This is a genomic window from Leptospira ainazelensis (genome assembly GCF_016918785.1).
In the GTDB taxonomy this organism is placed as follows: domain Bacteria; phylum Spirochaetota; class Leptospiria; order Leptospirales; family Leptospiraceae; genus Leptospira; species Leptospira ainazelensis.
The window spans coordinates 1-57487 of the sequence record NZ_JAFFPT010000065.1 but is presented as its reverse complement, the minus strand read 5'-3'; the positions used below and the strand labels follow the sequence as shown (position 1 = coordinate 57487).

The 57487-nt window shown below is 43.6% G+C and carries 57 protein-coding genes (1 of these 57 cut by a window edge); 32 read left to right on the top strand and 25 right to left on the bottom strand.

Annotated features, from left to right (window positions below):
* The 5 genes from JWG44_RS15325 to greA form a co-directional block, all read left to right on the top strand.
* Window positions 1–21: the end of an LIC10775 family protein gene (locus JWG44_RS15325; RefSeq protein ID WP_205275940.1), read on the top strand. Its footprint begins 1005 nt before the window's first position; only the last 21 of its 1026 coding nucleotides appear in the window; the start codon falls outside the window, past its left edge; its stop codon occupies window positions 19–21.
* Window positions 22–25: 4 nt separating this feature from the next.
* The gene (locus JWG44_RS15320) at window positions 26–856 is read left to right on the top strand and encodes a hypothetical protein (RefSeq protein WP_205275883.1); all 831 of its coding nucleotides are present in this window, start codon (window positions 26–28) and stop codon (window positions 854–856) included.
* A 284-nt stretch (window positions 857–1140) separates the two neighbouring features.
* Window positions 1141–1860: a flagellar filament outer layer protein FlaA2 gene (gene flaA2, locus JWG44_RS15315; protein WP_118981654.1), complete on the top strand. Its 720-nt coding sequence runs from the start codon at window positions 1141–1143 to the stop codon at window positions 1858–1860.
* Window positions 1861–1882: 22 nt separating this feature from the next.
* Complete coding sequence (gene flaA1 / locus JWG44_RS15310) at window positions 1883–2827, top strand: flagellar filament outer layer protein FlaA1 (protein WP_205275882.1); 945 nt, start codon at window positions 1883–1885, stop codon at window positions 2825–2827.
* Between the two features lie 211 nt (window positions 2828–3038).
* Complete coding sequence (gene greA, locus JWG44_RS15305; protein WP_205275881.1) at window positions 3039–5816, top strand: transcription elongation factor GreA; 2778 nt, start codon at window positions 3039–3041, stop codon at window positions 5814–5816.
* 93 nt (window positions 5817–5909) lie between these two features.
* Here greA and JWG44_RS15300 read toward each other — a convergent pair whose 3' ends face one another.
* Window positions 5910–6161, bottom strand: a complete 252-nt coding sequence (locus JWG44_RS15300) for a hypothetical protein (protein WP_205275880.1) — start codon at window positions 6159–6161, stop codon at window positions 5910–5912.
* Window positions 6162–6354: 193 nt separating this feature from the next.
* Between JWG44_RS15300 and JWG44_RS15295 the strand changes: the two genes are divergently transcribed.
* From JWG44_RS15295 to JWG44_RS15210, 18 genes are all read left to right on the top strand, one after another.
* Window positions 6355–6711, top strand: coding sequence for a helix-turn-helix domain-containing protein (locus JWG44_RS15295; protein ID WP_205275879.1), 357 nt, complete (start codon window positions 6355–6357; stop codon window positions 6709–6711).
* 437 nt (window positions 6712–7148) lie between these two features.
* Complete coding sequence (locus tag JWG44_RS15290) at window positions 7149–7673, top strand: phage neck terminator protein (RefSeq protein WP_205275878.1); 525 nt, start codon at window positions 7149–7151, stop codon at window positions 7671–7673.
* Window positions 7670–9049, top strand: a complete 1380-nt coding sequence (locus JWG44_RS15285; protein WP_205275877.1) for a DUF3383 family protein — start codon at window positions 7670–7672, stop codon at window positions 9047–9049. Before JWG44_RS15290 ends, JWG44_RS15285 begins: the two co-directional genes overlap by 4 nt.
* An 11-nt stretch (window positions 9050–9060) precedes the next feature.
* Window positions 9061–9471: a phage structural protein gene (locus JWG44_RS15280; protein WP_205275876.1), complete on the top strand. Its 411-nt coding sequence runs from the start codon at window positions 9061–9063 to the stop codon at window positions 9469–9471.
* Window positions 9468–9857, top strand: a complete 390-nt coding sequence (locus JWG44_RS15275) for an LIC_12613 family protein (RefSeq protein WP_205275875.1) — start codon at window positions 9468–9470, stop codon at window positions 9855–9857. Before JWG44_RS15280 ends, JWG44_RS15275 begins: the two co-directional genes overlap by 4 nt.
* Before the next feature lie 43 nt (window positions 9858–9900).
* Window positions 9901–10119 (top strand): hypothetical protein, encoded by a 219-nt coding sequence (locus JWG44_RS15270; RefSeq protein WP_205275874.1) that lies wholly within the window; start codon window positions 9901–9903, stop codon window positions 10117–10119.
* 42 nt (window positions 10120–10161) lie between these two features.
* Window positions 10162–11919 carry an LIC12611 family phage tail protein gene (locus tag JWG44_RS15265; protein ID WP_205275873.1) on the top strand — a complete coding sequence of 586 codons (1758 nt, stop codon included), beginning with the start codon at window positions 10162–10164 and terminating at the stop codon, window positions 11917–11919.
* Window positions 11919–12557 (top strand): phage baseplate protein, encoded by a 639-nt coding sequence (locus JWG44_RS15260; protein ID WP_205275872.1) that lies wholly within the window; start codon window positions 11919–11921, stop codon window positions 12555–12557. Before JWG44_RS15265 ends, JWG44_RS15260 begins: the two co-directional genes overlap by 1 nt.
* Window positions 12554–12892, top strand: a complete 339-nt coding sequence (locus JWG44_RS15255; RefSeq protein ID WP_205275871.1) for a phage baseplate plug family protein — start codon at window positions 12554–12556, stop codon at window positions 12890–12892. The genes JWG44_RS15260 and JWG44_RS15255 overlap by 4 nt, the downstream gene beginning before the upstream one ends.
* Complete coding sequence (locus tag JWG44_RS15250; protein WP_205275870.1) at window positions 12889–13707, top strand: phage protein; 819 nt, start codon at window positions 12889–12891, stop codon at window positions 13705–13707. Before JWG44_RS15255 ends, JWG44_RS15250 begins: the two co-directional genes overlap by 4 nt.
* Window positions 13704–14387, top strand: a complete 684-nt coding sequence (locus JWG44_RS15245; protein ID WP_205275869.1) for a Gp138 family membrane-puncturing spike protein — start codon at window positions 13704–13706, stop codon at window positions 14385–14387. The genes JWG44_RS15250 and JWG44_RS15245 overlap by 4 nt, the downstream gene beginning before the upstream one ends.
* Window positions 14384–14728: a GPW/gp25 family protein gene (locus JWG44_RS15240; RefSeq protein WP_205275868.1), complete on the top strand. Its 345-nt coding sequence runs from the start codon at window positions 14384–14386 to the stop codon at window positions 14726–14728. Before JWG44_RS15245 ends, JWG44_RS15240 begins: the two co-directional genes overlap by 4 nt.
* Complete coding sequence (locus tag JWG44_RS15235; RefSeq protein WP_205275867.1) at window positions 14728–15942, top strand: baseplate J/gp47 family protein; 1215 nt, start codon at window positions 14728–14730, stop codon at window positions 15940–15942. Before JWG44_RS15240 ends, JWG44_RS15235 begins: the two co-directional genes overlap by 1 nt.
* The gene (locus JWG44_RS15230; protein WP_205275866.1) at window positions 15939–16907 is read left to right on the top strand and encodes a phage tail protein; all 969 of its coding nucleotides are present in this window, start codon (window positions 15939–15941) and stop codon (window positions 16905–16907) included. The genes JWG44_RS15235 and JWG44_RS15230 overlap by 4 nt, the downstream gene beginning before the upstream one ends.
* A complete protein-coding gene (locus JWG44_RS15225; RefSeq protein WP_205275865.1) occupies window positions 16904–17185 on the top strand; it encodes an LA_1064 family peroxide-responsive upregulated protein in 282 nt (93 codons plus the stop codon). The genes JWG44_RS15230 and JWG44_RS15225 overlap by 4 nt, the downstream gene beginning before the upstream one ends.
* 2 nt (window positions 17186–17187) lie before the next feature.
* Complete coding sequence (locus tag JWG44_RS15220; RefSeq protein ID WP_205275864.1) at window positions 17188–18072, top strand: hypothetical protein; 885 nt, start codon at window positions 17188–17190, stop codon at window positions 18070–18072.
* A 134-nt stretch (window positions 18073–18206) separates the two neighbouring features.
* A complete protein-coding gene (locus JWG44_RS15215) occupies window positions 18207–19061 on the top strand; it encodes a hypothetical protein (RefSeq protein ID WP_205275863.1) in 855 nt (284 codons plus the stop codon).
* Window positions 19058–19777: a hypothetical protein gene (locus JWG44_RS15210; protein ID WP_205275862.1), complete on the top strand. Its 720-nt coding sequence runs from the start codon at window positions 19058–19060 to the stop codon at window positions 19775–19777. Before JWG44_RS15215 ends, JWG44_RS15210 begins: the two co-directional genes overlap by 4 nt.
* A 306-nt stretch (window positions 19778–20083) precedes the next feature.
* Here the strand turns inward: JWG44_RS15210 and JWG44_RS15205 are convergent, their stop codons facing one another.
* The 12 genes from JWG44_RS15205 to JWG44_RS15150 all read right to left on the bottom strand — a co-directional run bounded on the left by JWG44_RS15205 (window position 20084) and on the right by JWG44_RS15150 (window position 32169).
* A complete protein-coding gene (locus tag JWG44_RS15205; protein WP_205275861.1) occupies window positions 20084–20962 on the bottom strand; it encodes an alpha/beta fold hydrolase in 879 nt (292 codons plus the stop codon).
* A 23-nt stretch (window positions 20963–20985) separates the two neighbouring features.
* The gene (locus JWG44_RS15200; protein ID WP_205275860.1) at window positions 20986–22287 is read right to left on the bottom strand and encodes an adenylate/guanylate cyclase domain-containing protein; all 1302 of its coding nucleotides are present in this window, start codon (window positions 22285–22287) and stop codon (window positions 20986–20988) included.
* Window positions 22288–22361: 74 nt separating this feature from the next.
* Entirely contained in the window at window positions 22362–23390 is a 1029-nt protein-coding gene (locus JWG44_RS15195) for a carboxylate--amine ligase (protein WP_232371672.1), read from the bottom strand.
* A gap of 52 nt (window positions 23391–23442) precedes the next feature.
* Window positions 23443–23967 (bottom strand): hypothetical protein, encoded by a 525-nt coding sequence (locus JWG44_RS15190; protein ID WP_205275859.1) that lies wholly within the window; start codon window positions 23965–23967, stop codon window positions 23443–23445.
* A gap of 123 nt (window positions 23968–24090) precedes the next feature.
* Window positions 24091–24681, bottom strand: a complete 591-nt coding sequence (locus JWG44_RS15185) for an energy transducer TonB (protein WP_205275858.1) — start codon at window positions 24679–24681, stop codon at window positions 24091–24093.
* Window positions 24682–24684: 3 nt separating this feature from the next.
* Window positions 24685–25101 (bottom strand): ExbD/TolR family protein, encoded by a 417-nt coding sequence (locus tag JWG44_RS15180; protein ID WP_205275857.1) that lies wholly within the window; start codon window positions 25099–25101, stop codon window positions 24685–24687.
* A 1-nt stretch (window position 25102) separates the two neighbouring features.
* Window positions 25103–25522, bottom strand: coding sequence for an ExbD/TolR family protein (locus JWG44_RS15175; RefSeq protein ID WP_205275856.1), 420 nt, complete (start codon window positions 25520–25522; stop codon window positions 25103–25105).
* A 26-nt stretch (window positions 25523–25548) separates the two neighbouring features.
* Complete coding sequence (locus JWG44_RS15170) at window positions 25549–26370, bottom strand: MotA/TolQ/ExbB proton channel family protein (RefSeq protein ID WP_205275855.1); 822 nt, start codon at window positions 26368–26370, stop codon at window positions 25549–25551.
* 310 nt (window positions 26371–26680) lie between these two features.
* On the bottom strand, window positions 26681–29641 hold the full coding sequence (locus JWG44_RS15165) for a TonB-dependent receptor (RefSeq protein ID WP_205275854.1): 2961 nt from the start codon (window positions 29639–29641) through the stop codon (window positions 26681–26683).
* Window positions 29638–30258 carry an LA3241 family PerA/PerB upregulated protein gene (locus JWG44_RS15160; protein WP_205275853.1) on the bottom strand — a complete coding sequence of 207 codons (621 nt, stop codon included), beginning with the start codon at window positions 30256–30258 and terminating at the stop codon, window positions 29638–29640. The genes JWG44_RS15165 and JWG44_RS15160 overlap by 4 nt, the downstream gene beginning before the upstream one ends.
* A 49-nt stretch (window positions 30259–30307) precedes the next feature.
* Window positions 30308–31696, bottom strand: coding sequence for an oxidative stress response protein LipL48 (gene lipL48, locus JWG44_RS15155; RefSeq protein WP_205275852.1), 1389 nt, complete (start codon window positions 31694–31696; stop codon window positions 30308–30310).
* A gap of 158 nt (window positions 31697–31854) precedes the next feature.
* Window positions 31855–32169 (bottom strand): LIMLP_04285 family protein, encoded by a 315-nt coding sequence (locus tag JWG44_RS15150; RefSeq protein ID WP_205275851.1) that lies wholly within the window; start codon window positions 32167–32169, stop codon window positions 31855–31857.
* 875 nt (window positions 32170–33044) lie between these two features.
* Between JWG44_RS15150 and JWG44_RS15145 the strand changes: the two genes are divergently transcribed.
* The 3 genes from JWG44_RS15145 to JWG44_RS15135 all read left to right on the top strand — a co-directional run bounded on the left by JWG44_RS15145 (window position 33045) and on the right by JWG44_RS15135 (window position 35055).
* Entirely contained in the window at window positions 33045–33650 is a 606-nt protein-coding gene (locus JWG44_RS15145) for a TetR family transcriptional regulator (protein ID WP_205275850.1), read from the top strand.
* A gap of 35 nt (window positions 33651–33685) precedes the next feature.
* Window positions 33686–34798 (top strand): alkane 1-monooxygenase, encoded by a 1113-nt coding sequence (locus JWG44_RS15140; RefSeq protein ID WP_205275849.1) that lies wholly within the window; start codon window positions 33686–33688, stop codon window positions 34796–34798.
* Window positions 34799–34866: 68 nt separating this feature from the next.
* A complete protein-coding gene (locus tag JWG44_RS15135; protein ID WP_205275848.1) occupies window positions 34867–35055 on the top strand; it encodes a hypothetical protein in 189 nt (62 codons plus the stop codon).
* 617 nt (window positions 35056–35672) lie between these two features.
* On the opposite strand, the gene pepN is transcribed toward JWG44_RS15135, so the two are convergent.
* From pepN to JWG44_RS15120, 3 genes are read right to left on the bottom strand one after another with little or no spacing between them, the layout of a single operon-like run.
* Entirely contained in the window at window positions 35673–38198 is a 2526-nt protein-coding gene (pepN, locus tag JWG44_RS15130) for an aminopeptidase N (RefSeq protein WP_205275847.1), read from the bottom strand.
* 15 nt (window positions 38199–38213) lie between these two features.
* Window positions 38214–39470 (bottom strand): MFS transporter, encoded by a 1257-nt coding sequence (locus JWG44_RS15125; protein WP_205275846.1) that lies wholly within the window; start codon window positions 39468–39470, stop codon window positions 38214–38216.
* A 3-nt stretch (window positions 39471–39473) separates the two neighbouring features.
* On the bottom strand, window positions 39474–40052 hold the full coding sequence (locus JWG44_RS15120) for an NUDIX hydrolase (protein ID WP_205275845.1): 579 nt from the start codon (window positions 40050–40052) through the stop codon (window positions 39474–39476).
* Between the two features lie 754 nt (window positions 40053–40806).
* On the opposite strand from JWG44_RS15120, the gene JWG44_RS15115 reads away from it, so the two are divergent.
* From JWG44_RS15115 to JWG44_RS15100, 4 genes are read left to right on the top strand one after another with little or no spacing between them, the layout of a single operon-like run.
* Complete coding sequence (locus tag JWG44_RS15115; RefSeq protein ID WP_205275844.1) at window positions 40807–42831, top strand: ATP-dependent helicase; 2025 nt, start codon at window positions 40807–40809, stop codon at window positions 42829–42831.
* 1 nt (window position 42832) lies between these two features.
* Entirely contained in the window at window positions 42833–43477 is a 645-nt protein-coding gene (locus JWG44_RS15110) for a tetratricopeptide repeat protein (protein ID WP_232371671.1), read from the top strand.
* A complete protein-coding gene (locus JWG44_RS15105) occupies window positions 43381–45705 on the top strand; it encodes an LIC_12586 family protein (protein WP_232371670.1) in 2325 nt (774 codons plus the stop codon). The genes JWG44_RS15110 and JWG44_RS15105 overlap by 97 nt, the downstream gene beginning before the upstream one ends.
* Window positions 45675–46088, top strand: a complete 414-nt coding sequence (locus JWG44_RS15100; RefSeq protein ID WP_205275843.1) for a hypothetical protein — start codon at window positions 45675–45677, stop codon at window positions 46086–46088. The genes JWG44_RS15105 and JWG44_RS15100 overlap by 31 nt, the downstream gene beginning before the upstream one ends.
* A 156-nt stretch (window positions 46089–46244) precedes the next feature.
* On the opposite strand, the gene lpxB is transcribed toward JWG44_RS15100, so the two are convergent.
* The 8 genes from lpxB to ruvA all read right to left on the bottom strand — a co-directional run bounded on the left by lpxB (window position 46245) and on the right by ruvA (window position 54982).
* On the bottom strand, window positions 46245–47510 hold the full coding sequence (gene lpxB, locus JWG44_RS15095) for a lipid-A-disaccharide synthase (RefSeq protein WP_205275842.1): 1266 nt from the start codon (window positions 47508–47510) through the stop codon (window positions 46245–46247).
* Window positions 47464–48312: an LpxI family protein gene (locus JWG44_RS15090; protein ID WP_205275841.1), complete on the bottom strand. Its 849-nt coding sequence runs from the start codon at window positions 48310–48312 to the stop codon at window positions 47464–47466. The genes lpxB and JWG44_RS15090 overlap by 47 nt, the downstream gene beginning before the upstream one ends.
* Before the next feature lie 6 nt (window positions 48313–48318).
* Window positions 48319–48555: an FmdB family zinc ribbon protein gene (locus tag JWG44_RS15085; RefSeq protein WP_205275840.1), complete on the bottom strand. Its 237-nt coding sequence runs from the start codon at window positions 48553–48555 to the stop codon at window positions 48319–48321.
* 42 nt (window positions 48556–48597) lie between these two features.
* A complete protein-coding gene (locus JWG44_RS15080) occupies window positions 48598–50031 on the bottom strand; it encodes an SH3 domain-containing protein (RefSeq protein ID WP_205275839.1) in 1434 nt (477 codons plus the stop codon).
* 19 nt (window positions 50032–50050) lie between these two features.
* A complete protein-coding gene (locus JWG44_RS15075) occupies window positions 50051–51628 on the bottom strand; it encodes a TolC family protein (RefSeq protein ID WP_205275838.1) in 1578 nt (525 codons plus the stop codon).
* Window positions 51629–51674: 46 nt separating this feature from the next.
* On the bottom strand, window positions 51675–52550 hold the full coding sequence (sucD, locus tag JWG44_RS15070; RefSeq protein WP_069606686.1) for a succinate--CoA ligase subunit alpha: 876 nt from the start codon (window positions 52548–52550) through the stop codon (window positions 51675–51677).
* A gap of 12 nt (window positions 52551–52562) precedes the next feature.
* Window positions 52563–53735: an ADP-forming succinate--CoA ligase subunit beta gene (gene sucC / locus JWG44_RS15065; RefSeq protein ID WP_205275837.1), complete on the bottom strand. Its 1173-nt coding sequence runs from the start codon at window positions 53733–53735 to the stop codon at window positions 52563–52565.
* A 605-nt stretch (window positions 53736–54340) separates the two neighbouring features.
* A complete protein-coding gene (gene ruvA, locus JWG44_RS15060; protein WP_205275836.1) occupies window positions 54341–54982 on the bottom strand; it encodes a Holliday junction branch migration protein RuvA in 642 nt (213 codons plus the stop codon).
* A gap of 169 nt (window positions 54983–55151) precedes the next feature.
* Here ruvA and JWG44_RS22480 point away from each other — a divergent pair, with 169 nt between their 5' ends.
* Entirely contained in the window at window positions 55152–55277 is a 126-nt protein-coding gene (locus JWG44_RS22480; RefSeq protein WP_269752213.1) for a hypothetical protein, read from the top strand.
* A gap of 562 nt (window positions 55278–55839) precedes the next feature.
* Here the strand turns inward: JWG44_RS22480 and JWG44_RS15055 are convergent.
* Complete coding sequence (locus tag JWG44_RS15055) at window positions 55840–56886, bottom strand: MBL fold metallo-hydrolase (protein WP_205275936.1); 1047 nt, start codon at window positions 56884–56886, stop codon at window positions 55840–55842.
* Between the two features lie 326 nt (window positions 56887–57212).
* Here JWG44_RS15055 and JWG44_RS15050 point away from each other — a divergent pair, with 326 nt between their 5' ends.
* Window positions 57213–57482, top strand: coding sequence for a hypothetical protein (locus tag JWG44_RS15050; protein ID WP_205275835.1), 270 nt, complete (start codon window positions 57213–57215; stop codon window positions 57480–57482).
* The last annotated feature ends 5 nt before the right edge of the window (window positions 57483–57487 follow it).

The window sequence follows — 57487 nt, the reverse complement described above, 5'->3', positions numbered from 1 at the left end:
CAAAAGTTAACCGTAGAATGAAGATATGATTTTCGCTTTGGTAAAAACCGGAGACCGAACTCCACCGCCCGGGCCTCCTTCCCAAAATTCTTATTGGAAACTTCTTTTGGTGGGTTTTTGCCTCGTCGACGGAATGGCTCTGCTTTTTATTCCTCTGGGAATTTACGGATCGGTATTGGTCACGGCGGCGTTGCTCCTTTTTCTTTTTCTTCCTCTTCTTTATTTAGTGATTCGTCTGAGTTCCCGCTTTGGAAATTTATTGTATGTCGCATTATTTTTGAGCCTTCTTTCGGCGGGGGTTTCTTCGCTTTATATCAGTCAGAGTATAGGATTTTTTTTGGGAATCCCGATAGGAAAGAACACAAACCTAGTCGACAACGCCGAGTTCGGAAACGATAGAATCCTAGTCTTCAGAGGAGTCAAAATTCTTACCAACTATGTCTCCTCTCGTTCCGCGATCAGCCGGGGCAAAACTTCGCCTAAACCCGCAAAGACGATCTACTTTCACGTCGCGCCTCTTGTTTCTTCCGGTTGGAAAGAGGGGGATCCGATCTATGTTTGGGTTGCTTGTGAAAGGATGGAACTTCCGAACTGTCATTGGGGGAGTTCCGTCTTTTTTTGGGGGGAGAATCTCAAGAATCATTCCTTATATTCTTATTATAAGCTCGCGGTCCAGGAAGCCGGCAAAATCTATAAGTTCCCGATCGGGGACCAGCCGACGATTTTTCGACCCATAGCCGACCCGGAGAAAAAGCTGGTTCGAGCCGGACTTTACGGGCTTTCCGGCCTTTTCTTTCTGAATTATTCCTGGTTTGTCTGCATATTTCTGGGTAAATTCTTCGGGAAAGGAAAATGAAGGGACAAAGAAAAAAATCTTCAATTCCCTAAAAAACTTTTTCGTTTGCTAATTTTGATCCTTTATCTTCCGATATTTATACAGAGACGGGTAGTAGAATCGGACTTTCCCTTTCTTCCACGATAACTTTGAAAGAATTCAAAGAATGGAATATAACGGCGATTCGGATCCTCGTGATACCTCGGCGCTTCGCTTTCTTCCGGATCGTGAAGCGGTTAAAAGAATCGGACCTAAGTCTCTAAACGATTTTTTATTTTTGTATTTTGTAACCAGGAGAAATTCTCATGAGGAAGAAGATCATCTTACTTGCCGGACTGCTCTGCATTCTTGCTGTACCAGGTGTCTACAGCCAGCAGACCGGAAACAATCAGGCTGGTGGAAATCAGCAAACAGGCGCGGCCCCGGACCCTCTTGAGAAACTCATTCTCGAGAATTTCGAAGAGGCCGAAGACTGGAGAGCGAAGTCTACAACTCCTCTTGGAGAAACCAAGGTTCTCAAAATGGTTCAACGCGGTTTGATGAGAGACGTATTCGACGAGAATACGGTTCCCGATAACGGCGGAGATCAGATCGAAAAGAACCATATCTTAGGAATCAAAACCCACTATACCAATCGAGGTTTTGACAGAGTGGAAGTTTTTCCTCCTCACGAATATGTGGTAAAAGGAAAGGCCCGTCAGCTTTCGATTTGGGCTCTGGGAAGAAAGTTCCGTCACACTCTTTTTGCAAAATTGAGAGACTATAGAGGAAATACTCACAACGTTCGTTTGGGAAGATTGGATTATTTCGGTTGGAGAAAACTGACCGCAACGATTCCGGGTTACGTTCCTCAAAGTACAAGATTCGCTCTTCTTGATAAGAATCTTCACTTCGTTTCTTTGTTCGCGGTAAGCGACGTTCACGAAGTGGGCGGACAATTCTACTTTTATGTGGATGATTTGGAAATTCGCGCCGATAAATCAGATGCGAAGTATCCCGGATCTGAAATTAAAGATAACTGGTAATCTTCAAAGAAAGGAAGCAGGCATGGGAAGGTTCATGAACTCGTTCAAAATTACAACGGCTCTCGTGGCGATTCTTGGGGGAATAATTCTTCTGGGATTCGTAAACGGACAAAATATCATCAAAGGCAAACGTGGTATCGATACCGCGACCGGGATCGACGTGAGTGGAATGGAACTTCGTTCCATCACCGTGGAATCCTGGGATAACCCGGCTCCTTCAGCGGCATTCGGTTGGGAAGTTACGACCGATAAGGATACACAACAACCTCAGAACGGACAACAACAGCAGTATCAACCTACCGCACAAAATGCGCAGTCTCTGAGAGAAGTGAAGTTGATCTCGGGAAAACCGGGAGACATCAAGAATGTGGATTCAGGAACCGCGAAGGTTCTTGGTGTAAAATTCCAATTCACATTTCCCGGTGAGAATGCGGTGACCGTTCGTCCTCCGAGAGTTCCCGAATACGAAGTTCTTCGTACAAAAGCCTATCTGGACGCGAACAACCAGAGAAAAATTTCCAAAATCTACGGAGTGGAATTTCCCGGAGTCAGTAAAGCGATTTCGGTTTGGGTTTGCGGAAGAGGAAACGAATACAATCTGGAAGGTTGGATCGAAGACTGGAAAGGAGATACTCACATTCTTCAATTCGGATCTCTGGACTTTATCGGATGGAGACCGCTTACGGTTTCTATTCCCCAAGGAGTTCCACAGGACGTAAATTCTTATCCTCAAGTAAAGACTATCGTTTTTAAACAGTTTAAGATTCGTTCCCGTCCGGATACAAGCGGTGAGACCGTATATCTTTTCTTTGACGAACTCCGTGTTCTTTCGGACGTTTTCGAAGTTCACTTCGACGGAGCTTCCATCGATTTCGACGACGAGGATTGTAAGAGTAAACACAAACTTGACAAGATGCTCAAGACAAAAGTCGACAAAGAATGCGGCGGCGCTAACGCGACTAAGTAAGAATTTCATCGACGGGATGTTCTAAAATCCCGTTTTCCTCTCTCGGTAGGGCCAAAACGAAGGCTTTACCGGGAAATCCCCCTCTCTTTAAATTCTGGTTTACGGATAAGCCAACTCAGCTATAATTGATAAATACAGGGCTGTCAGAGAGGAATTTTACCCCAAACGTCCCAATTTTCATCAAGCCGAGACTCAATCGGTGGAGTATCCTATGTCTAACGAAATATCAGCAACTACGGAATCCAGACCGGCCAGCGATCTGGATAAGCTGACATCTCTTTTCAACGAAGAAATCTATGTTCGCACGGATGCGAATTCAATTCCAGCTTCCAAGTTCAAGATTTTCGACGATCTCATCGAATTTTACAAGTCCGCCGGAAAAATAGACGAAGCAAAACAAAAAATAGAAGAGTATCTTGCCGAACACGAGGACAGTATTTCCGCGCGTTATCTGCTTGGAATTCTTTCCCTGGAAAGGGGGGAAATCAGCGACTCCGGTTTATTAAAAAATCTATTAGAATCCTTTAAAGTTGCGGGTAAATGGGCGATCATCGAGCACATTACCGATCAAATTCTAAAATACGGGGATCAAAGACTCGCTTTGAAATACAAAGCGGAAGCCCTTGAAAAATTAAAGAAGAATAAAGAACTCAAAGTGGTTCTCGAAAAACTTGCGAAACACGATCGTAAGAATCCTGAAATTCTAAAAAAATACGCCCTTTCGATTTTGGACGAGAATAAGGAAAGAGCGATCACTTATCTCAAACAAGCGATCGAAACTTTTGCAAAAACAAAAGACTATCCTCAACTGGAAGAAATCTGGCCGATCATCGTAAGCAATAACCATGAAGACATTCAATTTTTTGAAAGAATCGAAAGAATCATGCTCGGTCACAGAGAAAGAACAAGACTCGTCGGTTATCTCTATCCGATCGTAGAACCTTACAAACAACTCGAAGACTGGGAAAAAGTAATCTATCTATTAAAAAAGATCCTGGAACACGAGGCTTCTTCCAATAAAGCAAGAAACGAACTCATCCGCGCTTACAAAGCGAAGTATGCGAATCATTCTCTCTTGGAAGACTTTCTCAAGATGTCCGAGATCGGGAACAACCGTAAACCGATCAAGGTTTGTATCGCGAACTTCGAAAGAAATATTGTATTCGACACCAACAACTACGTTCTTCATAGAAACTGGGGAGTAGGGAAGATTACTTCGATTTCGCCTAACGGAGATTCTATCTTCGTCGACTTCAAAGATAAGAAGGACCATAAACTCTCCATTCAGATGGCGATCACGAGTTTAAAACCTCTGAAAAAAGATCATATCTGGGTGAAGTTCTACGAAAACAAAGAAGACATCGTGGATCTTTTCAAAAACAATATCCCCGACTTTTTCAAAGAACTCTTAACTTCATTCGATAACAGAATGGTGACGGCGGATATCAAATCGGAAGTCTCCGGAAAATTCCTACCCTTAGCGGAATGGTCTAAGTGGTGGAACAAAGCCAAGAACGTAATCAAAAAGGAACCGAACATCGGTTTTGATCCTAAGAAAAAAGACGAACTCGTCTACAGAGAAAAAGCGATTTCTCTTTCCGAAGAACTCTCCGAAAAATTCACTCACCAAGCCGACGTAAACAAAAAGCTCGACATCGCTATGGAAGCGCTGGACAACCGCGAGGACGCGGAAGGCGCGATCGAAGCGTTCAATCACTTTTATTTTGAGGAAGAAGAAGCCGCGGACCCTGTTCGTAAATTGGTTGCTTACTTGTATCTGGAGTCAGCTTCCGAAGAACTCGGAGACGAAGAAATTCCTCGTCATTTAACCGAAGCAAAAATCGCTGAACTTATCAAGTCGCTTCCTACCGCGTCGCTTGTTGAAATTTCCACAAAGATCGGAAACGTCGAGATTAAAAAAGGGTATGTAAACCTCCTTCGCAAACACGCAAAAAATCCGGATGAGATTCTCACAGGAATTCTTTTTGAAGTTCCGATCAAGGTAAACAAATACGTTTTCTCCATCTTGGAAGAAGAAGGAAAATTCGATCTTCTCAATGCGTTTATCAAATCGGCGGCGGCGAGAGCGAAAGAAGTTCCCGAAGTTTTTATCTGGGTAGCAAAGTCCATTCTTACCAAAGTTTGGGAAGGAGAATGGCTGGCGGCCGCAAAACAGGAAGAACGCCTGGAACTCATTCTCAGGGTTTTCCGTATGTTCAAACCTCTTGCGAAGATCGAAGATAAGGGAACCAAACTCAAAAATGCGTGTAAGGAAATCCTGCACGGAAACGACGACGAGGTTCTTAAAGAGGCGATCCACGCGGGAGATTCCGAATACATCCGTAAACTTTTCGCTCTTTACAAAGAGGTTCCGTATTTTACGGATCTCGAAAAGGATCGTCTCTACGCCCTTATCATCGAGTTGAAACCCGACGTCGCTTGGGAAGAAGACGAGGATGAAGACGAAGAAGAGGACGATATTCTCAACCGAATTCCCGAAGGTGCGATTTTGGTTACAAGACGCGCGCTCAATCGTAAAAAAGACGAATTCGAACACTTACTCAACGTGGAAATGCCTGAAAACTCCAAAGATATCGGAGAGGCTCAGGAAAGAGGGGACTTGCGGGAAAACGCCGAATACAAAGCGGCGATGGAAAAACAAGTTCAGTTGCAAGCCGCTATCAAAAGATTGGAAGCCGAGATCAAAAGTGCGATCATCCTGGATCTTACCAACGTCAAAACGGATAAGATCAATATCGGCGCTACCGTAAAGTTGAAAAACGAATCGACGGGAGAGGTCGTGACTTACTCCATTCTCGGCGCTTGGGACGCTGATACTGAAAAACATATCATCAGTTATCAGTCTCCGTTGGCAAAATCGCTTCTCAATAAAAAGGTCGGAGATTCCGCGATTCTGAACCTTACGGGCGCAGAAACGAAATTTTCAGTTCTTGAGATCGGAAGATCGAACCTCAATCAAGAAGAATAAAAGAAATATTCTGATTTTTGAATATAAGTCCCGGGTTGCGCTTTTTGCAATTCGGGACTTTTTTTGTCCTGTCCTCCATGTTGTTTCCCGACTTTAGGCCGACTTGGATCCGTATTCATTCTTTTCTTTTTCCCGACTTGAATTCAGAATTTCGTTCGGAAGCAGATGTCTCTGAATATAAAGAGACAATTCTTCGGCATTGAGTTTTTGGATCAACGGTTCCGGGATTTTTTCCCAACACCGATCAAAAACCGTAATCGGATTTATACCCTTTTCTTTGAGACTTCCCACTTGATCACAGAGAAATCGAATTCGGATTCGATTCCGTTTTGTAGTGTTGGCCATTGTTTGATTCTCCTAATACGATCTCTTTTTTCGTATTCGATATTATCCGACACCTCGGACAAAAACGGAAGCGGCGATTACTTTTTTCAAACTTGGTCCCTTTTGCAGTTTTGGATTTTTCGCAAGAATTCTTTCAAAACTTTGAATATACATTCCTTCTTGACAAAATGGAATTCATTCTTTCCTTAGGCTCATGCTTCAGAAGAGGAACAACAAAGATCAAAACATTCTTCCGGAAACGAAAACGATTACCGGATATACTCAGGAAGGGTCCCTTTACAAAACTTCCTTGAGCCGAGATTTACAATCGACGAGAATTTTCAAAGGTCTTCCCGCCGACCCGGCGGTTCCTAAGGATCCAAGGGATACGATGACTCCTAAGGAAGTCGCGGCTCTTTTAAAAAGGACCATCCGAAGGGTCGGAGATTACAGAAGGGAAGGTTTACTCGGTAAGTTTTGGAGGCTCCGCGACGGCAGCATTTTGTATTCCAGAGCGGGTGTGGAAGAATTTTTTAGGAATCATTTTGTGGAACTCGAGGAGGATATGTAGAAGAGCTCTTTTTGTGTTCTTTCTATGAACTGCGGATTTAGGTTTTGACGCCTGTTTTGTATGCTTTTTATCTTTTTCTAAAAAGGAGAAAAGTTTTTGATCGAAGAATGAAATCTAAAATTCATTCTGAAGAATATTCTAAAGTTTTTATATTCTATAATTCGTATGCCATAAATTTTCGGATAAAAATCTCACACACTCGAAACGTTTCTTCTTTTTGGTCCCATTCCCGTTCTTACTTCTCGGATCCTCTTCAATTTTTATAAACACGCCTCCGATTCTTTTTCGCCGATCTCATTTGGGACCGATAGGAAATTCAGTCCTTTTGTGTTCGTTCCCGACGTAGATATCCTTCCGCATCCGTTGTAAACTCACCGCAGTGAATGGGATGGAACCGGTTTGGTTCTTCCGCCTTTGTAAGGGAGTATTCGTATTTTATGAAATTTGAAGATATAGAATCCGTAATAAACAAGATGATCTTGGAAATTTTAAAACCTGATCCTCCGATTCCTATGATTTTGGCGGACCAGATCGTGACTTCTCCCGTTTACCCGTATGGCACCTATAAAGTCCTCGAAATGACTCAGGATTCTTCTAAGAACGCATCCAAATGGATCCAAAAAATCGATTCGGAGAGTTTTAAAGAGATCAGCCGTAAAAATCAGAGAACCCGAATCGACGTTTCCTTTCTACACGACAGTTCCATCTCTACTTGCTGGGATTTTTGCGAAAAGGCGATGGATTGGTTTGATTCTTTGGAAGGATTGATCGAATGCGAAAATTTCGGAGTAACACCGGACGTGATTTCGGTTAACGTTCTTGATAAAACCGTTTTGACGGATGCGGGCGTTTACGAATACAAAGCCGGGTTCGAGATCCTTTTCAAATCGAGGAAATACGGTGAAAAACAAGGCGAATCGACCGCGAGCGCACCAACGGTTGAATTTCAGGAGGAAGCATGAGCGCACAAACAATCTCAAAAATAGAACCGATCAGTATCAATCTATTTCTTAGAAATACACCGGTCTCTCAAATGGGTTTTGGATTACCTTTGATTCTCGGAATCAAAGCTCCGACCTATTTTCTACAAGTTTCGAACAATTCTGCGGGGCTCATTTGGAAATCGGCAACTCCTGGGGTTGTTTTTATTCAAGTGAAATACGTAGTTTCGGGAAACAGTACCGCCCTCAGCGTCGTTCGCAGTGGTACCGGCACTGAAATCGATCCTTACGTGATTACGGTTAACGTGGCCACCGATGCCTCGGGTCTTGCGACTTCTACGGCGCATCAGATCAAACTTGCCGCGGAAGCGGTCGCTAACGTTGCCGGAGCGAGTAAGATCGTGGATATTTCCGAAGTTTTAGATTCGGGTTCGGGAATTGTTTCTTCATTCGTTCAATCACCTTTGGTTTATGAACGTTATATGGAGATCACTTCGGCGGACGATCTTTTGGAGCTCGGTTTTAATTCTTCGGACAAGGAATATCTTCAAGCCGCCAACGCTTTTAGACAAACGCCTAGACCAAAGACCATCGCAGTTTTCCTGTTAACTTCTTGGTCAAACGCCCCCGTCGAAATTTCGGAACTCAGAAACGGAGGAAAGGACGCTTGGTTTAAAACCACGGCGACCACCCACGACAAATCCGAATTGCACGCGTTAGGCGATTATCTCGCATCCGCTGAAAAAATGTTCTTTGCTTGCACGGACGACACGACCGTTCTAACCGGAAGGAATTCGATCTGGGAATACTATATGCTTCATAAGAATCCCGATTCTTTTCCCGAAGCCGCTTGGGTCGGGAACTCGGCGCCCCGCAGAGTCGGTTCTTACAACTACGCCTATCTTCCGTTAGACGGAGTTTCTAACTCAGGTTATAACAACTCACAAGTCAATTCCATCTTTTCGGATAACGGCAACTTGATCGTGGACTTTGGCGGTAAACAGGTTCCTTATCCGGGAATTTCCACCGGACAAGTTTATGCGGACGTCGTAGAAAATCGTGCCTGGTTAAAAGCCCGTCTGAGGGAGAATATCACCGGTCTTTTTCTGAATTCCGACGTCGTGCCTTATACGATCCAAGGAATTCAGATGATCGAGTCCAGGATGCGCGAAGTTTTCGTTCAAGCGGGAGTTCAGGGTATCATCGCTCCGGTTGAAACCGAAACGGATAAGAGCAGATCCGATCTTGGCGACTATCAATACAAAATCAACTTGCCTGAAACGATCGACGAGATCCCGACAAACGATCGAAACAATCGGATCCTTCCCAACATCACCTTCTCGTGTCGTTTGAGAGGGGCGATCAACGAAGTGGATATCGACGGCGAACTAACCTAAGGAGCAATGGAATGAACGGCATTTGGGATCCAAAAAAATTAAACGTTAACTGCAACGGGCGCGACGTGTCCGGGATGAGTCAGGCGGACGGGTTCTTTAAAATCGAACCCGTAACGAAGGAATACATCCTGTCTCAAGTTGGCATCAAAGGAGAATGGAATATCTCCGAAGTATATGACGGAAGAGTAAAACTTACGATCACACTTTTGGGAGATTCTCCGGAGAATGAATTCTTTTACGCAATGGGAGAGGGAAGACTTCCTTGTGTGTTCACCGTAAAGGATAAGAGCGACGGTGGAATGCTCGGTTTCTCCGCTCAGGGTAGAATTTGGGAAAGACCGAACATCGAAAAAGGGAAAGAATACAAGGACCGCGCTTGGGTCTTTCTTCTTCCCGATTACAAAGGAGTTCTTACGGCATGACAAACGAAAACACAACAATCGAATTCTCCAATAAAGAGCGTGAATCGATTAAACATTTAACGGTAGAATCTGATCCCTTTTCGTCTCCGAGCGAGCCGATCTTGGAAACCATAGACGACGATGCGAAGGTTGCACAGATTCATTTCGTGGACGGAAGAAGATACAAACTCCAACATCCGGGCAATCGTAAGGCCCTTCGTTGGAGACAGGAGTCGATTTCACTGACGGAAGGACTCAACCAAGACAAACTTCTGGATAAGTTCTTTAAGTTTTGTGTGAAAGGAGTCGGCCATAGTTTTGAACCAACGTTAGACGCAATTGAGCCGAATCACGTGGAGGTGTGGCTTCAGATAGCGAATCGATTTCTTAAGTGGGAGTTGGAATAACCGATTCCCCGATTTCGGCGAAATACCTTCCGAAGAGGAATGGATGAAGTGGATCGATGAAGAAGTTGAAAAGGAACTTTTTCTTTGGAAACCCTTCATCCTCGGTGCGGCGCATTTTTCTCAGAGAGAACTCGAAAATGCGTCCACCGTTCTCTACATGAAGATGATGGAAGTTGTCGATCGAAGAAAAAAAAGGGAAGCCGAGGAAAGGGCGGAAGAACTGAAGTTTTTAGCGAAACTGATTCGGAGTTCGGGGTTTTGAAAGTTTAATTAGAATAAGGTAAGGTTTGGAAATAGAGAGACTATGGCATCAAAAGAATTGAACACAACGATCAAATTGGATCTAAATCCTGCCGATCCTTTTTCGGAAGTTCGAAAAGAGTTGGAGGAACTTCAGTTTCAGCTCGAAAACTTTTCGGACTTTACTTTCATTTTCTCCAAATCCGGGATGAAGGCGTTTCAGAATTTCGGAGGCGCGTTTCAAGAAACGTTTAAGGATGCGCCTGCTTTGACTCGATTCTCAAGTAAAATCGGTTTAACCGAAGGCGCCATCCGGAGTTTGTATTCTAAAACAAGAGGGAATGCCGAACTGGAAAAAGGTTTTTCCAACCTTGCAAAAACTTCGGGACTATCCGAAAAGGAAGTCTCTAAATTAAATTTTCAACTCGGAGTTTCAAATCGAGTCTCTAACTTTCTTTCCGGCGCCTTAAAAAATTTAGCCTCGATCGGGGTGGCTGCGTTCAACGCGATTATCGTTCCGGCATTCGAGGCAGGCGTCGAACTGGAAAAACAGGATACGACGCTGAAAAATATTTCCGGTTCCGAATATCCAAAACTCAAATCCGCCATCGACGCAACTCTGAAAAGTTCGAAGGGACTTGTGAGCGAGGGCGATCTTTTGAAGTTCGCAAACGACGCGGTCAAATCGGGGGAATCCATCGGTTTTATTTCCGAGAATATGGCGGGACTTCAACAGGTTGCGGCCGTTACTTCAAACGACATGTCCACTACGATGAACCAGGCGATGTCGGCCATTAAAGACGGTTCATCGGATTTTTTTACCCATAACGGGAAGTTATTCGAAGCCTATGCAAAGGATTTCGAAAAGATCAATCAATCCGGAATGTCCGAAGCCTCCAAACGGATTGAGCGGGAAAAACTCATCGGGGAAGCTCTTCAAAACAACACCGCCTTACAAGGCGCATACGATTCGCATCTACATACTTTTTCGGCGACTCTGGATCGAGTAAATAAACTCGTAACGATCCTAAAGGAAAGTTTCGGAAAACTTATCTTAAGCGCTTTGGAGCCGTTTTTAAACATATTCATTAGTATATTCGATTATTTTACCGTAGGTGAAAACGCAATGGATCGGGTAAAAGTTGCGATGGTCGTTCTCGGAAGCGTTATGGTGGGAGCGTTAGTCGCTATCGCATTGGCTTCCGGTGTTACTCTTTCATCTCTTCTTTCTATGGCGGTCTCCGCGATTCCCGCCTTGTTTTCCATGGCGGCGGCCGGTTGGGCGGCGATTTCACCCTGGCTTCCGTTTATCGCGATCGGAATCGCAGTTGCAGCGGTCATCGCCGGCATCATTCTTCTGGTTCAAGATCTTCTTACTTGGATGGAAGGAGGGAGTTCGATTATCGGAAAATTCTTGGGTGAATCCAAAGAAGCAGCCTCGGCGGGAGCGGATGTCAAACAAGCCAAGGTCGGGAACGCCGCGGCGGTCGGAGGAAAAACCGGAGCGGACACGCTTGCGAATCTAAAAGGGGATCAAAAATCCTTTCTTACGGCGATGTCTCCCGGTTCCTCTTTTGACGTTGGGAGTTTAAAAAATTCTAATATATCTCCTAATCCTTTGTCCGGTTCCGCATCGTTCCCGAATCAATCCGGATCAAGTTCTCGAAACGGAAGTATCGTTGTGAATATCGCGGAAGTAATTTTAGGTTCCGGCTCTTCCAAAGAAGAAGCTCGATCCTTTGCAAAATATTTGGAAAAGGAATTGGATAAGGTCGCTATAAAAATCGGACTCGGATCCGGTATGTCTCCGGAGGCAATCTAATGGGAATTTTAACGGGAAGGGATAGGATAGCGCTTACCGACGGGGACGACGAAGTCGAGTTGAACGTTTCACTCGACGTTCAATACAAATATCCCGCCGAAGTGACCCAGCATACGGTTGAAAAAAAAGTCGGAATGACCTCGATAACGGATCACGTAATTCCGGGACAAAGGGGGATCGAATTGAGCGCTCTTTTATCCTCTTCGGTTTCGACGCTCTCTCTAACGAATACGACGGTGGATAAAAAATTGGAAACTCTCATTCGTTGGCAATCCGATGGAACGTTAGTCACTCTTTTGGGTTACGGGACCGGCGGGATCATAGGCCGCATTCTTTCGATGCTTCCTTCTTTTTTTCGATTTGTGGAACCCAGCGACCCTGATAACCGATATCTTGGGAAGTCTACGGACGAAATTCCGAATCTTCTTCTCGGAGATGTGTCGATTCAAGAGACAAAAGAGAACGGAGACGACGTTTTAGCGAACGTTTCCCTATTTCCTGTGATGATAGCCGAGGCGAAAACCAGAGAGCTGAAAAGTGCAAAGTCCGCCGGTAAAAAAAATCCGCAAAAACAAACAAAAGCCGGGAGTCCACCTCCCGCAAAATCAACGAGTTGGTTGGGGTCCATGTTTCAATGAATGAGTATAATTTCTTACCGGTAGATCCGAATACATTCCCGATCCGTTATACGTATCCGATCGGAGACAACGAATACGAGTTTGAGTTCGATAGGAACGAACTCGAAGGTTTTATCACCGTCGTCGTCCGAGATCAAGAGGATCGAAATCTTTTTTCCTCTCGTTTGGTTTACGGGGTTCCCTTAAATCACGTCGTCGTGGACGGTTTTCCGGTCACCATTCGAATCACACCGTTCGATTTGGACGACTACTATAGGGACGAATTTACCGATGTTCCGGTTAACGTCCGGACTTTCGGTAACGGTGTAAAACTTTATATTGGAGGAGTAGCGTGATCGGTAACTCTAAACTATTCGGACGAGTCGCTTCCTTGGAAATTCTTCCAAAAGTCGGTTTGGCGAAAGAATTCAAATATCCGCCTTTTCACATCGAGTTTGAAACCGAATTGGATAAATTAAATCTTACTCAGGTTACGTTATACAACGTGAATGAAGACAGCATGCAACTGATCGGGGCAAGATCTAAAGGGAAAGGATTTCAATATCCTACTGCGTTGTTAAGCGCCGGCTACAAGGATGAAAACGGTCTCGTCGTTTCCGGGGAAGTCATAGATCCAAAGTTTAAACAGGATGGAACCGATAAAAAGCTCGAGTTTCAGATCAGCGGAAACGTAGGTTCCTGGTCCGGGTTTTATATAATGAAGACTTATTCCAATCTACCCGCTCAGACAGTAATATTAGATATATTGAAACAAGGAAATATTAAGCCCGGCAAGATCTCTCTTGGAGAAAATAAGACGATTAACTTTAGCGCTAATACTTCGCTTGGAGATTGTATTTCAAGATTCTGTAATTTAACAAAATCTCAATATTGGTTCCAGGACGGTTTCCTTCATATGGATAAACTCGATCCTTCGAAAAAGAAGAGCGGCATTTTTCTGGATTATTCTTCTGGATTGATAGGAGTTCCGGAAAAAGGCCAGAAGACTTGGAAGGTTACGAGTCTCTTTCGGCATAAGTTTAAAAAGAATCTTGTCATTAGTGTAAAGGGAGGAGGTCTCGATTCGGATTGTAGAATCGTTGGAGGCAAACATAAATTTTCGACCCGTGATTCTTCCTGTTACTCGGAATTGGAGGTGCAGCCGATATGAAACTGGATGAAGCGGTTTTAGGAGCGATTCAAAATAACTTATCCAAGGTTCAGGTAGGTCTTCCAGGAGTGGTCGAATCTTTTAATCCGAATAACATGACGGCTAACGTTAGACTTCCTTTTAAAAAGAAAGACGGTTCGGGCGAAGAACGAGCGTTTCCGGTATTGTCCGGAATTCGTGTAGGAACGCTTTGGGCCGGAGATTTTTTTATTAAACCCGAATACAAACGCGGAGATAAGGTTTGGGTTTCTTTCTCCACACACGATGTTTCCGACGCGATTCGAGGCGTCGAGTCGCTTGTATCCGATTCACTTTTTGATCTTCAGAGCGCCTGTGTAGTGAGCGGATTCAAAGGAGATCAAGAAACGCCGGCAACGACCGCAAATCTATCCGGTCTTCTTATCGGACACAAGGAGGGAAAATCTCTGATTCAACTCGATGGAGATACGATTAAAATTCAAGGAGGTCTGATTGATCTTTCCGAATATGCAGTGTTAGGCGAGTCCTTGGTTGATTTTATCAAATCGTTTATTGACGTTTTTATCAATAATTCTTCCGCCTTTACAACGAATACCGCGCCGGGAGTTCCGGCCGGCCTCGCTCCGTCCGTTGTTTCTCAGTTGAATCTAAGGAAAACGGAGGTCGAACAAATCTTATCAGGCAAGGTAAAAATAGGATGAAGGGACTAAAGGTTGAAAACGGGGACGTAGTTCGGATGAACGGGAAACCGGTCGTGATTGAGGGTTTGGAATACTATTCTCAAAGAATCAAACATTCGATTCGGCTTTCCCTTTCCGAATCCGTATACGAACCGTTAGCCGGAATTGATTGGCAAACGGTCTTTTCCTCGAAGATTCCTAACGAAAGAATTTTGGTCGAAATCAAAAAAATCATCCAAAAGGATCCGGAGACGATTTCGGTCAACAGTATCGAATTGGTGGAAAACGATACCAACAAAAGAACTATAAATATTCGATTTATTGCAACTACTATCTACGGAATTGTTACGGAGGAATTATAATGTCAGGCGTTACTGAGCAGGGATTTATTAGAAAAACCAGGGACGAGATCCTATCCGAACTGGAAGAAAATTATAAGACGCGGTTAGGAAACGATATCGATCTTTCGATCGTGAGCGAGGACGGAATCCGAATGAGAATTCTCGCCGACGAACTCGATAAGATTCATCAACTCGCTGAGGCGGTTTTTTATTCCAACTTCGCGCATACTGCAACCGGGGTTTCCCTGGATCGAGTTTTGAATCCGCTCGGTTCGGAGCGCCAACCCGCAAAACGTTCTATCGTCGCACTGCAGTTTTCAGGACTGGATGGCGCGTTGATTCCGATCGGAGTGATTTGTCAGACCGGGTCAGGTATTCTTTTTATCACGATTGAATCCGGTGCGATTTCGGGTGGAACGAGTCTTGTCAATGCACAGGCTGTAGAAATCGAATATGGCGTGGCGGGAAATGTATTGGCTAACACAATCGATTCGATCAATACTCCGATCAGCGGAGTGGATTCCGTAACCAATCCGGAACCGGCCCGAGGCGGTCGGTCGATCGAAACGGATTACGAATTTCTAAATCGTTTTATCCAAGAAGGGGTAAACGGAGGTTCTTCCGCAGCGAATGTTCAAGGCGCGCTTAATAACTTGGAATCCATTTTGAATGCGGTTGTTTATGAGAATGCTTCCGATTTTGTCGATGAGGACGGAAGACCTCCTCATTCAATGGAAGCAGTGATCGAAGGAGGTAGCCCCGAGGAAATCGGAGATGTCTTTTTGAAAAACTGGCCGGGAGGTATCGAGGCGTTTGGCTCCGAGATGGCGACCCTATTGGACAATAAAGGCGTTCCAAGAACTTATTACTTCAACCGTCCGGAAGATGTTTTCATTTTTGTAACGTTGGATATCGTAAAAGATTTAGCGCTTTGGGTTCCGGGGGCGGAGACAATCGTAAAAACGAATTGTATCAAAGTTATCGGAGGATTGGATACGATCGGTCCGATTTCAACCGCATTCAAAGGGGATGGAACGGGAGCCGACGTATTCGCATGGAAGCTGATCGCGGCCCAGAGCGGTTTGAATGAATACGATTCAGTGAAAGTTCTCGGAATCAAATCGATGAACGCAAAGGTAGGTTTTTCTTCTTCGGGTTTGTTGGATACACTGGTAATCAATAGCAGACAACGTGCCAAGTTGATTACGGCTAATATTCAGGTAAACTTTATATGACACATCTGGAAGACGTCTTAAAGAAATATCCTTCTTCTCTTTTTAATCAGGACTCTGATTCGAACTTGGGTAAAAAGTGGCGAACGGAATTGGACCAGCTCGACGAAATCTATTCCGTCTTAGATTCGATTCGAGGTATCGCAGATTACAGAAATCGGAGCGGAGCCGTTTTGGATCTGATCGGTAAGAATCTAAAACAATCCCGAAACGGGACCGATGATTTTAGATACCGTGTTTTTCTTTCGATTGCAAGACAAAAAAGAAAATCGAAAGGTGATATCTTTTCGATGAACGAAATCGGATCTCAAATCCTTGCCGGCACGGGAACGTTATACGAAATCCAAGAGCTTTGTTACGGAGGAGTTCCGATGCTTTTGGACGGGACTCTTATGCTGAACGGAGATTATCCGTTGTCAGGTAATACAAAAAGACCGGCTACGATTCGAGTAATTTTTAAAGGCGACGTCGACACGCTGATCGTAGCGCCGGAGTTCAATTTGGCGATTTCTCAGATCCGCGCGGGAGGAGTCCGTTCGATCATCAGTTATCGATTTGAGACCTCTACGTTAGACGGTCGTTTGTACGGTTCAGCACTACGGAATGTCGACATGGATGGAACATGGAATTGGAACGGATCCACGCTTCTTTCCGGGGATAAAGTCAAAATTCTTCCTTACGAGATTGCCTTTGGTGCGACCAATCTGGAAGAACCGAGGGCCCCTCAACCGGGGGATACGGCCTTACAGAACGAAGTATTTCGCAAGTTAGTCGAAATCCAAAACAATCCGGACGGATCGAGAATTTTCAAATCCACGATTAAACAAGCCGAGCTGGTCGGTTACGATATCGATGAAATCGGATTGTTTGACGAGGAAGGAAATCTTTTGTTTCTCAAAACGTTTCCAGCAAAATCTAAGGACAATTTGATTCTTTATGAATTCATAATCCGCGAGGAATTTCTATGATTTGGATCTTAGTCAGGGAAACAAACATCGAAATCGCGGGAAAGGAAACGATCAGAATCGAATTGTTACCGATCGCCGCTTTTCGATCGGAGGAAGGATTGTTTAGTTATTGCGAGAACAAAGGTTGGAGGCGCTCGAGATCTGGTCCGGAAACGGAATTTGTCCGAGATATGGATACGAAGCAGATCAAAAAACGGTTACAGTCCTATTTTTCGATCGAACAACCCGCGAAAGTATATGAAAGATTCATTATATTTAAACAGGACTTAATGGGGTAGATATGGCGGTATTCAATTCTTCAAAAACCAGAACGTGGACAAAAAATACTCCTGCGGACGGAGATCTTTTGGACGACGAAATAGATCGTCAATATGAGAGTTTGCAGTATTTAAAAGATCGTATCGATATCGCTGAAACAAATTTCTTAAACCTAATTTTGCCGTTAGGAAGTATCATAGAGGACAATTTGAATCTAGCTCCGAGCGCTTATTTCAAAGAAGCGGACGCGCAAGGAATTTCCAGAACTACGTTTTCGGCTCTCTGGAATTCAGTTCGAAGAAACGTAATTGGGATTACCCCGGCAACGGATCGAATCAGCGTGACCGAACATGGCTGTATAGATGGTCAGCTCGTAAAATTTTCATTTACAGGCGGTGGAGTTACGGCTCTTACAAAATACTATGTTCGAAATCCGAATACAAACGACTTTCAGATTTCCGCAACTCCGACAGGGAGTATCATTGATCTTACGTCTTCCCAAACGGGGGAGATGATTGTCAACGTTGAATACGGTTTCGGCGACGGGGCGACTACGTATAACGTTCCAGATCGTAGAGGAGTCTTTGCAAGAGGTGCGGGTGTTCACGGAACTCGTGCAAAAGCAGCAGGCGGAAATTATGACGGAGGACCGGTAGGATTTGAAGGTCAGGATCAAGGACAGGGGCATGGCCATGAACTTTGGGGTGAGGCGGGTGGGGCTAACGGGTCCTCAACTGTGCATTTTAATACGTCATCCGCTAATATTAGCACTTTATTTTCCGGAGGAGGGCCAACAGGTCAACCTGTTCGTAACTTAAACACAGACGGCACCAATGGAACTCCACGAACCGGGAACGAAACCACACCCGCATACATCGCGGTAAAATACAAGGTACGGGTGGTATGAAAAAGGAGGCGGATCGTATTGATGTTTTATTTTAAACAAAAGCTAAAGATTCACGGGAGCCCGTTTGTAGAGACTTATTATAAATAAAACTAAATAAGAGAATTAGAATAATTTAATAATTTTAAGGAGTAAGTATGGCAGTATTCAATCCGAGTAAGACCAGAACGTGGAGTAAAAATACCCCCGCCGACGGAGATATGTTGGACGAAGAAATCGATCGACAGTATGAAAACGATCAATATCTAAAAGACAGGATCGATCAGACGGATATCAACCTTTCGGCGGCGCAAGTCCCGTTGGGAGGAATCATAGAGGATAATCTCGATCAAGTTTCTTCGATTCTTTTTAAAGAGGCAAATGCGCAAACAATTTCAAGGGCTACATATTCGGCGCTTTGGAATTTAGTTCGTAGAAATGTTACGGGGATCGCACCGGCAACGGATAGAATCAGCGTAACTTCCCATGGACTGATGGAAGGACAACTGGTTACGTTTGCTTTTACCGGGGGAGGGATTGCCGCTTTGACCAAATACTATGTTCGAAATCCAACCACAAACGACTTTCAGATATCGTCGACTCCAACAGGAGGCATTATCGATCTAACCTCTTCGCAATCAGGAGAGATGATCGTAAATACCGAATACGGATTCGGCGATGGGGCGACGACATACAACGTGCCCGATCGAAGAGGAATTTTTGCGAGAGGCGCAGGGACGCATGGGGCAAGAGCGAAAGCCGCGGGTGGTAATTATGATGGCGGGGCGATTGGATTTGAAGGACAAGATCAATTTCAAGAACATGGACATCAGGTATTGAACGGATTTCCTTATAACTATACCGCCGGTCCTACCGGGGGAGCCGGCTTTGTTGGGGCAAATTATCGCTCTACGACAGATTACGCCGTTGCATATAATAACGGAACACCGCGTACCGGAAACGAAACCACTCCTGCCTATGTAGCAGTAAAATACAAAGTGAGGGTAGCATGAACTATATTATCGAAAAGGAAAGTAACAAAGTCGTTTGGATCAATTCGGATCCACGGAGATTAGCGGGAAAGGATGTCTGGCACGCGTTCAACGGAGATCAACACGAGGTCGTCTACGCGCTTCACTATAATCCGCAGATTGAGGAACCTTTCAAAGCGGTGTTTGCAGACGGAGTCGCGCAGGACTTTCAACCCAAAATCATTTATAACAAAATTACCGGGAAGGAAAGAATTCTTCAAAACTGGAACGATGAGATGGATTCGGAGTTTGAGACCGAAGAGAAGCCGCATTGTGACGAGAACGGAAATATGATTTTGCATCAGATCCATACGGAATCGGGATGGAAACTGGATATCGATCAAAAAAAGAAAGAATCGATCGAGCGGCTCAATCAAATCGTTTCCGGAAAAATCGTGTCGGGTTTTTTGTCGAATGCATTGGGAACGTCTCATCATTATTCATTCGATCGAGAGGATCAACTCAACTTGATGGAATCCGTTTCCTTGGGGATCGATGTCTTTTACAAATGTAAGGATGCATCCGGTTTTGATGAGTTTAGAATTCATACAACCGAACAAATGCGGGAAGTATTAAACGATGGAGTTATTAGAAAAGGTGAATTGTTACGGAAAGCGAACAAACTAAAATCCAGAATTCGTGCAGTCGCGTCTTTCGAAGGATTGCAAGAGATCGATCTGAATTCCGGTTGGGAATGATTACCATCGGCGTTAAACTTCGGTTGTGTTCCTGTCGAAGGAAGCAGTCGAAGATCTATAAATTCTAAATTGGAAAAAACTCTACTCTAGAATCTGCATCCTTCCGATTTGAAACCTGTCTCGGCCATGAGACAGGTTTCATTCTTTTCCATTGTTAATTTGATTCCGTTGGATCGATTCTCGAAGAGTCAACTTTGTTTTGAGTTTAGCCTCGTTACCATTTTGTTATGCGCTTCAGAATATACGATTTCTAAGTCGTCGGTATTCCGAAAACAATGCTCTTCCCTTGATTCAAGGTAATAAAAGTTATTTAAGGAATTCAAGAAGAGTCTTACGAATTAGGTCTTTCTGAGTCCACGGGATAAAGTGATTCTCATCTTCCAAAGAGATCGTCTTGAGAAAAGTTTTGGAAAGTTGAGTCTGAAAGAATTCTAAGTTTTGATAAGGAACGAGAGAATCTTCTTTTCCATGAATCAGAATCGTCTTGCAACGTATATTCTTCCAAAACGGTTCAAGCTCCGTAAGCTGTTTTTTGAGGGGAAGCATTTCCGCGTTGCTGTGATTGATGTCTTTAGGAAGAAAATTTTTGATCCAATCCCAATCCGCAATTCGATTATACCACTGAACTTCCTCTACTTCTCCACTGAGAGGAGCAGCCAAGAGTAGGAGACCTTCGATTTTAAGGACTGAAAGCGACGCGATTCTAGCGGCAATCGGCCCGCCGTAAGAATGTCCGACAAGGATCGTTTTTCCTTTGTTTGGGTCGGAGATCTGTTTTCTAAATGCAAGAATGGTCTTTGATAAAATTGCGGCCTGTTTTTCCACATCGGGTATGCTTATTTCCGCGCTCGAATTTCCGAATCCCGGTCTATCCACGGAAAGAATACAAAAAACGTCCGAAAGATCCTTATCCCCAAGATAAGAAGAGTAATTTTGCCATCCGCCGGGGGAGCCATGGATGAATATTATAATATTCTGATTCCTTGATTCACATCCGCTCGCCACTCCGTAAACCTGAGTTCCATTTTCGGAAAAACGGAACTCCCGAAGTATAAACCCTTCCTCCTTGAGTTTCCGAAAACTTTCCTCCGGTTTTTTCTTTAAATCCTCCGGAATTCTACAGGAAGACAGTAGAACTAACAGGTAAAAAGTAAGAATTTTAATACGAAGAAGATTACGCGACATCGGAAGTTTTTATTACGGCTTGGCTATGAGACCGGAAATTCTCCTCTCTGAACCTGCCCGTAAAATCTCATAAAAGTCTGGTTTGGTTGAAAAGGTTTTTCAGGATCAAAAAGACCTTCTCGAATCCCTTTAACGAGATACATATCGATTTCGCCTTTGTTCTTTGCCTTGATTTTTCCGCGGTGTTCGCAGTCGAAAAAATCCTGGATCTGTTCGTAGGTTTCATTGGACACATTAACTTCTCCCGGAATTCCCGAACTTTCCATTCGACTCGCCGTGTTGACCGTATCTCCCCAAATATCGTAAGCGAACTTATCGGTTCCCACAACTCCCGCAACTACGGAGCCGGTATGGATTCCGAGTCTGAGCTCCCAAAACGGAAGATTCTTACTTTCTCTTTCCTTTCTTTTGATAAGCATAAATCTCTGAAACTCCAATCCGCAAAGGACGGAGTCTATACAATGAGTTCTGTTTTTTATAGGCAGACCTCCCGCCGCCATATATGCGTCTCCGATCGTTTTGATTTTTTCCATTTGATGATTTTTAATGATAGAATCAAACTCGCGAAAAAAAAGATCCAATTCGCTTAACAATTCTTCGGGAGTCATAGTTTCTGCGATTTGAGTAAAACCCGCCATATCCGTAAAAAGTACGGTGACACTTTCGTAACGAACCGGCGCGACCGAGTCGTTTCTTTTTAATTCTTCAGCGACCGCTTCGGGAAGGATGTTTAGGAGCAAAGCATCCGATTTTTTTCTTTCTATATTCAAGTTTCGCGTAAGAATAAAGATCAAAAGTCCCGTGAGAATCTGTACAAAAAGATAGTTTCCTCCCGCGTCGAGGTATCTTTCGGTTTCATTGGGATAAGCGTTGATCCATTCTCGATTAAAGAATTCGGTTGCGTAGAGAAAGGCGGTTGCCGCCGCATAAACCAAGTAAACCATCCAAACGTTATGGTTTCTTAAAAGAATCGTTGCGATCACAAGAGCCGGGATGAAGTAATAGTGATTGCCTCCGATCGAACCTCCGTTAAAAAACCACATGGAGGAAAGATAGAGTAGGATCGTAAGGTTGAAAGGCCAGAACAACGCGTAATAAATATTTTTGATCCGAGAGATAAGATACATTCCCATCAGAAGGACGCCGGAAACAAAGTTCAAAAGGAAAATGACCATAAAGTTTTCCAGATAGAACGAAGAAAATGCGCCGAAAATATTGAGGGACCCGTTTACAAAGGCGACGGTGTTAAACAGTCTATGTTCCAAAGAATTTTTCTTCGGATCTCCGAACATGTAATAAACGAGTTTTAGAACTTGGTCGGTCATGGTCGATATTTTGAGCTCCTTGCGATAGAGATAAATCATTTATTTCCATTCAAACGCAAAAAAATTTCGCGTATTCAGTCGGAACGATCGTTTACCTTTCTCTTTCCGGCGTAGAATTCGAAAAGAGTTAGAACGATCTTATAAAGACTCGTTTTGCGTATTCCAAAACTACGGTTTTGGGAACCGATTTGAAAAAGAAGATTCCACTGTTTGAATAGAATCGAATACATTTCGAAGAGCGAAAATTTCGGGTCGTAGAGATTTGTGGATTCCGAAGTGATCCCGTTTAATTCTACGATTCCGAATTCTTCTCCTATTCTTAATTTTTCATCGGATCGATAACGAATATCGTATCTTCCAAAATAGAATCCGGAAAAGGTCTGCGAGATCTCGTCGATTTTTGCGGTCAATCTATCGGTGATCAGATCGTTTCCATCGGTAAAAAGGGTTCCCTGGCAATGATTTCCCGCTTCGGCGAGTCTCATTTTCTCACCTTTGGAAAGAATTATTTTCCAGAGCGCCGCGTGTCTTTCCCGAAATACTTTCCATTGATATCGAAATCTAGGATGATTCAGAATCAATTCCTCTAACGTGTCCGAACCGTTTCCTTCGATGATCGGGAACGTTTTTCTGGTGATGGAAAGAATATGCCCTTTTTTTTCCTCCGGAAACCGGTAGTAAAAAATTCCGGCTTCTTCTGGGCCGGGATGATACTCCTGCAGGATTAAGTCCACGTTTGTGTCTCGTAAATATGCGATCGTATCTTTTTCATTTTTGACGAGTTTGACTCCGGAACCTCTTTGTCCCGCGTCCGGCTTTAGTATATAAGGATATTGGAATTTATTTTTGCGGATTAAACCGCCTATATTTAATAAATCGGTTTCCGAATCCGTTCTTATAATTTTATAAAACCTTAATATATTTTTCGAGCTGATGTTTTTGAGAATTTCGTTTTTGGATTCTCCCACCAAACCGCCTAAGTGAATTCCGGGATTCGCCGCGCAGATCGTTCCAAAACCCCGGTAGCGGACCGTGAGATAAACGACGTAAGGAACTAAGGGAATGTAAAAGATCCAGGCGGGCCAGAATTCAGGTCGTTTCATTCTTTCGACTGAAATCTTCCAAGTGGAAATTCTATCCTTTGCTTCTTTTCGATTACGCTTCTTTGTAATTTGTTTTTTGCTGGAACTGGAGGGTGGAGAAAGCGACTCCGAATTCTTTCGATACAGAAACATTTTCTAAAAAGCACTCCGCATATATTTTGATGATAGCCATGTGATGGATCGTATGGTCTTGAACGTATAAAAATTCTCTTTTGAGATTGCTGATCGTCTTTCCTTCTAAACCCGTATCTGGATCCATAAGATATATAAGTTCGATCATCTTGTTTTTATCGACCGATTCTAAGTCGCTTAACAATTCAAAGATTTTATCTCTCGCCGCAAGAGGGGAGGTTTCGTAGAGAGGATTTCTTTTTCTTTGGTCATAGGAAACGCTCGAAGTTTCCAAACCGATAACCAGGTTTTCCAACACTTCAATACAGTGACGGACGTGTTTTCCTACACTGGAACCTTTTACTTGAGGGATTTCCCGCGAGTAGTCGTTTTCTTTAATTATGGAAAGTAGATCTGCGAGTTGGCCGAATATATGGCGTATGTTCTTAAATTGAATTTGTAACATCTCAAGGTTCTTCGGTGTGAAACTTTTGAAGTTACATAGAAAATTCCATTTTTTCTAAATTACAACAAATAAAAGGAAAAATGACAGAGTTTTAAACTCTGTCATTTTGATTTCGAGAAGGGTTTAATAAAGACTAAAACGAACTGGAATCAGAACCTTCACCGTAATAGCCTTTCCGTCTAAAATGGAAGGGGAATACCTTTTTTTGTAAAAGGCTTCGATCGCCGCTTCGTCTAAACCGAATCCTAGAGGTTTTCCAACCGACCGAACTCTTAAAACTTGTCCGTTTTCCGCGATGATTACCTCAAGAGTCGAAGTTCCCGTGATCCCCGCCGATCTTGCGTCCGAAGGATATTCCGGAGTGATATTAGGCGTTAGGTCAACGGGAGCGGTCGCTCCGGAAATGATCGCGTCTTGTGCGCCTGCGATTCTAGGATCTTCTTTCTTTTTGACCGTATCGGTTACTTCAAATTCTCCGTCGTCGGCCGCTTCGCCGACATTCGGATCTTGAATGACTAAGTTGTCTACAAAAGCGACTTCGTCGACGAGTCGATCCAAACGGTTGAATTCTATGGAAGGAGTATACCAAAAAAATAGAATCAACATTTGAAGTACGAACGAAGAGGATAGGAAGAATTCCATCCTGTATCGATCGATAAATCTTCTCAGCTTTCCTCTTTTAATCGCCGTTAGGATGGAGTTGGATTGTTCCATAGATCAAAGACCTCCGCCTTGCGTCGTCTTTGTAACCAAGGAGACCTTTAACGCCCCCGCTTCCTTTAAAAGTTCGAACGTGTTGTCCAAATCCGCATACGATAAATCCTTATCCGCGTGAATCAATACTTTAAGATCGGGAGTTGTAGTAAGTTTCGCTCTTACGTTGTTGATCGCTTCGTTTAAGGGCATTCTTACCTGATTAAAGTAAACTGCCTTATCTTTGTCCGCACTGAGATAAAGATTGGCGATTTTTTTATTGAGCTGTTCTCCTCCAGGGACGTCCGGAAGGGCGATAGGAAGATCCGGATCCGTATCCAATACGGAAGTGACCATAAAGAAAACTAAAAGTAAAAAGGCGATATCGGCCATCGAACTGACAGGAATGGAAGGAGGACTTTTTTTCTTTTTTAAGCTCATATCATTTCAGCCTTTTGACGGAGATTTGTTTAAATCCCCGAATTTGTACCGCAGACAAAGCGTCTAACATGTTTCCGTATTTCGTTTCTCCGGTCGTTTTTATTAATGCGACTTTATTTTCGATATCCGGAATTTCCATTAGATTCAGCTGTTCTCTAAAATCGATTAGGTTTCGATATTCTTTTGTTCCAATCGACTTATTCTTCATCTTAATAAGATCGCCGGCGACTAGGATTTCATAGATATTATCCCGAAGGACCAGCGTCGGATTGGAATTTTTTCTAGGAAGCTGAATATTCAATCCTTCCTTTACGAAGAAGACCGCAGTCACCATGAAAAACACCAAGAGAAGGAATGCAATATCCGACATGGATGAAGCGGATATTTCCTCCAAAACGCGTTTCTTTTTAATTCGGATCATAATGATTCCTTAATAAAGAAAAGCGATTACGCTTTTTTTGAATTTCTTTTTAAGAATTCTTTATAAATTCTATTTGCCGCTTCTTCGATTTCGGATGTAAAGCCGTCGATTCTGGAAGTAAGATATTGGTGAAAGGTCATCGCAGGAATCGCAACGATCAAACCCGCAGCGGTTGTGATCAAGGCTTCCTTGATACCGCCGGCTACCACTTTTGCGTTTACTTGGTCCGCATTCGCAATGGCGTCAAACGCGTTGATCATCCCGGATACGGTTCCTAAAAATCCGATCAAGGGAGCGATCGTAGAAACCGCGGCTAAGATGACGAGTCCTCTTTCCAGAACCGTAATCACTTCGGCGGCTTCTCTTTCCACACCTTTTGCGAAAATTTCGGCGTCTCCGGAAGATACGTCGATTCCACCGGCTAAAACCTGAGTGATCTTATAATCTTTTCTTTCATCCAGAAAACTTTGAACCGCGTCCAAACCTTTGGTGTCCATCGCCTCACCCAAATCGATATTATAACCTTTTGGAAGAAGTTTGGCGGTCGCTAAGAAGTAGAGTCTTTCAAAGATGATTCCTAAAGCGATGATCGAGGAAAGAGCGAGAGGATACATAGTCCAGCCGCCGAGAAGGAAAAGATCGACAAAACCCCAGCTTTTTTCAGCTTTAGGCGCCGGTGAGTTTTTGGTTTCGTCCGCGGGAGGTGCGGTTTCCGTAGCTTCGGTCTTAGTCGGCTCTGAAACTTTGTCTTGTGCAAATATGACAGTTGTCGAAAGGGAAATGAGTCCCGAAAGAATGAGCGCTGTTGTCACCCATTTGAATTCTTTTTTTAGAGAAGAAAATTTCATCGATATCTCCGATTAAAATATTTCTGTAATATACTTTCAAATTGTTACTGAATGATTACAAAAAAGTTACGGATCTAAAACTTCGAACCGACGGTTTTCGATTTTTAAGGTAGGAATGGGGATCCAAATCGAAAAACGACACGGCCCGTTTTATCCGATTGTCATAAGAATGGAAAAATGAGCCGAGTCGTTTTGACCGAAGGGATCATTTTCTGAAGAAAATTCTTAAGAAAATGATTTTAGGAATTGAACTCTAAAACGAAAGAACCCCCGAGCCGAAACGTATTTTGAATCGGATCGGGAATTTAATTTAGAGTTTATAAGTGGCCGAGAAAGAGATGTCCAAACCGGTTCTGTATTTTTGGAACACATATTCTTGTCCGGTCAAAGGATCCGTTTGAGTAATCTTAAATTGGCTGTTCATCACATTTCGAACTGAGGATCTGAAATCCAAACGATCGTTGTGTTTATACGTATAAACTACGTCGGATGTTCCGGTCCCTTTTTGGATTGCGTTGGGAACCCCATCCGATCCGACAAGAGCGATCCTGTCGCTGAAGTAGTTATAGTAGAATCCGACGTTGTGTTTTTTACTTTTCGTCGTAAACACGTCGATACGAACGTTCGCGACGAAATCGGATTGTCCTTGGAGCGGACGATTGAGATTTGTCGGCGCGTAAGCCGCATACGTTGAAGTCGGATCTACTTGACCCGTTGCGATAAATCCGTAGATGTTTGCGTCGATCACGTCCACTCTCGATTTAATAAAGAATACGTTGGTTTCTAATCTGAGCCACCAAAGTATTTCTTTACGATAATCTAATTCGATACCGCGGATCGTCGCTTGTTGAGCGTTTGCGTATTTATAAACCAAACTCGCGCTACCTGCAACCGGCAGTCCGATCAACTCGATCGGGTTTGAAAGATTCTTAAAAAATGCTCCGACTCCGATATAATCGGTGTTAGTAAGATAATATTCCCAGCGAACGTCGTAGTTATGAATGTAAGTTCTTTGTAAACTCGCGTTACCGAAAATTCTGTCTGCTTGAAAGTAGGCCGAAAACCCGAAAGGGGACAATTCTCTGAGGTCAGGTCTTGTCAGAGTTTGGGAATATCCAAAACGAAGATTCATATCTTTTGCAACTTCCCAAGCGACGTTTGCGGAAGGAAGTTTGTCTTTGGTTCTGAGTTCTCCGATCCCGAGATTGTTCACGTCGCAAACATTAGATCTTACTAATAGAAGTCTTTCTTCTTCGGAGTTTGTTTTACATCCGTAGTTTGCGTTGAATCCGTTCCAACTGTTTTTGAGATCGTAGGTCTGAGTTTTTTGATAACTGTCTTCGTATCTTACGCCGAAAATCGTTTTTAATTTGGGAAGAATCGGAATCTCTGCCTGAGCAAACATAGCCTTTAACGCCTGAGAAGCGTCGTAAGCGTTGTTCCCCGAAGCTCTTTCGAAAATTTTTCGATTACCCGATGCGTATGTGAGAGGATTGTATATGATTTCTCCGGGAACAGGATAGAGATAATCCCTGTCGCTTCCGGAAGAATTTCTTTGTGCAAATTCCCTAAATTCGAAATGTTTAAAACGATCTAAATTGCTCACGCCGAATTTCAGTTTACTCTGAAGGCCGTCCCATTGGCTGAACGGAATTTCGTATTTAAGAGACTGGCTTCTAACCGTATCCGCGGTGGTCGAAAAATATCTAGTCCCGTCCGGGTTGTTTCCTAATCTTCTAAATCCGTTAGCTAAATCGTTACCACCTTGGGACCAGGCTTGGTTTTTCGCGTCCGGTTCGTCTCTTTCCGCGAGAGCGTAGTTGACGTTCCATTCTACTTTGTGAGGTCTCGCGCTGAAAGTTCTCAGTTCGTGTTCGCCGCCTAACGTATTGTTGAAGATCGTTCTACTCACATAACTTAAGTTAGTGGATTTGAAGTTGAAGTTGTCGATGTAGTTTGTTCCTTCGCCTTCTCTTACCGTCTTATCGGATTGCGCCGAATAAAGCGTTTTGATAAAGAATTGCTGACCGACCTTAGGTTCATACGCAAGGTTCAAGTTGTTTCCCCAGAGAACCTCTTCCGTATACATCTTCAAATTGTTCTGATTTAAAGGGCGAAGCTGGTTCGAATCTTTTAGATAAAGGGAAATAGGATTGCTCGCTTGAAAACGCGAGTTTGTTTCTTCCCGGTAGTTGTAACTTCTATTGTAAGTTGTTCCTGCAAGAACTCCGAATCTTCCCCATTTTTCCGAGCGAAAAGAATTCCCCGCGGAAATGCTGAACGATTTATTATAAGGAGAATCCGTTTCATTCGGCGACCACTGCTGGTTAAAAGATAAGGCGCCGACTTTCATAAGATTGGTCGGAATTCCGCCGAAACGGTCTCCTTCCACAAATGGAATCACCTTTGGAAGTCCTCCGATCAAATCGGGCAACTCTTGTTTTTTGGAAACGAGACCCAAGTCGTTGTTCATGTCTCCTTGATTGAAGGTTTTGAACTTATGACCCGCGACTTGTGTGTTCTTACCGACTCCTAATGAAACCGACAATAACAGATTATCAGGATATTCTTTTGTTTCAATTTTAACGATCCCTCCGGAGAATTCGGCGGAATCTTCCGCGGAAGCGGTCTTAATCACACGAATATTTTTAATCACACCGGCCGGAAATAAATCCAAAGGAACGATCCTTTTGTCCGGTTCCGGAGAAGGAATAAAGGAATCGTTAAGAATCGTATTGGAATATCTTTCTCCAAGACCACGAACAAAAATAAACTTACCGCCAACGAGCGTGATACCGGTCACACGTCGAAGAACGTCCCCCGCGGAAGAGTCGGGACTTTTTTTGATCGATTCTTCGCTGATACCGTCCGAGACGACGCCGCTCTTTCTTTGAAGGGCCAATAGGGCGGACTCCGAGTTATCAAGACCTCGGCCTTTCACTTCGACCGTATCGAGGACTTGTGCTCCCATCACGATGTTCATGGATTGCTGAGAACCGGCGGTAATGTTTACTTTTTTAAACTGGGTCGCGAAGCCGATCATTTGGTATTCGACGTTATGCTCTCCGGGTGGAAGATTTAATTCGTATTTACCATCGAAGTCGCTTCGAGTGACCGCCTTAATCGAGCGCACGATTACCACTGCGCCGAATACGGGATCGCCCGATTCCGAATCAACGACCTTTCCTCTTAGTTTTCCCGTAGCTTGTCCGAAAATCGGAGTCGCCACTATGGAGAAAAAGAATAATAAACTGATTGTTTTGTTTTTCATGTTCCGTACGTACAAACTTTAAATTGATTTTTGTGTTCTATAACGAGCTTAATTTCATCGATGCTGATGGTTCTTTGTCCCACCTGCAGTTGGAATTCCCTTATAATGTATCCGTTGATGTTCGTCAATTTACGGACGTTATAAGGACGGGGAAGGGGAAGAACTTTTATCGATCCCTTACTTCCTCTAAGATTTTGTCTAACCTTATCGATTCCCGCTTTTCTCCTGATCAAAATGAGATACATTGAGTCTTCGATTTTGGAGTTGGCTGTGATATTATTTTGATCGAGGTTATTCGGAAGATAGATTTCTCTGATTTCCTTAGGATTGCATGAATATTTAAGAAGGTCGTCTTCTTTGTCCGGAAAATCCCGGATTTCGTTAACGGCTTTGCTAAGCGCTTCTTCAACCGATTTCGACGAATCGGAAATGATATAAGAATTTTTGAGTTCGGATTTTAGAATTTCTTTATCTTTTTGGATTTCTAATGCGAGTTTTGGATCCATGACCTCTTTGTCGAAGTCCGGTCTTTGTCCGCTTTTTTTACAATCGAATAACGAGAAAGAAAGAAGAATTAAAACGAGAATATTTGAAAAATTGAATGTAATCTGGGACATCTTTGAAGTTTAAAGAGGATTCTCCGTTAAGAGAATCCTCTCGATTGAATTATTTCGCTCTATAAACGGTCCATCCTGAAGCCCAGTTAGAACCGGTAATCATACCACCGTAAGTGGTGTTATCGGTAAAAAATGAGTCAGCAGATTGAGCGGTCAGAGCCGATCCTGCGGTCGCCGCAGCTTCGCCAGCCGGTTGGTAATCAGGCTTGGTTGTAAATGTACAGTTGTCTGAATCTCCGGAACCTAAGGAAACAACTGGAAGTGCAGTTAAGCCCGTAGAAGGCAATGTGCAAGCCGCAGTGTTACCGTTGGTCTTAGAAGCTTCCACCAAAACGTTAGCAAAGGTCGGAGCAGTGGCCGGTCCGCCGCCTGTTGCGTTTAACACACAGTCGATGTTCCCGGATTGAAAACCGTAGATTGCTCCGTTGGTAAATTTTCCTTGAAGACCTTCTCTCAGTCTTGCTCCAAACCCGTTGGAGACACTTTTACCGAGAAGGGTAAAGTTGGAAAGTTTTACGTTTGTGGTAGTTTTTGCGGTAGCAGAAGCGGTTCCAGCACTGTGAGTTCCGTCCATTTCAAAACCGTGAGGATCTGTGGATGCGGTTCCTCCGCAAGAAGTCGCGTATTTATGGGAGATAAGAAATTGAACTTTCCCGGTAAAGGCTTCATCCAAATCAAAGTCGTCATCCATTCCGCCGGTCATCAGGAAATACTTTCCAGTCCAAGCTCCACCCCAGGCTTCGATGCCGTCGTCCAAGTGTCTGTGAATTTGAACGTGATCCAGAGTGGTTCCACTTCCAACCACATACATAGAAATTCCGTTTAATTCGTCGCCGACTGCAACTTCGTTTCCTGCAAATTCTACGATCGTGTAAGTCAGGGTTCCTGAATTTCCAGTATCGTTTGCGCCGCTATTGTATTGAAGACCGGTTCCACCTTCGGTGTTCTGAGCTGCGGCTCTGGAACCAATTCCGTCTCCGATGATTAAGATTCCACCCCAATCTCCTGGGCCTCTGTTACCGGAAGTTTTGGAAGAAGTGAAACAAACCGGAGCGAGTACGTCGCCTTTTGTTACGATCTTAGCGCCTTGTTCGATGATCAGTGCTGAACCGGCTGTTCCGAATACTACCGCGCCTCTTTCGAAAGTCACGGTCGCGCCCGTTTTTACTCTTACGATTCCGCTCAAAGAAGTGGAAGAATAAGCGGCAAAGGTTTGACTTGCCGTAATATTTCCGGAGAGAACGGTGTTTGTACCTTGAATGGAAGCTCCATCGCAAATTGCGGAACCTGCGTTCTCGCCAGCGGTCCCTGCCAATAAAGCAAGTACGATCAGAGCGGTATTGTCTTCCTTATCTTCTTTGCAATTTGCAAAAGAAGAAAGTAATAGAGCGGCGCTAACTAAAAGAAGCGTAGCTCTTTGTGAAAAAGTCGATTTCATCTTATGACTCCTTGAGAATAAACCTTGAAAGGTCTGGCAATAAAATAGATCGGCGGCGTTACACGCGAGTTACAAACTGATATAATTCCCGTAACTTTCATACGATCCGTTTTTGTTTTTATTCTTCTCAAACTTCTATTACTCTTTGGCCGACGTTGTTAAGGAAGTGCGAAAAAAAGAATTAAAAGAAAACCAAGCGAGCCGAATGCAAAATAACGATCACCTTTGGTTTCCTCTTTTGCTTCTTCCTCTTTTGTCCAAGCCACATCTTTTTTTTCGATGGTAACCGCATCTTTTTTAAAGCCCCGTTTTGTTCCATCCTCATATTCTACGATGATGCCTTGTTCGTTTTCGGAGGTCTTAACGTTCTCAATTACTTCGTTGGTTTTTGTATTTTTAACGGTGTCCGCAAATGTCTCAGTGAATGAGATAAGAAGTAAGAATAGAATGAGTGTGGATATTCTTGTAATCATATTGTAATCATTTTCCTTAGGGAATGTCTATCGCTTCTCATTATTACATTATCCTACAAGACTAAAAGCGCTGACATTGTTACAATCGTGTTAAAGATTTCGCTTTTACCATCGGGGTTCTTTTCGCGTTCGAGATCGAAACGGAGGAATTTTAGAATAAAATCGAACGAATTTTGGAAAAGAAAAGCGGAGCGCTGATAGAAACGAAGAGTAAATATTTTAGAATGCGAAACCCTTTGTGAAAAAGAATCAAGATATCTTAGAATTTTTCATTCCAATCAGATTCAAAAAAAGAATACGTCGCTGCGATTCGTTTGCGTCCGAAGGGTCATTTATAAATTCAAACGCGCAAAAAGGCGATTTTGACGAATGAACAAAACTTCTCCTTTTCATTTCGTTGATTTTTGTCCTTCCGGCTTTTTCTAAAAAAGAACCGGGTCCGATTCAAAACTCAGAATTTGTCCCAGACCTTGAAAGGGGGTTATAGAAAACGCTCGTTTCGCTCGTAATAGAAAACGATGGAGTTCCAACATATTACGTCTCTAAAGCGGTTTATGAGCTTTTAAAGTGGGCAGATTGCTGTTAAATTCTCATTGGAGTTCCTACACTTCTACGAAACTCAGTGCATTTTCCCGTCGGATCTCGGCGAGCTTTTCGAAAAAATCTCCGTAATTTGCGTCTTCGGTCACGTAAATGGACCGTTTTTTGAATCCATTCCTAAACTCGAGCAATGGGAGGCGATAAACAGGGGCCAAATTTTCACCTGAGCCAATGAGGACGTCGATATTCTTCATTTTTTTCTTGCCTTTTCCTGAAGAGTTTTATATAATAACTGTTGTTCTATAAAAACGATTGTTCGAAATTAAGGAGAACCCGTGCCTAAGGTTGTGGATCATGAAGTTTACAGAATTTTCATTCTAACGAGATGCCTGAGCCTTTTTGCCAAAAAAGGATATGCTTTGGTAACGATGAGAGAAATTTCCAAGGAACTTCGAGTTTCGACCGGTTCTTTGTATCATTACTTTCCTACCAAGGAAGTTCTGTTTGAGGAAATGGCGAGATGGGTGGTTCGAGACGACGCGGAGCGGTTGGTTGAAATCCGAGATCGAAATCGGGATAAGAATCCGGCGGAAAAACTCGAACTGCTTTTCGACTTTGTAAAGGAACGAGAGAGGCATTTTCAGGATTTGATTTTGCTCGTTTGCGATCTTTATCGAAGGGAAGATTCCGATTCGGCAAAGGCGATCCTAAAAGAATGTTCGTTCGTCTTTCGGGAGGCGATCGAAAGTCATCTCGACTTAAAGAATACGGAGATTGAGAACCTTTTTTTCAGCGTCCTGATAGGAACGATTTTTCAAAGGATGATGGATCAGGGAACGATCGATTTCGAAAAAACTTTTGCTATCGTACGCGTCTTTGTGCCTTTTCTGACAAACTCGTTGTTTATGGAATCAAAAAAGGTCGGAAACGATTCAAGATAGAATCGTCGATCAAAAAAGATAGGGAGAGAAGTGATATGACCAATTTGAAACGTTATTCGTTCGTTGTTTGTTTTTTAGTCCCCGCATTTGCGGTGTTGGGTTTTTATTTAGGCGGAGCTTATAATTTTCTTACCTTCGCGATCGTATTCGGAGTCCTTCCAATACTGGATATAATGATCGGTTCCGATCCTTCCAATCCGATCGAGGAAGAGGTGCCTTTGTTGCAGAACGAATTCTATTTTCGATTTCTTACCTATCTATGGGCCTGGGTTCAGATCGGTTTGGTGGTATGGGCGCTCTATGAGATTCAGACCGAGGAACTTACGCTTCTGGAATGGTTTGGTTTTGCTCTCGCGATCGGAATCAATACGGGAGGAATCGGAATCACCGTGGCACACGAGTTAGGTCACAAGAGTAAAAAGATAGAACAATGGTATTCTAAATTCATTCTTATGACTGTATGTTATATGCATTTTTTTATCGAACACAATCGCGGGCACCACGTAAACGTCTCCACTCACGACGATCCGGCGTCTTCGAGAAAGGGCGAATCCTTCTATAAATTCTACCCAAGGACCGTTTTGGGTTCCTATTTCTCCGCTTGGAAGCTGGAAGAAAAAAGACTTTTAAAACAAGGAAGGTCTGCTTGGTCTTTGGACAATGAGATGATTTCCGCGACCGTGATTCCGGTTTTGTTTATCGGAACCGTTGCCGGGGCCCTTACTCTTTATACTGGAAAATTTTCTTGGGAAGTTCCGGCTTTCTTTTTTATTCAGAGTTTTATCGCATTCTCCCTTTTGGAATTGGTAAACTATATAGAACACTACGGTCTTCAGAGAAAAGAAATCGCTCCCGGTAAATTCGAAAAGGTTCTTCCGATTCATTCCTGGAATCAGAACTTTGCGGTGAGCAATGCGTTTTTGTTTCATCTGCAGAGACATTCAGACCATCACGCCAACGCCGGAAGACGTTATTCGGCATTGCGTCATTTCGAGGAAAGCCCTCAACTTCCTTACGGTTACGAAGTGATGGTTTTGGTGGCGCTGATTCCGCCTCTCTGGTATAAGATTATGGATTGGAGATTGGAGGACTGGAAAAAAAAATATTACGGGAATTCGAATTCGGAAGCGGTTAGAAACGCTGTTTGAAGAGGTTCGATTCTTAGATAAAAACATAAGATCAAAAAAATAATAAATCTATATTCTAAAAATAGTATGTGATAGCCCGGATCTACACCGGGCTTTTTTATTATAATTCTTATTCTTTTCGTCTGAGTTCCATCCTGAGTCCTAAGGGAACGTTGCGGGAATCGGCGGCGAAACGGATTTTCGGATTGCTGAGAGCCGTTTTACTTGGATCCGCGTCAATTCCGTTGGAAAGATCAAAACTTACGGCGATTTCGTAATTCTCCCAAGCGTATCTTTTTTTGGCCTGGTCGGTTACTCCGTCGAAGGTAAACGTATATGGTCCTTCCTATGAAACTAATACTAAGTTGTGATAGCCTCTTCGTTTTGTTCCTTGTTTTACTAAAGAAAGGATGAAATTCTCTTCTTCGCTTAACAAAACTCGGCTGGAATAACCTATGGAAGGAACCGTATTCTGTTGGTTCCGTTGTATTTCTATATTTACGGCGTTCGTCAGTATATCGTTTCGAACAAAAAGAATGTTCACATTCCTTTTGTGATTTGTCTCACTTTAGTTCTCCATTTTTTTTCTTTCCTCCTTGTCTTACTGTTTTGTAAAGAGAAACCTGCCATTTTTTTTAAATGAAATCTGCGTTTCTTTGGGAGCTCTGAAAGGATGGAGTCAGTGAAACACCGTTTCTAAATCTCACCTCAGTGAAACGAAAAACAGAGTATATCATAAAAAATTAAATAACCAAGGTCAAACCGTGAGAGAACCCTTTTCAGAATTTCGACAAGGCCTTCGAAAAAATCTTTCAAAATCAAAGGAGTTTTTCCCGGAAGTTTTCTCCTTTGTATTTCGAAAGTTTCGAGATGAGCGCGGCCTTTTGGCGGCGATCTATTGTTTGGAGAGAATTTTTACGGTTCTTTCCAAATCGTCTCTGTGTTGTTTGAGATCCTTTTTTAAAAGAGCGGGAATCTCTTTTTCTTCTTTTAAGAATCGATTCGTTTTATCGACCAGACCTTGGCTGGGTTCCACTCCGGGAAATAAGATGTTTCCATACGCGGAAGAAAAATGAGAATCCCTTTCCTTGTAGATTTTGACCACATTCTGAAAGTATTTATCTTCGTAAATTTTCAGAATTTCCTCCTGATGATCCCAGTAAAAACCCCTCATTCCATAACGCAGCATGTCCGTGGAATATTTTGTCTTTGCGTTGTTGAATTCGTTCCAAGCCGCAGCTTTTGAATCTGCGTCCGGAAACGCGACCTTGGCTCCGTAAGCTTTTTTGGCTCCAAGATCGGAAGTGTCGGACTTTGCTTCGTTTTCAATGAGGGCCGAAGCGTCTCTGGCTCCGAAGGCGGAAAGTCTTGTTATGATACTCCACCTCCTTTCCTGATCGATTTTGATTCCGGGAATGTTGACCTTGCCGTCTAAAAGCGCGCGCAGATAATTCAATTGAATTTGAGTCCGGGAAGTTCCTTCCAAAATTCGGTACCAGACGATTTTTTCTTCGTCCTTTGTTTCGGGGTCCAAGAGCCCTTTTTTTGCGAGTTCATTGAGCTTTGTCGACCATTCTTCTCTGTTTTCTTTTTTAAGATAACTCGCCGCGATTGAGGAGGCTTTGGTAAGAATATGACTGCTTCTTACGGAAAGATCTTCCTCTTTTGTGCCTTGGGAGAATACGATTTCCAAAAAGTCTTTTGGTGAAATTTCAGCGTCCCGCGTCATCTGCCACAGGGAGCCCCAAAGAATTCTTCTCGCAAATCTGTCCTTCAGTTTGTTAAGCGAAGTCTTTAATAAAACTATGGAATCCTTAGGAAGATAGGTTTTCGCGTATGCGTGGTCGTTGGTGTTTAATACGACGATCTCGGGACTTCCGGGATCGTGTTTGTAAGGGAGAATTGTTTCTTTTCCCTTAACTACGATTCTATCCTTCCAGACGTTTTCGAAAGAATTTCCCTGGAGAGCAAAGATAGTCACCTCCAGTGCGTGGGTTCGATACAATCCGTTTTTTTCGGAAGGAAGCTGCTTAATCAAAATATGATCCTCTTTCCATTCCGGAAGAAGAGTGTTAACTCCGGTCGTGTCGAGCCATTCTTTACTCCAACCTCGGATGTCGATCCCGGAGGTTTCGGACATCGTATCCAAAAAGTCGTTTTGAACCGTGTTGGAATTTGCGAATTTTTGAAAGTATTGCCGCATCGCCTTTCGAAAGGATTCTTCTCCGATGTAATACATCAACTGACGTAAAACCGAGGCGCCTTTGGAATAGGAGATTCCGTCGAAGTTGCTAATAGCGTCTAACGTGTTTTCGGCCGTGCCCGCGATCGGGTGAGTCGTTGAAAGCTGATCCTCTCTATAAGCCCATTCTTCCCTTACATAAAAGTGTTCAAGCGCGTCCGGGAAAATTTTTCCGTGAGACATCGCGTAATAAGAGAGATAATCCGCAAAACTTTCATTTAACCAGAGATCGTTCCACCATTTCATCGTTACGAGATTTCCAAACCACATGTGAACCATCTCGTGATAGATCGTATTGGCCCTTCCGAGATATTCGGAATAAATTCTTGGACTTCGGAAAATGTAGTGTTCCGAAAACGTAACGGCTCCCACGTTCTCCATCGCTCCCATGTTGAATTCGGGAACGAAGATCTGATCGTATTTTCCGTAAGGATAAGGAACTTCGAAATAGGATTCTAAGAATGCGAAGGATTCTTTTGTGATCGCAAAAATATTCTCCGCGTCCATAAATTTTGCGAGAGACTTTCTACAAAGAATTCTCAGAGGAATATTTTTGTATTTATCCTCCCAGACTTCGTAAGGTCCTACGATCAATGCGAACAAATATGTGGAGAAGAGAGCGGTCTTTTGAAATTGAATCTCGATTCTCCCTTCTTTGTTTTCTTCCTTGGAAGAGAGAGTGTTGTGGATGTATTTCCAATCTTTCGGTCCGCTTAACGAAAGTTCATACGTTGCCTTAAGATCGGGCTGGTCGAAACAAGGAAACATTCGATGAGCTTCAAAGGGTTCGAAATCCGTGTGAAGATATTCCGAACCGTCCGCGGGATCTTGGAATTGATGAAAACCCGAACCGCTGTGATTGTATTCGTTAGTATATTCGATTTCGATTTCATTCTTTCCGGGGTTGAGCGACTCACCGGGAAGATCAAGGGTTGAGTCCGTCTTTGTATAACCTGAAAATTCTTTTCCGTTTAACAAAAACACTTCGATCTTTTTTGTGACGAAGTCGATTTTGAGTTTTCCCTTTCCTTTGCCCGTGTAAAAGAATAGAATTTTTGTTTTTCCCTGATAAGTCGAAGCTCCCGCCTTCAAATCCAAATGAATGGAATAGCTGACTTGATTGACGAGACTTGCTCTTTCTAAGGCTTCTGTTTGTGTGAGTACGTTGGGAGCATCCATTCTATTATTTTTCCTTTACATGATATCTTTGAGTTCCATCTTCCGGAGTCGAGGCGCGATTGCTCCCACAAAACCGACCGTCAAAAGTGTGAGCGCGCCGCCTGCGACGATGGATCTTCGGATTCCGAGCCATTCTGCGGTAACGCCGGACTCGAATTCTCCGATCTCGTTGGAGGAACCGATGAAGATATGATTCACCGCGGAAACCCTTCCTCTCATATGATCGGGAGTGTGCATCTGCACGATCGTATGCCGAATCACGACGCTCACCATGTCAAATGCGCCGGCCGCCATGAGACAGAGAAACGCAATTCTCCAGTCCGAAGAAAAACCGAAAAGAACGATACAAATTCCGAAACCAAAAACGCAGGAAAGAAGAATCCAACCCGAATTTTTTTTCGGAGGTCTTGCAGCGATAAAAAACGCACACAAAACCGCGCCGACTCCTTGCGCCGAACGAAGGATTCCGAAGATTTCCGGACTCTGACCCAAAATTCTTTCCGTAAAGGAAGGAAGAAGGGCGACCGCTCCTCCAAAAAGGACCGCAAAAAGATCCAAAGAAATCGCTCCAAGAATGATCTGATGACTGGAAACAAATTTCCAACCGGAGCTGAGGCTTTGCCAGATAGTTTCTCCGATCTCCGGTTTTTCGGGAACGGGTTGGCTTTTGACAAGAAGCATCATCAAAAAACCGGAACTCATCAAGAGCAGATCCGCAGAATAAGCAAAATTAAGACCAAGGACGATCAACATCCCGCCGGTCAAAGGACCTAGGACAAGAGAGGTTTGCCAAGCGATTCCGCTCCAGGTCGCGGAGTTTGGAAAGGTTTCTTTGTCCACGAGTTGAGTTTGAAATGCCGCCGTTGCGGGGTTGAGAAATCCTCTCGCGATTCCAGAAAGAAAAATCACCGCGTAGATTGGATAAACTCCAAAGTCTCTGATGACCCATTCCATATTAGGAACTACTAATATGAGAAGAAGAAGGGAACAGACTGATAGAAGTCCGAGCGCGGAGGAGACGATTCTTTTTCTTGGAAACGAATCGATGAGGAGGCCCGAAAATAAGGCCATCGTGATGGAAGGAATCGCTTCGGTAAGACCTATAAAACCTACGTGAAGATTGCTGCCGGTGAGATGATACATCTGCCAGCCGACGACGGTCGTCTGGATGCTGATAGAAAGAGTCACCATAAACTTTCCAAGAAGAAAGGAACGGAAGTCGGCGATTCTAAGGGCTTGAAAGGGATCGTGTTTTTTTTGAGTTTGGGTCATCGTTTAGTTTTGAATCGGATGTTTGATAAAATACATTCCCAGAGCGGCGACCATCATCCCGTGATGAAGAATATTTTCGGTGATCAGTTTCGGAATGTTTTCGAGAGGAGTTTCAAAAATTTCAATTTGTTCGCTGTCGTCCAGATCTTGGTCGTGAAGTTTATTAACGTTTTTCGCTACAAAAGTATGGCACCAGTTGTTTAAGATCGCGGGGTTGCCCGTAACCTTTCCGAGATATTCCCATTCTTCGGAAACGTAACCCGTTTCTTCCACGAGTTCCGCTTGTGCCGATTCTAAAAGTGTCGGTTTCTCTGCGATTCCACCTGGGATTTCCAAACTGAAACGATGGATTCCGTGACGATATTGATCGATGAGAAGAATTTTGTTTTCCGGGGTGAGTGCGATTACGTTCACCCAGTCGAGAGATTCCAGATGGAAGAAGTCTCTGGAAACTTTTTGATCGGGGGAGGTCGTATGCCAGGAAACGAGTTTAAAGATCGGAGTCTGAATCAGATCCTTTCGATTTTCTTTGGACCAGAGGTGAGAGAAAGGGTCATAGGATTCGGGTTGAAAGGGTTTCATGGATTTTCACTTTTTTGAAATCGATTGCTGTGTCGGAATTCCGAAATGGTCGAGGAAGAGTTTGTTTTCTTTGACATCAAAGGCAAGTGGAGAGGGGAAGGAGGACGATTCAAAGAGGTTCTTTTTGTAGGAGTTCCTACAAAGGAGGAGAGGAGAATTTGTCCTTGCAAAATTACGGTTTTCTGATAGAGAAAAGTCGCCCGGATTTTTTCCCGCCACCTCACCCCTCCACCCAAGGTCAGGGTGGGGCGCGCGCATTTCACGGAGGGTTGTCGTAATTCCGACAAATCCGGCTTCAGTCCTAAATAGCCGATGGATAAGAATCCGGTTCGTCTGTATTTCCTCGCCAAAAAATTAGAAGAGGACTCGCTTGAGGACGGTCCCCAAGAGGTTTTTTTTGTAGGAGTTCCAACAAGGGAGGCGAGGAGAATTTGTCCTTGCAAAATTAGAGTTTTCTGATAGAGAAAAGTCGGCCGGGTTTTTTCCCGCCACCTCTCCTCCACCACCCAATCAGGGTGGGGCGCGCTCATTTCACAGTGGACGTCGGAATTCCGACAAGGTTTCCGTTGGTCTTTTTTTTTGAGGTGAAACGCTCTCATTCTCGTCTCCATTCTTTTCTAACCTCTCTTTTTCTCCAAGAGAGAAATCGGAGAAAGAAGAAGGTCGGAACTCCGATTCTCATCGTTCGTTCTTTAGAATTTCAAGCGTACAGGATTGACAGAATCCTTCCCGCTCTGATTATGTCACATGTCCCATGAAGCTCAATCCTGAACAGGAAAAGGCGGTCCGCCACGTAGACGGCCCGATTCTAATATTTGCCGGAGCCGGTTCCGGAAAAACCCGCGTTATCTCCAATCGAATCGCACATTTGATCGAGAACGCGGGAGTTTCCGCCGGTAAGATCGTCGCGCTTTCCTTTACTAACAAAAGTGCGAGAGAAATGGAAGAACGGGTTCGGAAGATGATTCCGAGGCAGAAGTTAAAGGGAATCGTTCTCTCTACGTTTCATTCCCTCGGCCTCAACATTCTTAAAAAACATATCGGGCTCATCGGATACAAACATCCTTTTCTTCTTCTCAATCAAAACGATCAGGAAGGTTTCGTAACTACATTACTGATTGCTAATAAAGTGGAACTCAAAAAAACTAAAGTTTCCGAAATTCTTGGAAAAATTTCCCGAATAAAAAATTCGGGTCCAAGTTACAGAGAATATCTGGATTCTTCCCTCGTGGAATCGGATCAGATCGCAAATCTCATCTTCGACAGTTATCAGACTTCTCTCAAAGAACAAAATTCCCTGGACTTCGACGATCTCATACTTCTTCCCGGAGTATTACTGAAAGAATTTCAAGAAGTAAGGGAAGAATATCATAAGAAGTTTCAGTATTTCATGGTCGACGAGTTTCAAGATACGAATCAAACTCAATACACTTTTTTAAGAGCGCTAATGGGTGAGAATCGAAATCTCTGCGTGGTAGGCGACGACGATCAGTCCATCTATGCGTTTCGAGGATCCGATCTCAGTTTGATTTTGAACTTCGAACAGGATTTTCCGGAAAGTAACGTTGTGCGTCTTTTGGAGAATTATCGATCTACCCAGGTCATCATTCAGGGAGCGAATTCGCTTATCAAAAACAATCTTTCCAGAAGATCGAAGGAACTTTTTTCATCCATTCCCGGAGGAAGAAAGATCCGCTACATAGAAAGAATGGACGAAAAGGACGAGGCTTCCTATGTCGTAGATTGTATTCGGGAAGAAATCATAAAGGATGCGAGAGTCGGAAGTCAGATCGCGATTCTTTTTAGAACGAATTTTCAGACACGACCTTTCGAGGAAGAACTCAGAAGCAGATCGATTCCATATAAACTCATCGGAGGATATAACTTCTTTGATCGAAAGGAAGTTCGGGATATGATATCCTACGTCCGTCTCATCGCAAACACAAGAGACGACGCTTCTCTTCTTCGTGTTTTGAATTATCCAAAACGGGGAATCGGTCCCGGAAGTATTTCTCTGATTCACGAGAAAGCGGGGCAGATGAAAGAATCCTTATACGAGATTCTTTTTCGGGTCTGTGAATCTCCCGATTTTATTCCCGGGTTACAAAAAAAGATCCAATCTGAAATTTATAATTTTGTAAACCTCATCGAGCGGACAAAAAAGAAATTCGCGACGATGCCGAAGATGTATCTCGCTTTTCGGGAATTCATCCAAGAAGTGGGAATCGAAAAAGAAATTCTTCTCGAAGAAAAGGACGAGAAGATCGCGAAGGCACGGACCTTCAATCTTTCCGAACTCGTAAACATGATGTCTTATTTTGAGGAAAATCACGATTCTCCCGAAAAACCGACTCTTTTTGATTTTATAAATCGACTCAATCTTCTTATGGAAGACGAGACTCCTTCCGATGATGATAAGGAAGACAATCGAGTCCAACTTCTTACGATTCATCAGTCCAAGGGACTCGAGTTTGACTCGGTTTATGTCGCCGGATTGGAGGAAGGAATTCTTCCGAACTCTCGAGTGTTAACCGAAGAATCGTCCGTAGACGAGGAGAGGCGTCTTCTCTACGTGGCTATGACCCGTGCAAGAAAGCATTTATGCTTGACAGGGGCCGCAAATCGACGCAAGTTTGGGGAGCAAATGGCTACCCAGGCCTCCCGGTTCTTGACGGAAATCGATCCGGAGACATTGGACTGGGTTTCCAATGAGGAATCCAGAGAGCAGGAGACGGCAGACTTCTTCGCTGAGCTGGAAAAATTGAAAACAGGATCGTAGAATGGCTTTAGATAAAAAAATACTGACTCTGGTAACAATATTTGTTCTTACCGCCTGTGCAAGCGGTCAGAAAACCGTGGATAACGGCGGTTCTCAAGAATCGGCGGTCCGCGCAAAAATTCAGGGAATCGATTCCCAGCTCTCCATACCTTTGGACGAAAAAAAACGTTCTTCTCTCCTTATGGAAAAGGCAAAACTTCTCCTGCAAATTGAATCTTATAAAGAAGCATCGATCGTTTTAAAAGAGATCCAAAGCTCGAAAGAAGGAAAGGGTCTGGAACATTTAGACCACTACCTTGGAACCGCTTATTTAGGAATCAACGATACCGAGAATGCGATCGTTCATTTTAGAAAATCGGAAACCGTGGATAAAAATTACGAATCCACAACTCGCAGAAAGATGTATGCAAAAGCTCTCTATCAAGAAGAGAAATACGGATTGGCTCTTGGAATCTTAGGACGCGCTTCGAGAGAAAAAGATTTTGAAAAAGACATTCTTTTCTACGAAACCGTAGCCAATAGTTTTATGAGAATCAAGGAATTCAAAAGATGCCAGATCGTTCTGGAAGAGGGTCTTCAGAAGTTTCCGGAAAGTCCGGTTCTAAAAGAGATCCAGGAAAAACTTTCTCAGGTTCTTCCAAGATAATTCGTTCTTTTCTTAACTTAACCTCAGTTCACCGGGTTTGGCAAAAGGCAAAGTCCTTAGCCCCCGGTGATTTCCTTCGTTTCCTCGGATCCTTCTTTGTTTTTTTAAAAGAAAATCGAAGAGTCAAATTTATCCTCATCGCCTTTGTTTTACTTCTGAGCGCTCACGCGATCATAGTCGAATCCGTCGGATACTATGTAAGAACTCGACTTTTGGATTTACGGGGGCTCAAAGAACTTTCCCGCAACTTTATCAACCAAGAACTTGGCCGCGCCGTAACACTCGGCGTGGTGGATTACGATTTTCCGAACGCCGTCGTTTTTGAAGACTTTCGAATTTCTTCCGAAGAAGACTTCGCCCTCAATCATATTCTATTCAGGACCAACAAGATTCAGTTTCGTCTCGGCGGATTGTGGAAGGGACAACCGTATATCAAAGGAATCGTGGTCAAAGATTCTTCCATAAATTTGGATCTTCAGGACGCGATCGCAGGAGAATTGATCGGTTACGTTCAGAAGATCAACATTCCCGAAATAAAACTGCTCAATACCACGATCACGATCTCCAAAGGCGGAGAAGAAGTATTAAACGCGATCAAAGGAATCGATATCGTCATCACCAAACAACCCGAAGGTGTGATCGTAAAGGTCAGCGATTCACTTTTTCCGTTTCCATATTCAAGATATATCCAGGGAACTTTCGAGACGAAGTTCAACTCCGAAGAATCCAAAAGTACATTCCATTTTCAGAATATAAAGGCCGAGAAAATACGCGGACTCTATTCCCTTTTCGGAAAAATTCTTTTGACGTCCGGAAAAATTTCGGGAGAATACGAAATTCTTCTCAATGGAAAAAAACTTTCGGTCAGAGGAAAAAATCAGTTCACAAACGTCTCCGGGAAAATTCAGCAGGAACTTCCTTTAGGTTTGAAAATTCCCGATCTAAAGGACGCGGATCTGACACACGAGATGGACCTCAAACTCGACGAGACCGGAGAAAAACAGATTCATACTTTCACAAAGGAAGAAAATTTATTTCGCATAACGTACGGACTCAATCTCAAAAAACTCGCGGTTTGGGAAATGTATGCGGATTGGAAGAATGTCAAAGAATTAAAATCCATCTTTCAACTTCCGGGCGATTTGGAAATTCTCGAAGGCCAACTCAACCTAAAGGGGAAATGGGAAGAAACGGGCAACTATAACGATTGGATCAAGAGCAACGTTTCCTTTAACCTTTTAGGATTTCACTGGAAGGATCCTTTTTTTGACGTTCGTTTGGATCAGGTGATCGCCAACGTTCTTCCCGGAAATATTTTGGAACTCAACGCCAAAGGGAATCTTTTTCAGGAAACTTTGGCCACATCGATTACGGGTAAAACCGGCTGGAAAAAATCTCCCCGTGCGAACGGCGCCTTTTTTTATCCTTTTTATAACGATTGGAAATGGGAATTACAATTGGATAGAATTTCGATTAAGGATTTTCTTCCCGTTTACCATTTTTGGAAAAATTGGGTTCGAACCGATATCCGAACAAGACAGGAAAAACTCATTCCTGAAATTCGATGGACCCGAACTCCATTTTACAAATATCTAATGGAGTATTTTACCGCTACGATTCACTGGAAACTCAAGTCTTTTCGATTTAAGGAAAAAGATCTGGGAAGAGTTACTCTCGACGGAAAAATCGTTCCATTCTTCTCCAGATTGGATCTGAAAGGATATCAGAACGATAAACCTTATATGGAAGGATTTACGAACTTCACCTTTGGCCAGGATAATCCTTACATGGATATCAGATTGAAGGTGACGGAAATGCCTTGGGAAGAACCGGTAAACGGTTTTTGCGGATCTTGGATCATCCCGGAATCGGTAACCGCCGACACTACGATCCGGCTTTTTGGAGACGACTTTTTAGCGCTTCATAATTCTTTGAATGTTTTGCATAACGTAAGTTTCAATCGTTCTCGGTTTCAAGACAAACGTTCCTTACCTTTGAATTTGAGGGAACCTTTCGACTTCGGTTACGAACACAATCTATTGCCGACGCTCTCTTATTATAGAAATATTTTTTGGAAGAATGAATCCGCCGACCTTACTGGTTACGGCGCTGTCGAACAAAATCGGATCCGGATCAGCGCAAACGGAAAACTCAACGAAACTTTTATCAGTCGAAAATTTAGGGAGGAAACAGGGGAATGCAAACTGGAATCAATCGGAGACAGATAATTCTTATTTCCTCCGGTGTAGCGCTTACGGTACTTTTGGGTTTTGGAATCTATCTTTATTTTTTCGGATTTTCAAATCAAGAATTCGGTCGAAAATCTTCCGCAAAAGTGGACTTGATCGGAACTTGGCGAGTGGCTCCGATTCATCCATCCGTTCAAATTCGTTTTTTGAGCGAGAGGGAAGCGGTTCTTTTGGAAGAACAAAAAGAAACAAAATTGTATCTTTTGGAAGACGGAGAGGGGCTTCAGCTCAGAAGAAGGGGAGAAGAAACCCCGAGCGGTTATTTTCTCTTTCGCGAACTCAAAACGAATACTTGGCAAGGACTCTGGGGAGAAGACCTTGTGGTCCTGAAAAGAATTTCCTCCGAGAATCAAACACGTTAGTCTTCCTGGTTTATTTGTGGCATCTTTTTCCTTTTTACGATCAAAGTTATTCCATCGTAAAAAGGTTTGGATCGGATCGAATGCCCGATTCCATGTAGAATCACGACGGATTTTTTTCGAATTTTTTGCTACGGCCCGCTGATAGAACTTCCGTTTTTACTTTCTCGGAATCCCCTTGATCAACTTTGTAATTTCTCTTGCGGCGTGTCTGGAAGAATTTTCGCTTCCGAGCGATTCCTTCACTTTGCGGATTTCTTCGATGGTCTTGTTTCGATACTTTTTGTTTTCGAGAAGGTCGATCGATTCCGCGACGATATGAGCCGGAGTACATTCAGCCTGCACCAATTCTCTGCAGATTTCTTTTCCCGAAAGAATGTTTACGAGTCCGATGTTCGGAGTTCTAATAAAAAGAGAACCGATCGTATACGTAAACATGCTGACTTTATAAAGGATCACCATCGGTTTTTCGAAATAAGCTACCTCTAACGTGGCGGTTCCGGACGTGACTAAAACGAGATCGGAGGTTTCGATGGCTCGAAGGGATCGATCAAAAAGATATTCGATTTTCAGGTGCTGATATTTTGTCTTGGCGATTTCGATCTGTTCGAGAATATACAATTCTTCTTTTTGATTGATATTCGGAAGTAAAAAGCGGACTTTCTTTTTTTCAAGCTCGTAGTGTTCGGAAAGTTTTCCCGCCGTCTCTAAAAGATCGTTTAAGATTCTTCTGATCTCTCCGCTTCTTGATCCCGGCATCAAAGTTACGATCGCGTGAAAATGAGTTTTGTCTTCGGGCTCTTCGATCGGAGCTTCTTTTCGGATTTTTTCTCGGAGACGAACCGCTAACGGATGTCCCACAAATTCGCAAGGAACTCCGTAACGATCGTAGATTTCTTTTTCAAAAGGAAATAGGACGAGCATAAGGTCGATCGTTTCTCGGATTCCATAAATTCGATTGAACTTCCAGGCCCAGAGCTGAGGGGAAACATAAAAGACGACGGTAATTCCGAGTTTTTTGAGTTCTTTTGCAAGTCGAAGATTGAAGCCCGGATAATCGATCAGGATGGCGTGTGTGCAATTTTTTTCCACGGCCGCATCAAGAAGTCTTCCGATCAGAGTTTTTAAGAATCTATATTTAAAAAGAATCGCGGAGAATCCGATGATGGAAAGTTCTTCCATGGATTCTATGGAATGAAATCCTTCCTCGATCATTCTTTCCCCGCCGACCCCGAACGTTTCCAGTTCCGGAAAATTTTTTTTGAGTTCTCGGATCAGTTCTCCGCCCAAGAGATCCCCCGAATGTTCTCCGGCGAGCATTAGAATTTTCGGATCCTCTTTTTTTAGAGTGGTCTCCTCTCGTTTGGACACGGGTTGGCTACTGGATTTTTTTGGTTGTGGAGTTGATTTTCGTAAGGTTGCCATTGCCGATGCTCAAGATGTGAATTTTCAGTTTTTCTGCAAGGTTTATAAATTCTTTTGGATGGACGATGATCGTTTCTCCGGTTCTTAGGGCGAGGGTCCCGCAGTTGCTCTCGTGCATGATTCGCAAGGTTTCTTCCCCCACCGTGGGAAGATCAAAACGATCGTCTTGGTGAAGTTTCGAACTCTTACAAACGATCGCCTTTCCCTTTTTAGCGAAGGAACCGCCTCTGCGAATCGCCTGATCGGTTCCCTCCACCGCCTCGACGGCGAGAACCGATTTGTCGAGAACTACGACCGTTTGGCCGATATCGAGACCCGCCATCTTTTCCGCGTAGTCCATTCCAAAAGCGACGTCCTCTAATTCTTTTTTGTTGAGGGCTTTTTTTGTAAATCTTCCTTCGGGAAGAAAGAGGGATTTTAAGAATGTCTTTTGAGAGATGATCGTAATCTTTTCTTTTGCGAACTCGTCCGATACGGTCTTAAAAATGGAGTAGTCGTGTTTGTTGACCATACGCGCTAAAAGACTGATTGCCTTGAGATCGAACTTTAGATTTTTAAAGATGATTTCTTTTTTGACCTTTCCCAAAAGAAGAAGCCGATCTATATTCTGTTGTTTGCATATCTTCATCAAGGTCCCGATTTTTACGATGTGAATCGGGTAGTTGCGGTCCGCGTATTCTCCGACTTCGAATTCGGATTCTATGATGGAGAGTAAAAGGGGATCTTCGCCGGCGGAGAGGGCTTCCCTCATTCCTATATGCGGAAGTTCTCCGGCGCCCGCAAGAATTCCTAATCTTCCCACTAAACTTTAGTCCGAAGAAGAAGCGGACGAAGTCGCGGAGGATTCTCCGGAACCGCTTTTTTTGTAGTCGGTCACGTAAAATCCGGTTCCTTTGAAGATGATTCCTGAACCGTTGGAGATCATTCTATCGACTTCTCCTTTTTTTCCGCAGAGAGGACAATCCCGGATCGGATCGTCTTTCATGGAATGGAACTCCTCGAAAGTTTGTCCACAGGCTTTACATTTGTAGTCGTATGTCGGCATTTTGATTCTCTCTATTAGAATTTTCTAATTTATGATTGCTGTTCACGGAATAAACTTAAACTGAAAAACGCTCACGCTCGCATCCCCGTTCTCCCTCGCCATCGGAAGACAAAGTCTCCATCGGATCCCGGAACTTGCGTCGATCGGATCCAAGGAATCGATTCCTGAAAGAACCTTTTTTTCCGAGAGTGTAAGCCCGGCGTTAAAACCGGAACCGGCGTTTTGAACGTTTAGACGGAATCTTTTCTTGGAAAAATTATCTCCCGTGATATAACGGTTTCGATTGATGGAAATACTTTCCTTATCGATTGAAATTTCAAAGGCTTTGTTTAAATCTCCGGGCGAACCGGCAAATAAGGTAAAGAGCGGAATACTTTCATCGCCGCCTAAAAAGGAAACGTAAAATTCCAGATCCCGAAAGGGTTCTTCCACGCTGCGACAAACGGAGTCGTATTTATTTTTGGAAGAATGCAGAACGATCCCGGTATCACCGTCTAACGCGATCTTTTCGGTGGGATGGTATTCTCCCTGAAATCCGAATGGAGGAGAGGATTCTTTCCAGGACTCGAAGTCCCAGACGGGGGCCCTGTCCATCGTGCGAAAGGATTCTTCCACGGATTGAGAAATGGTCAGATCGGATGAAACGTTTTTTAAGAATCCTGAGAAGATCCAGCCGACCGTTCCGTTTCGGAGATCCAAAACCTGATTCCAATTCCCGCGTTTGCCGGCGATCGTTTCGGTGCGAGAATCCCGATCCAGAATAAAAACGATTTCTCCGCCTTTGAATTGAAAGGCGATCGGATTTTCGGTTCCCGGACCCGTTCTTACGTTTAGATTTTTTCCTTCGATCTCCGCCTTACTGGCGCTAAACGGAGAATCCTCTCTTCCCGAAAAGTATTCGAGAAGTTTGGAAAGTTTAGACCTTCCGTTTTCATCCAATTCTTTCGCGGAGCCCGACGCGAGCGATTTCAGAAGGGCTTGGTTGTATTCGTTGTAGAGCGGAAGAGGGTTGGAAGAAATCAATTTTGTCAGGTGACGGGAAAGGACATCGGAGGTTTCGTATTCCGCACCGAGGGTCAATTTTTTACAAAGCGCTCTGGTTTTGAGAAAGGATCCGTCGGGAAGAAAGGAAAAAAAACGATCTTCAAACGTGAAGATCGTTCTTCCGGAAACTTCCCGTTTCGTAAATTTCAGTCCCGATTTTTCGGAGAATTTCTGAGCGAGTTTCTCTTTTTTTTCGGCAGGAAGAATCAATAAGGAAGAATTGAATTCAGCCAATGCCATCGAGGCAAACGAATAGTCCTCTAAATCCGGATCTTTCTTTTTTAAGACCTCTAAGAGAACATCTTCCCAGTTTCCTTTGGAAAAATTTCTATAAACGGAATCCGTTTTCCGAGTCAGGAATTTCCAGATGAGAAATCCGAAAAGAATGGAAACAAAAACGACGCCGAGGAAAACAAAAAAACTCTTTCTCAAGTCCTACCCCGGCTTTGGATCAATTTAAGTTCGGAATCAGCTTATCTCGATCCACTTGAAAGCGTTCGAGAAGGGCGTTTTTTGCGAGATAGTATCTGAGAAGATCGATGTTAAAGTTCACTCTTGCTTGCGTCAGACGAAGCTGATCCTGCACATGAGTGTCTAACGCGTTCTTTACGGAAACCGCGTCGGCCCGGCCTTGACGGAAACTTCTTAAAACTCCGTTGTAGTAGTTTTCGGTTTCTCTTTCCGTGATGATATTGTTTTTATAAATTCTATGACTTGCTTCCAGAGCTTCGATTCTTGTTTTTACGTCGTCTCTGACTTCGTTTTTTAGATCTTCTTCTTTTAGAGTCGCCTGACGCATCGAAATGTTTGCGTCCCTTACTCCGGCGTAAATCCCTTTGTCCGCCAACGGATAGACAAAGTTCATTTGTCCGGTCCATTCTTTGTATTTTGCAGTTGTGATTCCGTTCGTATTATCGGTGTAGTTTTCCTGCGGAGAAATGATGTTCTGAGATTGACTCGCTCCCGTTCCGGAAATCGTCAGCGTAGGGAGTCTGTCGTTATTCGCGTTTTTCAAAGCCGCTTCCGCGATTTCTTTTTGTTTGAGTGCGTTTAAAAAATCAGCTCTGTGTTTGTATGCGTATTCGAGATCTTTGGAATAATCCGGTTTTTCGGTGAGTTCTTCTAAAAGATTGGTTTCCTCCGAAAGGGAAGTTCCTTCGGGAATTTTCAGAGAACGAACGAGTTTTCTCTTCGCTTCTTCTTTTTGCACAACCGCCGTTTCCAATTGGTTTTCAGCCTGTGCGAGAAGTGCGTTCCATTGATTGACTTCGAAACCTTCGGAAAGTCCGAGGCCTTGTTTGCGGATCGTAAGATTGCGGATATTTTTCGTATTTTCTACGAGTTGTTTGTAGGTTTTTACGGCTTGGGTTTTGATCGAGTAGTCCCAGAAGTCCACGAGAGAATCCACGATGACTCCGGAAATTTGCTGAGATACTTGATTTTTTGAGATCTCGGCTTGAGATTCTAAAATTTTGACTTCGTTTCTTCCCTTATAACCAAAAGAGTTTTTGAGAAGATCCTGGCTGATCGTAGCTCTTACAAACCCCGTGTAAAGAGGAGGAATTCCTAAAGAAGAAAATCCTGCGGGAGTTGTAGCCGCGTTTTCAAATGCGTTCGAGTCGAATCTTCTGGTTCCCGCTTCAACCTTGAAATAAGTTCCGGTGGTCTGAAGCATTTTTTCGATCCCACCCTTGATGGTATCGTCCGAAATTTTGGTTCCTGTGAGGAGGTTTGCTTGGTTGAAAGGAAGAATCGACTGACTGGATTTTCCGTCGGCTACCAATCTCCAAGAATACTTCGAATCGTTTTTGAGAAAGTTCGTATCGGATTTCGCCAATTCGTAACGAAGGTTTTGTAAACTATAATTGCTTTCCAGCGCCCTTTTGACGGTTTCTTCCGTCGTGAGTTTGAGGGTATCGTTGGCCGCGAGAGAGAAGGTTTGAAGAAGAACGAAACTTCCCAAGAGAATTCTCCCGAGGTTCTTTGTTCTTAGAATCCTATGATTTGAATTTTGTACTTTTTGATCCATTTCGTTACTCCTTCTGTTCTGGAACCCTTGTAAGAATAGACCTTGGTTAACCCAGAGCCTTCTTCATTTTTTCTCCAACTTCTGCGATGGATTGGCAAACGTGGATTCCCGCTTCCTGCATCGCTTTCATTTTGGAAGAAGCCGTTCCCAGCCCTCCGCTGATGATCGCACCCGCGTGTCCCATTCTTTTGCCCGGAGGAGCCGTTTGACCAGCAATAAAGCCTACAACCGGCTTTTTTACGTAATTTTTGATGTATTCTGCGGCTTCTTCTTCGGAAGTTCCGCCGATTTCACCGATCATCACGATTCCCTTGGTTTCAGGGTCTTCGTTGAGAAGTTTGATCGCTTCCGTGTGGTTCATACCGGGAACGGGATCTCCTCCGATTCCGATACAAGTGGACTGACCTAAACCTTGTTTTGTGATCTGCGCTACGGATTCGTAAGTCAAGGTTCCGGAACGGGAAACGATTCCCACTGAACCCGGGCTATGAATAAAACCCGGCATAATTCCCAGTTTTTGTTTTGCGCGAGGAGTGATCACTCCCGGACAATTCGGCCCCACGAGTCTGGTTTTAGAATTTCTAAGAACGCTGTAAACCTTGAGCATGTCGTGTGTAGGAATTCCTTCGGTGATACAGATTACGAGAGGAAGTTCCGCAAGAATTCCTTCAATGATCGCGTCTGCCGCAAAAGCGGGAGGAACAAAAATCACGGCTGCGTTTACGCCTTCATTCTTAACGGAATCATGGATCGTGTTAAAAACGGGAACCTTGTCTTCCCATTTAGAACCGCCCTTTCCCGGGGTTACTCCGGCAACCACTTTGGTTCCGTAAGCTAACATCTGAGTTGCGTGGAAAGAACCTTCCTTACCGGTGATTCCTTGAACTACAACCTTTGTATTTTCATCAACTAATACTGCCATGTGTGTTCTCTCTTATTGAATCAATTTGGCAATCGTACTTGCCGCTTCACGGAGGTCGTCGACTCCGGTAATTTTGAGTCCGCTCTTATTGAGGACTTCTCTTCCGAGTTCCGAGTTGGTTCCTTGAAGACGAACCACGAGAGGAACTTTGAGATCCACAGCCTTCGCAGCTTCGATGATTCCTTCCGCGACCATATCGCAACGAACGATTCCACCGAAGATGTTTACGAAGATTCCCTTTACGTTCGGATCTCCTAGGATGATTTTGAATCCGTTGGTAACGGTGGTCTTACTCGCTCCACCTCCCACGTCGAGGAAGTTTGCGGGTTCTGCTCCTGCGATTTTTACGATGTCCATCGTCGCCATCGCAAGTCCGGCTCCGTTTACCATACAACCGATGTTTCCGTCTAACTTCACGTAGTTGAGGTTGAACTCGGAAGCCTGGACTTCGAGAGGATCCTCTTCCGTTACGTCGCGGAACGAAGCGTTGTCGGAATGACGGTAGAGTGCGTTTTCATCCAGATCCATTTTGCAGTCGCCCGCAACGATTTCATTCTGTTTGGTAAGAATGAGAGGATTGATTTCTAAAAGAGATGCGTCTTCTTTGATATAAGCTTCGTAGATTGCGAAGAGAAGATTTTGGAAAGATTTATGAGATTCGATCGGAAGTCCGAGTTCGAAGGCAAGTTGTCTTGCTTGATTGAGTTGGAGACCGATTCCGGGATCCACCGCGAGTTTGAGGATTTTTTCCGGATGAGTTTCCGCAACTTCTTCGATTTCCATTCCACCTTCCGTAGAGGCCATGATGATGGTCTTACGAATGGAACGATCGAGGAGGATACTCAGATAGTATTCCTTTGCGATGTCGATTCCTTGTTCCAGATAAACTTTTAGGACTTTTTTTCCTTCGGGTCCGGTTTGAGGAGTGATGAGTTGCATACCGAGGATTTTGTCGATTGCGGCTAATGCATCTTCTTTTGTTTTGGTAACCTTAACTCCGCCGCCTTTACCGCGTCCACCGGCGTGGATTTGCGCTTTTACAACTACTACGGAACCTTCGGTTGCGTAGGTGACTTCGTCGTGGGCTTTGGATCCGTTTTCTTTATTATCGATAACGACCCCAAAAGGTACGTTGGCTTTATGCCTTCTCAGGATTTCTTTTGCCTGATACTCGTGAATTTTCATGAATTAACCTTCATTGAACTTAGTTCAGTGCTTTTAGTAGGAGGAACAGTTTTCTCTAAATTTATAATGTTTTAGGCGGGAACTTTGGTGTCAGTAAAAAATTCGGGAGAATCTTCGTTTGCCGGTCGGGAGTTTGTTGCTTCTTTCTTTTTTGAGTCAGGAATGGATCGACCCTTGGTGAGGATTTTTGGAGAAGAATTTTGAATTTGGGAGTTCCTACTTTGAGGGAATGTTTTGAAATCTGCACTTCGGTCTTTTTCGAGAATTGGTTCGTGAAACGAAATTTTGTTGGAACTCCAATTTTAGAACCTTGTATTCGAAGAAGGACGTTTTGTTTTCTGGAATGTAGGAACTCCCTCGCAAGAAAGACGCCTAAAAAACGAACCGCCAAAGGATTTTTGTCCGGGAAAAGAATCCGATTCTTCTGATAAGAAATGCTCGGACTGAAACGTAGGAACTCCTATCCAACGAAATTTTTAGTTTTTGGAACGGAGGTCGGATTCTTCCCTGGTTTCCAAAAAAAGTAGGAACTCTCACAGAAATTGAATTTCGCTCTGGAACAGTTTCTTTCGAAGTTCCTGAGAAAAGTAGGAACTCTCACACTTTTAGAGTTCTTTCAGAATTGCGCGGATGATTTCACCCGGGTCGGTTTCCGGAGAACGTTTCAAAGTCTTTTCCACTTCCTTTACGGCGGTCTTTTCATCAAAACCGAGTTGGACGAGTCCTAAAATGGCGGTCTCCTTTCTTCGAGAGGCCGCGGCCTCTTCCGGAGTGGAAGTGGAAGAATCCAAAGAAATCGAAGTTCCCTTGGGAGGAGCTCCGGAAAGAAAGAGTTCCAACTTTTTTAGATTCTGTTTTACTTCAAAAAAGATCTTTTCCGAGGTTTTTCCTTTTACCTTGGGAATTTTCTCGAGTTCCTTGGCTTCTCCGGATTGTGCGATTCGATAGAGATCTTCCGCGGAAAAGAAGGAAAGGATTTTGAGGGCCGTCAACTCGCCGATTCCTTGAAGCCCTTTCATCACTTTGAAGAATTCTTTGTCTTGTTCGGTTAAGAATCCGAACAGCCTCTGTCCTCTCTCGCTCATCGCGTGAAAGATGTGAAGATGAATTTCTTTCGAAGAGGAAAGGCTTTTGAGTTCGAGATAGGTTTTGAAAGAGATCGTGATTTCGTAAGTGATTCCACCCGTTTCGAGATGTGCGAATCCTACTTCTAATTTTCTAAGATTTCCTTTCAGGCCTGAGATCATATCCTCCCATCCGTTCATTCGGAGTCGGATCGTAAAGATAAATTTCCGAGACGATTTGAAAGTTCTCGAGAGTTTTTTTGTGCAAAGGCGCAATCTCGTTTTTGTAAGGGCAAAAAATTCTTCAAAAAATTATACCTTTCGTCATTTCTCGGAAGGAGAAGAGAAAAGAATGAAAGATCTATTTTTTAAAATCGAAGTGTTTGTTTTGAAAGCGCTTGGATCAGAATATAAAAGAATTCTTATATTCTTGAGGATTATATTGTATCGCCGAGATTTTATTTCCAAAGGACTTTAAGTCCGCTTTTGCGGTCAGATTTTCGGATCAGATCCGAGACCATTTTAAAACCCTCGATGGAAACCGTTTTTACAACACTGAGAAAATTCGAAATAAAAGCGCCGGAGGAGTTCATACAGATTACGTCCTTTTAGCGTTTGATGAAGGACTTTGTCTTCGGTAAATTTTCATGGGAGTTCCCACATTTTTGTGAAACTCAGTGTATGCCCTCGACGAGTTTTGGGGAAAACCCAAAGTTTGTCGGAATCATCTAAGGAAATTTTAGGGAACCGGGGTTTGTTTTTCTCATTTTCCAAATTCTCCTTACGGAATAAAAAGTAGGAACTCTTACACCGGTCTCTTCGATTTTTGCCTCGTCTCAGACGTTTGTTTGCCAACAAAGAGAAGAATTTCCTAAAAGCCTTTCCCAAACGTGGGAACTCCTTCGTTTTTTATAAACGATCCAATCTCACGAAAAGCAAAAGATATTGGAATGAACTTTTTCAGAACTCCGTTTGTCGAAAGAATTTTTTTCGACCCGAAATCTCTCTTTCAAAAAAGGGCGCCGGTAAAATCGACCTTTTTACAAGTCGATGACTTCTCCGATCGTCCAGACCTTTACGGGAGTAGTCTCTTTTTTTTCGGATTGTATTTTTTTGAGATAAAGAGCCGCCTCCGAAGGAAGATCGTCTCCAAGAGGAAAGGTTCCCCAGTGAATCGGGAGAAGAAGAGAAGATTGAAGAATTTTCCCCGCCTCCAAGGCTTCTTTCGGACCGATATGAGCCGGTTCCATAAACCATCTCGGTTTGAAAGCTCCGATCGGAAGAACCGTTGCGGAAAAACCCCTTGGAAATTTTTTCTCAATTTCGGAAAAATGTTTTGAGAATCCCGTGTCACCGCCAAAGTAAATTCGAATACTCTCAAATTCGAATGCGTAACTTCCCCAGTGATATTGGTTCATATCGGTAAGCCCCATTCTGCTCCAGTGTTGAGCCGGAAGAAAATGGATCTTTGTTCCCGCATATTCGAAAACGGACCACCATTCTTGAACTACCGTATTCTCAAAACCTTCCTCTTTTGCAAATTCTCTCATTCCCGAAGGAAGATGGATCGTAACTTCCGGAAATAGTTTCTGAATTTTTTTGATCGAGTCTATGTCGAGATGATCCCTGTGTGCGTGACTGACGGCGACGATATCCACACCCGGAAGATTCTCCGGTTGAATCGGAAGTTCGGTAAGTCGTTTAACAAAAGGCGGAATTCCGGTAAAGATCGGATCTGTAAGAATGTGCATTCTTTTTCCGTGAAAGTTTGCAGCAATCCAGACGGTCGCGTGACCAAGCCAGATGATTCTTACCTTTCCTTCCGGAGCTAAAAAATCCTCTCTGGTTCTCGGAAGAACCTCGGGAACCTTTGCGAGATTTCCGTCTGCGGTCGGCGGATCCACCGGTCCCAAAATTTTCCATCGGAGGACCGAAAAAAAACTCTTATTCAGTCTTTCGTCTTCTTCGAGATTGTGATACTTTCCGTCTCGAAAGTGGGAGGAACGAACCCGGTCCGGATCAATCGGAAAACAGGAATCAAAGAGAATCAGGACGTTTAGAAAGACAAAAAAAGGTTTTATGAACATGGATTTGAGAATTCGAACCCTGAGTTTTTCACCAGGTTCCTGAATTGCTCGAGTAATACCAATCTTCTTTCGAAAAAGAGCGAAACTGCCCGTAAAACCGTGAGAATTCGAGTCGGAAAGAAGTCGATCGCAGGGAAAAATCCGGGAATTTCGTGCAAAACATTTTTTCGGAGTTTCCAAAGTCGACTTTCGATTCTTGATTCCTGAAAAGAGATTGTTCATTCCGAAAGCGGGTTTGTTCCGCTTTTTCTATTTCCTTTCCATTTTCGCGTGATAATTTTTTGACTGAGAGGAATAACTTTTTCCTCTTCTAAAGGAGAACTCTCGTGAAACTCATCACACATTTTCAAATCTCTCTCGCGGCTTTTGCCCTCGCCATTCTCTCCTGTTCCAATCTTGGTTTGGATCAGGATAAGGAAAAAAAAGAGGACGATAAGAAAAAATGCAATAGCGCCGTAGCTACATACTTGGCCTGTAATTCCTCCAATCCCACAATGGGAGCTTGTGATTCCCTTTATCTGGGCGTCCTTGCTATCTGCGCAAGCGGAGGCGGATCCGGAAGTTCAGGCGGCGGCGGGGGAGGCGGAGGATATTGATCCTT

Excerpts from the sequence above, each read along its gene's own strand:
- JWG44_RS15320 (WP_205275883.1), top strand. The coding sequence starts at position 26 with ATGATTTTCGCTTTGGTAAAAACCGGAGACCGAACTCCACCGCCCGGG.
- flaA2 (WP_118981654.1), top strand. The coding sequence starts at position 1,141 with ATGAGGAAGAAGATCATCTTACTTGCCGGACTGCTCTGCATTCTTGCT.
- flaA1 (WP_205275882.1), top strand. The coding sequence starts at position 1,883 with ATGGGAAGGTTCATGAACTCGTTCAAAATTACAACGGCTCTCGTGGCG.
- greA (WP_205275881.1), top strand. The coding sequence starts at position 3,039 with ATGTCTAACGAAATATCAGCAACTACGGAATCCAGACCGGCCAGCGAT.
- JWG44_RS15300 (WP_205275880.1), bottom strand. The coding sequence starts at position 6,161 with ATGGCCAACACTACAAAACGGAATCGAATCCGAATTCGATTTCTCTGT.
- JWG44_RS15295 (WP_205275879.1), top strand. The coding sequence starts at position 6,355 with ATGCTTCAGAAGAGGAACAACAAAGATCAAAACATTCTTCCGGAAACG.
- JWG44_RS15290 (WP_205275878.1), top strand. The coding sequence starts at position 7,149 with ATGAAATTTGAAGATATAGAATCCGTAATAAACAAGATGATCTTGGAA.
- JWG44_RS15285 (WP_205275877.1), top strand. The coding sequence starts at position 7,670 with ATGAGCGCACAAACAATCTCAAAAATAGAACCGATCAGTATCAATCTA.
- JWG44_RS15280 (WP_205275876.1), top strand. The coding sequence starts at position 9,061 with ATGAACGGCATTTGGGATCCAAAAAAATTAAACGTTAACTGCAACGGG.
- JWG44_RS15275 (WP_205275875.1), top strand. The coding sequence starts at position 9,468 with ATGACAAACGAAAACACAACAATCGAATTCTCCAATAAAGAGCGTGAA.
- JWG44_RS15270 (WP_205275874.1), top strand. The coding sequence starts at position 9,901 with ATGAAGTGGATCGATGAAGAAGTTGAAAAGGAACTTTTTCTTTGGAAA.
- JWG44_RS15265 (WP_205275873.1), top strand. The coding sequence starts at position 10,162 with ATGGCATCAAAAGAATTGAACACAACGATCAAATTGGATCTAAATCCT.
- JWG44_RS15260 (WP_205275872.1), top strand. The coding sequence starts at position 11,919 with ATGGGAATTTTAACGGGAAGGGATAGGATAGCGCTTACCGACGGGGAC.
- JWG44_RS15255 (WP_205275871.1), top strand. The coding sequence starts at position 12,554 with ATGAATGAGTATAATTTCTTACCGGTAGATCCGAATACATTCCCGATC.
- JWG44_RS15245 (WP_205275869.1), top strand. The coding sequence starts at position 13,704 with ATGAAACTGGATGAAGCGGTTTTAGGAGCGATTCAAAATAACTTATCC.
- JWG44_RS15240 (WP_205275868.1), top strand. The coding sequence starts at position 14,384 with ATGAAGGGACTAAAGGTTGAAAACGGGGACGTAGTTCGGATGAACGGG.
- JWG44_RS15235 (WP_205275867.1), top strand. The coding sequence starts at position 14,728 with ATGTCAGGCGTTACTGAGCAGGGATTTATTAGAAAAACCAGGGACGAG.
- JWG44_RS15230 (WP_205275866.1), top strand. The coding sequence starts at position 15,939 with ATGACACATCTGGAAGACGTCTTAAAGAAATATCCTTCTTCTCTTTTT.
- JWG44_RS15225 (WP_205275865.1), top strand. The coding sequence starts at position 16,904 with ATGATTTGGATCTTAGTCAGGGAAACAAACATCGAAATCGCGGGAAAG.
- JWG44_RS15220 (WP_205275864.1), top strand. The coding sequence starts at position 17,188 with ATGGCGGTATTCAATTCTTCAAAAACCAGAACGTGGACAAAAAATACT.
- JWG44_RS15215 (WP_205275863.1), top strand. The coding sequence starts at position 18,207 with ATGGCAGTATTCAATCCGAGTAAGACCAGAACGTGGAGTAAAAATACC.
- JWG44_RS15210 (WP_205275862.1), top strand. The coding sequence starts at position 19,058 with ATGAACTATATTATCGAAAAGGAAAGTAACAAAGTCGTTTGGATCAAT.
- JWG44_RS15205 (WP_205275861.1), bottom strand. The coding sequence starts at position 20,962 with ATGTCGCGTAATCTTCTTCGTATTAAAATTCTTACTTTTTACCTGTTA.
- JWG44_RS15200 (WP_205275860.1), bottom strand. The coding sequence starts at position 22,287 with ATGACCGACCAAGTTCTAAAACTCGTTTATTACATGTTCGGAGATCCG.
- JWG44_RS15195 (WP_232371672.1), bottom strand. The coding sequence starts at position 23,390 with ATGAAACGACCTGAATTCTGGCCCGCCTGGATCTTTTACATTCCCTTA.
- JWG44_RS15190 (WP_205275859.1), bottom strand. The coding sequence starts at position 23,967 with ATGTTACAAATTCAATTTAAGAACATACGCCATATATTCGGCCAACTC.
- JWG44_RS15185 (WP_205275858.1), bottom strand. The coding sequence starts at position 24,681 with ATGGAACAATCCAACTCCATCCTAACGGCGATTAAAAGAGGAAAGCTG.
- JWG44_RS15180 (WP_205275857.1), bottom strand. The coding sequence starts at position 25,101 with ATGAGCTTAAAAAAGAAAAAAAGTCCTCCTTCCATTCCTGTCAGTTCG.
- JWG44_RS15175 (WP_205275856.1), bottom strand. The coding sequence starts at position 25,522 with ATGATCCGAATTAAAAAGAAACGCGTTTTGGAGGAAATATCCGCTTCA.
- JWG44_RS15170 (WP_205275855.1), bottom strand. The coding sequence starts at position 26,370 with ATGAAATTTTCTTCTCTAAAAAAAGAATTCAAATGGGTGACAACAGCG.
- JWG44_RS15165 (WP_205275854.1), bottom strand. The coding sequence starts at position 29,641 with ATGAAAAACAAAACAATCAGTTTATTATTCTTTTTCTCCATAGTGGCG.
- JWG44_RS15160 (WP_205275853.1), bottom strand. The coding sequence starts at position 30,258 with ATGTCCCAGATTACATTCAATTTTTCAAATATTCTCGTTTTAATTCTT.
- lipL48 (WP_205275852.1), bottom strand. The coding sequence starts at position 31,696 with ATGAAATCGACTTTTTCACAAAGAGCTACGCTTCTTTTAGTTAGCGCC.
- JWG44_RS15150 (WP_205275851.1), bottom strand. The coding sequence starts at position 32,169 with ATGATTACAAGAATATCCACACTCATTCTATTCTTACTTCTTATCTCA.
- JWG44_RS15140 (WP_205275849.1), top strand. The coding sequence starts at position 33,686 with ATGACCAATTTGAAACGTTATTCGTTCGTTGTTTGTTTTTTAGTCCCC.
- pepN (WP_205275847.1), bottom strand. The coding sequence starts at position 38,198 with ATGGATGCTCCCAACGTACTCACACAAACAGAAGCCTTAGAAAGAGCA.
- JWG44_RS15125 (WP_205275846.1), bottom strand. The coding sequence starts at position 39,470 with ATGACCCAAACTCAAAAAAAACACGATCCCTTTCAAGCCCTTAGAATC.
- JWG44_RS15120 (WP_205275845.1), bottom strand. The coding sequence starts at position 40,052 with ATGAAACCCTTTCAACCCGAATCCTATGACCCTTTCTCTCACCTCTGG.
- JWG44_RS15115 (WP_205275844.1), top strand. The coding sequence starts at position 40,807 with ATGAAGCTCAATCCTGAACAGGAAAAGGCGGTCCGCCACGTAGACGGC.
- JWG44_RS15110 (WP_232371671.1), top strand. The coding sequence starts at position 42,833 with ATGGCTTTAGATAAAAAAATACTGACTCTGGTAACAATATTTGTTCTT.
- JWG44_RS15105 (WP_232371670.1), top strand. The coding sequence starts at position 43,381 with ATGCCAGATCGTTCTGGAAGAGGGTCTTCAGAAGTTTCCGGAAAGTCC.
- JWG44_RS15100 (WP_205275843.1), top strand. The coding sequence starts at position 45,675 with ATGCAAACTGGAATCAATCGGAGACAGATAATTCTTATTTCCTCCGGT.
- lpxB (WP_205275842.1), bottom strand. The coding sequence starts at position 47,510 with ATGGCAACCTTACGAAAATCAACTCCACAACCAAAAAAATCCAGTAGC.
- JWG44_RS15085 (WP_205275840.1), bottom strand. The coding sequence starts at position 48,555 with ATGCCGACATACGACTACAAATGTAAAGCCTGTGGACAAACTTTCGAG.
- JWG44_RS15075 (WP_205275838.1), bottom strand. The coding sequence starts at position 51,628 with ATGGATCAAAAAGTACAAAATTCAAATCATAGGATTCTAAGAACAAAG.
- sucD (WP_069606686.1), bottom strand. The coding sequence starts at position 52,550 with ATGGCAGTATTAGTTGATGAAAATACAAAGGTTGTAGTTCAAGGAATC.
- sucC (WP_205275837.1), bottom strand. The coding sequence starts at position 53,735 with ATGAAAATTCACGAGTATCAGGCAAAAGAAATCCTGAGAAGGCATAAA.
- ruvA (WP_205275836.1), bottom strand. The coding sequence starts at position 54,982 with ATGATCTCAGGCCTGAAAGGAAATCTTAGAAAATTAGAAGTAGGATTC.
- JWG44_RS22480 (WP_269752213.1), top strand. The coding sequence starts at position 55,152 with ATGAAAGATCTATTTTTTAAAATCGAAGTGTTTGTTTTGAAAGCGCTT.
- JWG44_RS15055 (WP_205275936.1), bottom strand. The coding sequence starts at position 56,886 with ATGTTCATAAAACCTTTTTTTGTCTTTCTAAACGTCCTGATTCTCTTT.